This is a genomic window from Lichenifustis flavocetrariae (genome assembly GCF_026130545.1).
GTDB lineage: Bacteria > Pseudomonadota > Alphaproteobacteria > Rhizobiales > Beijerinckiaceae > Lichenihabitans > Lichenihabitans flavocetrariae.
Genome location: NZ_JAMOIM010000007.1, coordinates 1 through 57,184, shown reverse-complemented (window position 1 = coordinate 57,184; position 57,184 = coordinate 1). Strand labels below are relative to the sequence as shown.

General features: G+C 65.6%; 54 protein-coding genes (1 of these 54 cut by a window edge). 35 read left to right on the top strand and 19 right to left on the bottom strand.

Going from position 1 to position 57,184, the window contains the following annotated elements:
* From M8523_RS12240 to M8523_RS12215, 6 genes are all read left to right on the top strand, one after another.
* Positions 1-735: the 3' portion of an NmrA family NAD(P)-binding protein gene (locus tag M8523_RS12240; protein ID WP_282585153.1), read on the top strand. The gene continues 363 nt to the left of window position 1, outside the view; only the last 735 of its 1,098 coding nucleotides appear in the window; the start codon falls outside the window, past its left edge; it ends in the stop codon at positions 733-735.
* Positions 732-1,472 (top strand): DUF8737 domain-containing protein, encoded by a 741-nt coding sequence (locus M8523_RS12235; RefSeq protein WP_282585152.1) that lies wholly within the window; start codon positions 732-734, stop codon positions 1,470-1,472. The genes M8523_RS12240 and M8523_RS12235 overlap by 4 nt, the downstream gene beginning before the upstream one ends.
* Positions 1,469-1,972, top strand: a complete 504-nt coding sequence (locus M8523_RS12230; RefSeq protein ID WP_282585151.1) for a DUF8737 domain-containing protein — start codon at positions 1,469-1,471, stop codon at positions 1,970-1,972. The genes M8523_RS12235 and M8523_RS12230 overlap by 4 nt, the downstream gene beginning before the upstream one ends.
* Positions 1,973-2,166: 194 nt before the next feature.
* A complete protein-coding gene (locus tag M8523_RS12225) occupies positions 2,167-2,988 on the top strand; it encodes an alpha/beta fold hydrolase (RefSeq protein ID WP_282585349.1) in 822 nt (273 codons plus the stop codon).
* A 53-nt stretch (positions 2,989-3,041) separates the two neighbouring features.
* Positions 3,042-3,326: a hypothetical protein gene (locus tag M8523_RS12220; protein ID WP_282585150.1), complete on the top strand. Its 285-nt coding sequence runs from the start codon at positions 3,042-3,044 to the stop codon at positions 3,324-3,326.
* A gap of 152 nt (positions 3,327-3,478) precedes the next feature.
* Positions 3,479-3,730, top strand: coding sequence for an MAPEG family protein (locus M8523_RS12215; RefSeq protein WP_282585149.1), 252 nt, complete (start codon positions 3,479-3,481; stop codon positions 3,728-3,730).
* A gap of 132 nt (positions 3,731-3,862) precedes the next feature.
* Here M8523_RS12215 and M8523_RS12210 read toward each other — a convergent pair whose 3' ends face one another.
* Positions 3,863-4,771 carry a LysR family transcriptional regulator gene (locus M8523_RS12210; RefSeq protein WP_282585148.1) on the bottom strand — a complete coding sequence of 303 codons (909 nt, stop codon included), beginning with the start codon at positions 4,769-4,771 and terminating at the stop codon, positions 3,863-3,865.
* 111 nt (positions 4,772-4,882) lie between these two features.
* On the opposite strand from M8523_RS12210, the gene M8523_RS12205 reads away from it, so the two are divergent.
* Positions 4,883-5,578, top strand: a complete 696-nt coding sequence (locus tag M8523_RS12205) for an NADPH-dependent F420 reductase (protein WP_282585147.1) — start codon at positions 4,883-4,885, stop codon at positions 5,576-5,578.
* A 44-nt stretch (positions 5,579-5,622) separates the two neighbouring features.
* Complete coding sequence (locus M8523_RS12200; RefSeq protein WP_282585146.1) at positions 5,623-6,279, top strand: DUF1579 family protein; 657 nt, start codon at positions 5,623-5,625, stop codon at positions 6,277-6,279.
* A gap of 408 nt (positions 6,280-6,687) precedes the next feature.
* Here the strand turns inward: M8523_RS12200 and M8523_RS12195 are convergent, their stop codons facing one another.
* Together M8523_RS12195 and M8523_RS12190 are read right to left on the bottom strand one after the other, a co-directional pair.
* Positions 6,688-7,722 (bottom strand): substrate-binding domain-containing protein, encoded by a 1,035-nt coding sequence (locus M8523_RS12195; RefSeq protein WP_282585145.1) that lies wholly within the window; start codon positions 7,720-7,722, stop codon positions 6,688-6,690.
* A 90-nt stretch (positions 7,723-7,812) separates the two neighbouring features.
* Positions 7,813-9,189: an ROK family protein gene (locus M8523_RS12190; protein ID WP_282585144.1), complete on the bottom strand. Its 1,377-nt coding sequence runs from the start codon at positions 9,187-9,189 to the stop codon at positions 7,813-7,815.
* Between the two features lie 180 nt (positions 9,190-9,369).
* On the opposite strand from M8523_RS12190, the gene M8523_RS12185 reads away from it, so the two are divergent.
* The 10 genes from M8523_RS12185 (at position 9,370) to M8523_RS12140 (ending at position 20,203) form a co-directional block, all read left to right on the top strand.
* Positions 9,370-10,200 carry a sugar phosphate isomerase/epimerase family protein gene (locus M8523_RS12185; RefSeq protein ID WP_282585143.1) on the top strand — a complete coding sequence of 277 codons (831 nt, stop codon included), beginning with the start codon at positions 9,370-9,372 and terminating at the stop codon, positions 10,198-10,200.
* 58 nt (positions 10,201-10,258) lie between these two features.
* The gene (locus tag M8523_RS12180) at positions 10,259-11,377 is read left to right on the top strand and encodes a substrate-binding domain-containing protein (RefSeq protein WP_282585142.1); all 1,119 of its coding nucleotides are present in this window, start codon (positions 10,259-10,261) and stop codon (positions 11,375-11,377) included.
* A gap of 185 nt (positions 11,378-11,562) precedes the next feature.
* Positions 11,563-13,119, top strand: coding sequence for a sugar ABC transporter ATP-binding protein (locus tag M8523_RS12175; protein ID WP_282585141.1), 1,557 nt, complete (start codon positions 11,563-11,565; stop codon positions 13,117-13,119).
* A complete protein-coding gene (locus tag M8523_RS12170) occupies positions 13,116-14,081 on the top strand; it encodes an ABC transporter permease (protein WP_282585140.1) in 966 nt (321 codons plus the stop codon). Before M8523_RS12175 ends, M8523_RS12170 begins: the two co-directional genes overlap by 4 nt.
* A 33-nt stretch (positions 14,082-14,114) precedes the next feature.
* Positions 14,115-14,774, top strand: coding sequence for a gluconate 2-dehydrogenase subunit 3 family protein (locus M8523_RS12165; RefSeq protein ID WP_282585139.1), 660 nt, complete (start codon positions 14,115-14,117; stop codon positions 14,772-14,774).
* Positions 14,764-16,410 carry a GMC family oxidoreductase gene (locus M8523_RS12160; protein WP_282585138.1) on the top strand — a complete coding sequence of 549 codons (1,647 nt, stop codon included), beginning with the start codon at positions 14,764-14,766 and terminating at the stop codon, positions 16,408-16,410. The genes M8523_RS12165 and M8523_RS12160 overlap by 11 nt, the downstream gene beginning before the upstream one ends.
* 142 nt (positions 16,411-16,552) lie before the next feature.
* Entirely contained in the window at positions 16,553-18,250 is a 1,698-nt protein-coding gene (locus M8523_RS12155) for an ABC transporter substrate-binding protein (protein ID WP_282585137.1), read from the top strand.
* Between the two features lie 421 nt (positions 18,251-18,671).
* Positions 18,672-19,184, top strand: coding sequence for an alcohol dehydrogenase catalytic domain-containing protein (locus M8523_RS12150; protein ID WP_282585136.1), 513 nt, complete (start codon positions 18,672-18,674; stop codon positions 19,182-19,184).
* Positions 19,178-19,366, top strand: coding sequence for a hypothetical protein (locus M8523_RS12145; protein WP_282585135.1), 189 nt, complete (start codon positions 19,178-19,180; stop codon positions 19,364-19,366). Before M8523_RS12150 ends, M8523_RS12145 begins: the two co-directional genes overlap by 7 nt.
* 3 nt (positions 19,367-19,369) lie before the next feature.
* Complete coding sequence (locus M8523_RS12140) at positions 19,370-20,203, top strand: carbohydrate ABC transporter permease (RefSeq protein ID WP_282585134.1); 834 nt, start codon at positions 19,370-19,372, stop codon at positions 20,201-20,203.
* 186 nt (positions 20,204-20,389) lie between these two features.
* On the opposite strand, the gene M8523_RS12135 is transcribed toward M8523_RS12140, so the two are convergent.
* The 6 genes from M8523_RS12135 to pdxA all read right to left on the bottom strand — a co-directional run bounded on the left by M8523_RS12135 (position 20,390) and on the right by pdxA (position 26,589).
* Positions 20,390-21,220, bottom strand: coding sequence for an alpha/beta hydrolase (locus M8523_RS12135; RefSeq protein ID WP_282585133.1), 831 nt, complete (start codon positions 21,218-21,220; stop codon positions 20,390-20,392).
* Positions 21,221-21,298: 78 nt separating this feature from the next.
* On the bottom strand, positions 21,299-21,436 hold the full coding sequence (locus M8523_RS12130; protein ID WP_282585132.1) for a hypothetical protein: 138 nt from the start codon (positions 21,434-21,436) through the stop codon (positions 21,299-21,301).
* A gap of 99 nt (positions 21,437-21,535) precedes the next feature.
* A complete protein-coding gene (locus tag M8523_RS12125) occupies positions 21,536-22,501 on the bottom strand; it encodes an ABC transporter permease (protein WP_282585131.1) in 966 nt (321 codons plus the stop codon).
* Complete coding sequence (locus M8523_RS12120; protein ID WP_282585130.1) at positions 22,498-24,090, bottom strand: sugar ABC transporter ATP-binding protein; 1,593 nt, start codon at positions 24,088-24,090, stop codon at positions 22,498-22,500. The genes M8523_RS12125 and M8523_RS12120 overlap by 4 nt, the downstream gene beginning before the upstream one ends.
* A 169-nt stretch (positions 24,091-24,259) precedes the next feature.
* A complete protein-coding gene (locus tag M8523_RS12115) occupies positions 24,260-25,423 on the bottom strand; it encodes a substrate-binding domain-containing protein (protein ID WP_282585129.1) in 1,164 nt (387 codons plus the stop codon).
* 107 nt (positions 25,424-25,530) lie between these two features.
* On the bottom strand, positions 25,531-26,589 hold the full coding sequence (pdxA, locus tag M8523_RS12110; RefSeq protein ID WP_282585128.1) for a 4-hydroxythreonine-4-phosphate dehydrogenase PdxA: 1,059 nt from the start codon (positions 26,587-26,589) through the stop codon (positions 25,531-25,533).
* A 399-nt stretch (positions 26,590-26,988) separates the two neighbouring features.
* Here pdxA and M8523_RS12105 point away from each other — a divergent pair, with 399 nt between their 5' ends.
* The 7 genes from M8523_RS12105 (at position 26,989) to M8523_RS12075 (ending at position 34,778) form a co-directional block, all read left to right on the top strand.
* Complete coding sequence (locus M8523_RS12105; RefSeq protein ID WP_282585127.1) at positions 26,989-28,104, top strand: sugar ABC transporter substrate-binding protein; 1,116 nt, start codon at positions 26,989-26,991, stop codon at positions 28,102-28,104.
* Positions 28,105-28,152: 48 nt separating this feature from the next.
* Positions 28,153-29,664 carry a sugar ABC transporter ATP-binding protein gene (locus M8523_RS12100; protein ID WP_282585126.1) on the top strand — a complete coding sequence of 504 codons (1,512 nt, stop codon included), beginning with the start codon at positions 28,153-28,155 and terminating at the stop codon, positions 29,662-29,664.
* Positions 29,664-30,623, top strand: coding sequence for an ABC transporter permease (locus tag M8523_RS12095; protein ID WP_282585125.1), 960 nt, complete (start codon positions 29,664-29,666; stop codon positions 30,621-30,623). Before M8523_RS12100 ends, M8523_RS12095 begins: the two co-directional genes overlap by 1 nt.
* Positions 30,623-31,600, top strand: a complete 978-nt coding sequence (locus tag M8523_RS12090) for an ABC transporter permease (RefSeq protein WP_282585124.1) — start codon at positions 30,623-30,625, stop codon at positions 31,598-31,600. The genes M8523_RS12095 and M8523_RS12090 overlap by 1 nt, the downstream gene beginning before the upstream one ends.
* Before the next feature lie 28 nt (positions 31,601-31,628).
* Positions 31,629-32,450: a DeoR/GlpR family DNA-binding transcription regulator gene (locus tag M8523_RS12085; RefSeq protein ID WP_282585123.1), complete on the top strand. Its 822-nt coding sequence runs from the start codon at positions 31,629-31,631 to the stop codon at positions 32,448-32,450.
* Positions 32,447-33,547 (top strand): four-carbon acid sugar kinase family protein, encoded by a 1,101-nt coding sequence (locus M8523_RS12080; protein ID WP_282585122.1) that lies wholly within the window; start codon positions 32,447-32,449, stop codon positions 33,545-33,547. Before M8523_RS12085 ends, M8523_RS12080 begins: the two co-directional genes overlap by 4 nt.
* 514 nt (positions 33,548-34,061) lie before the next feature.
* Positions 34,062-34,778, top strand: a complete 717-nt coding sequence (locus M8523_RS12075) for a helix-turn-helix transcriptional regulator (protein WP_282585348.1) — start codon at positions 34,062-34,064, stop codon at positions 34,776-34,778.
* A gap of 188 nt (positions 34,779-34,966) precedes the next feature.
* Here the strand turns inward: M8523_RS12075 and M8523_RS12070 are convergent, their stop codons facing one another.
* Genes M8523_RS12070 through M8523_RS12045 form a run of 6 tightly spaced genes read right to left on the bottom strand, consistent with a single transcriptional unit; the run spans position 34,967 to position 41,271 of the window.
* Positions 34,967-35,845 carry a proline iminopeptidase-family hydrolase gene (locus M8523_RS12070; protein WP_282585121.1) on the bottom strand — a complete coding sequence of 293 codons (879 nt, stop codon included), beginning with the start codon at positions 35,843-35,845 and terminating at the stop codon, positions 34,967-34,969.
* Positions 35,842-36,858, bottom strand: coding sequence for an ABC transporter ATP-binding protein (locus M8523_RS12065; protein WP_282585120.1), 1,017 nt, complete (start codon positions 36,856-36,858; stop codon positions 35,842-35,844). Before M8523_RS12065 ends, M8523_RS12070 begins: the two co-directional genes overlap by 4 nt.
* A complete protein-coding gene (locus tag M8523_RS12060) occupies positions 36,855-37,862 on the bottom strand; it encodes an ABC transporter ATP-binding protein (RefSeq protein ID WP_282585119.1) in 1,008 nt (335 codons plus the stop codon). The genes M8523_RS12065 and M8523_RS12060 overlap by 4 nt, the downstream gene beginning before the upstream one ends.
* A gap of 4 nt (positions 37,863-37,866) precedes the next feature.
* Positions 37,867-38,769 carry an ABC transporter permease gene (locus tag M8523_RS12055; RefSeq protein ID WP_282585118.1) on the bottom strand — a complete coding sequence of 301 codons (903 nt, stop codon included), beginning with the start codon at positions 38,767-38,769 and terminating at the stop codon, positions 37,867-37,869.
* On the bottom strand, positions 38,766-39,689 hold the full coding sequence (locus M8523_RS12050) for an ABC transporter permease (protein WP_282585117.1): 924 nt from the start codon (positions 39,687-39,689) through the stop codon (positions 38,766-38,768). The genes M8523_RS12055 and M8523_RS12050 overlap by 4 nt, the downstream gene beginning before the upstream one ends.
* A gap of 28 nt (positions 39,690-39,717) precedes the next feature.
* Complete coding sequence (locus M8523_RS12045; RefSeq protein WP_282585116.1) at positions 39,718-41,271, bottom strand: ABC transporter substrate-binding protein; 1,554 nt, start codon at positions 41,269-41,271, stop codon at positions 39,718-39,720.
* A 233-nt stretch (positions 41,272-41,504) separates the two neighbouring features.
* On the opposite strand from M8523_RS12045, the gene M8523_RS12040 reads away from it, so the two are divergent.
* The 5 genes from M8523_RS12040 to def all read left to right on the top strand — a co-directional run bounded on the left by M8523_RS12040 (position 41,505) and on the right by def (position 46,663).
* A complete protein-coding gene (locus M8523_RS12040; RefSeq protein ID WP_282585115.1) occupies positions 41,505-42,365 on the top strand; it encodes an alpha/beta fold hydrolase in 861 nt (286 codons plus the stop codon).
* Between the two features lie 173 nt (positions 42,366-42,538).
* On the top strand, positions 42,539-43,927 hold the full coding sequence (locus M8523_RS12035; RefSeq protein ID WP_282585114.1) for a serine hydrolase domain-containing protein: 1,389 nt from the start codon (positions 42,539-42,541) through the stop codon (positions 43,925-43,927).
* A gap of 15 nt (positions 43,928-43,942) precedes the next feature.
* Positions 43,943-45,121 (top strand): M20 aminoacylase family protein, encoded by a 1,179-nt coding sequence (locus M8523_RS12030; protein WP_282585113.1) that lies wholly within the window; start codon positions 43,943-43,945, stop codon positions 45,119-45,121.
* Positions 45,118-46,128, top strand: coding sequence for an alpha/beta fold hydrolase (locus tag M8523_RS12025; RefSeq protein WP_282585112.1), 1,011 nt, complete (start codon positions 45,118-45,120; stop codon positions 46,126-46,128). The genes M8523_RS12030 and M8523_RS12025 overlap by 4 nt, the downstream gene beginning before the upstream one ends.
* A gap of 73 nt (positions 46,129-46,201) precedes the next feature.
* A complete protein-coding gene (gene def / locus M8523_RS12020; protein ID WP_282585111.1) occupies positions 46,202-46,663 on the top strand; it encodes a peptide deformylase in 462 nt (153 codons plus the stop codon).
* 9 nt (positions 46,664-46,672) lie between these two features.
* Here def and M8523_RS12015 read toward each other — a convergent pair whose 3' ends face one another.
* From M8523_RS12015 to M8523_RS12005, 3 genes are all read right to left on the bottom strand, one after another.
* Positions 46,673-47,455 carry an ATP-binding cassette domain-containing protein gene (locus M8523_RS12015; RefSeq protein ID WP_428350378.1) on the bottom strand — a complete coding sequence of 261 codons (783 nt, stop codon included), beginning with the start codon at positions 47,453-47,455 and terminating at the stop codon, positions 46,673-46,675.
* On the bottom strand, positions 47,421-49,085 hold the full coding sequence (locus M8523_RS12010; RefSeq protein ID WP_282585110.1) for an amidase: 1,665 nt from the start codon (positions 49,083-49,085) through the stop codon (positions 47,421-47,423). Before M8523_RS12010 ends, M8523_RS12015 begins: the two co-directional genes overlap by 35 nt.
* A gap of 156 nt (positions 49,086-49,241) precedes the next feature.
* Entirely contained in the window at positions 49,242-49,571 is a 330-nt protein-coding gene (locus M8523_RS12005) for an L-rhamnose mutarotase (RefSeq protein WP_282585109.1), read from the bottom strand.
* Between the two features lie 192 nt (positions 49,572-49,763).
* On the opposite strand from M8523_RS12005, the gene M8523_RS12000 reads away from it, so the two are divergent.
* Complete coding sequence (locus M8523_RS12000; protein ID WP_282585108.1) at positions 49,764-50,873, top strand: mandelate racemase/muconate lactonizing enzyme family protein; 1,110 nt, start codon at positions 49,764-49,766, stop codon at positions 50,871-50,873.
* Between the two features lie 27 nt (positions 50,874-50,900).
* Here the strand turns inward: M8523_RS12000 and M8523_RS11995 are convergent, their stop codons facing one another.
* Entirely contained in the window at positions 50,901-51,626 is a 726-nt protein-coding gene (locus M8523_RS11995; RefSeq protein ID WP_282585107.1) for a GntR family transcriptional regulator, read from the bottom strand.
* Between the two features lie 124 nt (positions 51,627-51,750).
* On the opposite strand from M8523_RS11995, the gene M8523_RS11990 reads away from it, so the two are divergent.
* The 4 genes from M8523_RS11990 to M8523_RS11975 all read left to right on the top strand — a co-directional run bounded on the left by M8523_RS11990 (position 51,751) and on the right by M8523_RS11975 (position 56,389).
* Complete coding sequence (locus M8523_RS11990; protein ID WP_282585106.1) at positions 51,751-52,773, top strand: sugar ABC transporter substrate-binding protein; 1,023 nt, start codon at positions 51,751-51,753, stop codon at positions 52,771-52,773.
* 73 nt (positions 52,774-52,846) lie between these two features.
* A complete protein-coding gene (locus tag M8523_RS11985) occupies positions 52,847-53,896 on the top strand; it encodes an ABC transporter permease (RefSeq protein WP_282585105.1) in 1,050 nt (349 codons plus the stop codon).
* Positions 53,896-54,864: an ABC transporter permease gene (locus M8523_RS11980; RefSeq protein ID WP_282585104.1), complete on the top strand. Its 969-nt coding sequence runs from the start codon at positions 53,896-53,898 to the stop codon at positions 54,862-54,864. The genes M8523_RS11985 and M8523_RS11980 overlap by 1 nt, the downstream gene beginning before the upstream one ends.
* 1 nt (position 54,865) lies before the next feature.
* Positions 54,866-56,389: a sugar ABC transporter ATP-binding protein gene (locus M8523_RS11975; RefSeq protein ID WP_282585103.1), complete on the top strand. Its 1,524-nt coding sequence runs from the start codon at positions 54,866-54,868 to the stop codon at positions 56,387-56,389.
* Positions 56,390-57,184: the final 795 nt, after the last annotated feature.

Genomic DNA, 57,184 nt, shown 5'->3' with positions numbered 1-57,184 from the left:
TGGCTCATGAACAACCTGTTCGCGATGATCCCGAGCGTCGCGCATACGATCGTCAACCCCGGCTATTTCGCCGACAACTACCTCAACCTGATCGGCTTCGCGGCGCACCTCGGCGTGTTCCCGACGCTGACCGGCGACAGCCGAAACGCGCCGCCCTCGAACGAGGACATCGCCCGCGTCGCCGTCGCGGCGCTGATCGATCCTGACAGGCATGCGGGCAAGAGCTATCGCCCGACCGGGCCGGCGCTGCTCTCGGCGACCGACATGGCCGCGATCCTCGGCCAGGTCCTGCGGCGGAAGGTCAGGCGGCTCGACATGCCGTTCTGGCTGTTCCTGAAGGCGGCGCGCCTGCGCGGCCTTCCCGCCTTCGACATGAGCGGCTTCCGCTTCTACGTCGAGGACCACAAGCAGGGCGCCTTCGAATTCGGCGCACCAACGACCGACGTTTTCGATGTGACGGGGCAACCGGCCGAGGATTTCGAGACGACGGCGCGCCGCTACGCCGCCACCCCGGCCGCGAAGCGCACGCTGGCCAATGGCGTGAGAGCCTTCGCCGACTTCATGCGCACGCCGCTCTCGCCGGGCTACGACCTCGATGCCTACGATCGCCGCATGCGTTTCCCGGTGCCGCCGGCGCCGCGCTTCGTGATGCAGGACGCGCGCTGGAAGGCCGAGCACGACGCGCAGGTGACCAGGGCCGCGAGCGTCCAGCCGCTCCGCCGGGACTCCGCATGACCGCGGCGCTGTTCCTCGCCTATCTTCTGCTGGTCGCGGGCGCGGTGCTCGTCGGGTCGTTCAGGCTGCTCCCTCGCCCGACGATGTGGCGCATCCTGGCCGGGCTTCTCGCGTGGCTCGCCTACGTCGGCGTGCTCGGCTTGTCCGGCGTGCTTCGCAATCCCGCTCTCAAGCCGCCGGGCAGCGCCTTCGTGCTCCTGCCGGTCGTCCTCTTCCTCGTTCTGGTTGTCATCCGTTCGGCTGCCGCCGGGCGGATCGCGCGGGCCGTCCCGCTGCCGCTTCTGATCGCCGCGGAGGCCTTTCGGATCGGCGTCGAACTGTTCTTCCATCAGCTTTGGATCGACGGTCTTGTCCCCAAGATGCTGACCTTCGAGGGGGCGAATGTCGACATCTTCATCGGCCTGTCGGCGCCGCTTGCCGCCTGGGCGTCGACCAGGGGGAGCAAGGGACACCGCGTCGCGTTCGTCTGGAATATCCTGGGGCTGCTGGCGCTCGCCAATGTCGCGACGCGCGCGGTGCTCTCCGCGCCCGGTCCGCTGAACGTCATCCACGCCGAGGTGCCGAACCTGTCGATCGGCACCTTCCCGTTTGTCTACATCGCCGGCTTCTTCGCGCCCCTCGCGGTCACGCTGCACATTCTGGCGATCCGCGCCCTGATGTCGGCCACCCACACGATGCGCAACGCCGACCGTGATGTTCGATCGTCCGACAGCCTGCAATCAAGGGAGACGGCATGAAAGAGTCCGAGGTATTCGGCCTGAGCGTCGTGCTCGCCCTGTCGGCGTGGGCGGTCGTCTGCGCGACCACCGTCTGGCCTCGCCTTCGTGGCCGGACATTGGCCGAGGCGGCCCAACCGATCCTCATCCTCCATCTCTTCCGCTTTGTCGGCTTGTCCTTCCTGATTCCCGGCGTCGCCGGACCAAGCCTCTCGCGAGCTTTCGCGGAGCCGGGTGCCTACGGCGACCTGCTGACCGTCTTCCTCGCCTGGGTGGCACTCGGATCGCGGCGCCATCCCTTCGGCGTCGCGGCCCTGTGGGCCTTCAACGTCTGGGGCACGCTCGACCTCCTCTACGCCTTCTACAAGGGTGCGTTCGGGCCTGGCTTCCAGCCGTCGTTCCTCGGGGCGACGTTCTACATCCCCACCGTCTACGTGCCGCTCCTCCTCTGCACGCACGCCATGCTGTTCGTCCTTCTGCTGAGACCTTCGCGGAGCGATCAGGCAGCAAGGGTCGCTTGAGCCGGTGATCCCGCCTTTCGCCTTCCTCTCTGCCAGGGCTGTCCATGCAGCCATCCGGCCCCGCCCGATCGACCACGCGACGCGATGTCCCGCGCGGCACCGCCGCCGCGGCCGCCACCGTGCCGCTGACCGGTCTCATCCCCGAACCAGCGACGGCAGCCCCGTCTCGACCCACCATCCAGGACCAACGGCGCATGACGACATTCACCACCCATGACGGCACGTCGATCTTCTACAAGGACTGGGGGAAGGGTCAGCCCATCGTCTTCTCCCATGGCTGGCCGCTGACGGCCGATGCCTGGGACGCGCAGATGCTCTTCCTCGGCGAACACGGCTACCGCGTCATCGCCCACGATCGCCGCGGCCATGGCCGTTCGAGCCAGACCTGGGCAGGCAATGACATGGACACCTATGCCGATGATCTGGCGGCCCTCATCGATCACCTCGACCTGCACGAGGCGGTGCTGGTCGGCCATTCCACCGGCGGCGGCGAAGTGGCCCGTACCATCGGCCGCCACGGCACGAGCCGGATCGCCAAGGCCGTGCTGATCAGCGCCGTTCCCCCGCACATGGCCAAGACCGACGCCAACCCCGAGGGTGCCCCCATGGCGGTCTTCGACGGCCTGCGGGCGAGCCTCATCGGCGACCGCGCCCAGTTCTACCGTGAATTGCCCATGGCCTTCTTCGGCTACAACCGGCCCAACGCCAAAGTCTCGCAGGGTCAGATCGACTCCTTCTGGGCGCAGGGCATGATGGGGAGCGCCAAGAGCCAGTACGACTGCATCAAGGCCTTCTCCGAGACGGACTTCACCGGCGACCTCAAGAAGATCACCGTGCCGTCGCTGATCATGCAGGGCGACGACGACCAGATCGTCCCGATCCAGATCGCGTCGCTACGTACCATCAAGGTCGTGCCGCATGGCACTCTCAAGGTTTATCCGGGCGCGCCGCACGGCCTGTGCGTGACCCATGCCGACCAGGTGAACGCCGACCTGCTGGCCTTCCTGAAGAGCTGAAACTCTCAGGCCCTTCCTACCGGACGAAGACTCACCACGATTGGAGTTTCCGCATGAAAGTCATGGCCATCGGTACGCTCAAGCCGCTCACGGACGAGCAGCGCAAGACGTATCTGCCCAAGGAAGTGCCCGCGACGCTCCAGCTCTATCTGGACGGAAAGATGGAGCAGTTCTGGCTTCGCGGCGGTGAAGCCGGCGTCATCTTCCTGATGAGCGTCGACTCGGTCGCGGAGGCCGACGCGCTGCTCAAGGGGCTGCCGCTCGGCCAGGCAAACCTCCTGACCTTCGACCTGCTGCCGATCGGGCCGCTCGCCCCGCTCGGCATGTTGATCAAGTAGATCCAAGTGACCGTCACGCCCGAACTCACGGCCCTGGCGGTCATCACACGGCATGGCGCTGATGTGGGTGCCCATGTACTCGGCCGGATCGTGACGTTGGGCCTTGCCGCGGCGCTGGGCAATCCAGGTTCCGGCCACCCCACCGGCGCGCGTTGGGCCGATCGGGTGCACAGCGCGCATCTCACGCCGTCGAGAACCTGGCGGTTTTCGCGCCCCTCGTGCTGATTGCCGCGATCGCAGGAGTGAGCACGCCCGCGACGGTGCTCGCGGCCCAGGTCTACGTTGCCGCCCGCCTTGCGCATTACCTTATCTACGCCGCCGGCATTCCCGTCGCGCGGATCTTCACATTCCTGTCGTCCTTGCACCGGCGAAGCGTCTCAGGACTTATGCTTCCCTCCGCATAGCTTTGCCGTCCCTGGTGGACGCTTGCCTCCTGGAACCTCGTTTTCCTCGACCAGTACCCCTACGCTCGATGCCGCAGGGAGCGACCAGGAGAACGCGGGGGAGGTTCCTCGGGCTCGACGATACAGGGCCTCTCAGAATTCCTGGGAGCGGTCGGGCGGGAATGCGGCGACGACCGCATCGATGAAGCTGCGCAGCTTCGGGGTCTTGCGCCGGTCTGCTCGGAACAGCAGGTGCATGGGGCGGGACGGCGTCTGGAAGTCGGGCAGGATGCGGACCAGCTGGCCGGCCGCGAGGGCCTGGCGCACGACATCCTCGGCGATCAGAACGATGCCGAACCCATCGAGCGCCGCCGTCAGCAGGGCCTTGGCATCGCTGACCCGAAGCCGGCTTCGAACCTGGGGCTCGAAGGCTTGGCCTTCGCGGACAAAGCGCCAGGGATAGTTGGTCGGCTGCGACCAGTGAGCATGGCCGAGGCACTCATGCGCGTCGAGGTCGGAGGGTTCGCGCGGGGTGCCCCGTTCGCGCAGGTAGGTCGGGGCCGCGCAGGCGACGAGACGGAAGGGCGTCAGTTCATGGGCCGCCAGGCTGCCGTCGGCCAGCGGGCCGGTCCGGAACACCGCTTCGAACTCGTCATCGTCGAGGTCGACGAACCGGTCACTGAGAACGAGATCGACTTCGACGTTCCGGTGCTCGCGCAGGTAGCGCGTCACCACCGGCATGAGACTCTCGACGCCGAAGGACACCGGAGCATTGATCCGGAGACGGCCGCGCGGCTCTCCCTTCGTTTCCTCGGCCAGGGCATCGGCCCAATCCACGTCGGCCAGCACGATCTTGCACCGGTCGTAGAAGCTCCGGCCGATCTCGGTGAGGCTCTGTCGCCGGGTGGTCCGATTGAGCAGGCGCGTCCCGAGCCGGGCCTCCAGAAAGCTCACATGCTTGGCGACCATTTGCGGCGAGATGCCGAGCGCGGTCGCGGTTGCGGCGAATGACCCGCGTTCAACCACCGTCACGTAGGCCGCCATACTGGTCAGTCGATCCATTCCCTCCTCCTGGTAGCGACACCAAGCACCAATTCGATCATTCACATACGAGAGCCGCTAAATACATTCCTAGCAGACCGGCGACACCGCCGCGAGAATAGGGAGCTCATCATGAGGATCGGCATCATCGGCTCGGGCCAGATCGGCGGGACACTCACACGACGGTTGCGTGCTGTCGGGCACGAGGTTGCGGTGGCCAATTCGCGCGGCCCCGCCTCCCTCAAGGATTTGATGCGGGAGACCGGCGCCAGGGCTGTCTCGCTGGACGAGGTCGTGCAGCACAAGGATATCGTGGTGGTGGCGGTGCCCACCAACCGCATCCCGGACCTGCCCCGCGGCCTCTTCGCCGACGCAAAGGTGGAGCTGGTCGTCATCGATGCCAGCAACTACTACCCGCGGCAGCGCGACGGCCGCATCGCCGGGATCGAGGATGGCCCGACGGAAAGCGGCTGGGTCGAGCAACAACTCCGCCGCCCCGTCATCAAGGCGTTCAACACGATCCTGGCCAAGCATCTTCTTGAAGGCGGCAAGCCCGCAGGCGCGGCGGGCCGCATCGCCCTTGCGGTTGCCGGCGACGACCCGATTGCCAAGGCGGCGGCGATGCGGCTGATCGACGAGATCGGGTTCGATGCGGTCGATGCCGGGTCGATCGCCGAGTCCTGGCGCCAGCAGCCCGGCTCACCGGGCTATCTGAAGGATTTTGACAGCGCAGGCGTGCGACAGGCGCTCGCCGAGGCCGTACACGAGCGCGGTCCCGAGTGGCGCGCGACAGCGAAGAGCCCGGGAAGCTACGAATCTCCTGCTTGATGCCGGAGCCGCTTCCACGTCCATTCCAATCAGAGAGGCGCGTCATGCTGTTTCACCGCACGTTATCAAGAGCTGCCGTCGTCGGAACGATCGTCCTTGGCACAAGCCTCATCGGACCCAACCAGGCGGGCAGAGCGGTCGCACAGACCCCGCCGGCGGCCGCTCCGGCCGGGATGTCGGCAAACGATCGCCTGATCCAACTCGGCCCGGAAGGCAAGGCGCTGGCGCAGCGCGCCGGGACATGGGATGCGACCTTCACGAGTTGGGACACCCCCGGTGCCGCGCCTGTCACGACGGGCGGCCTCGTCGCCGAGCGCGAGATGATCGGGCCGATGCTCCAGGAACGGCTGCACACGGTCGCGGGCGTGGTTCCGGCCTGGACGAGGATCGACGACATCACCTTCAACCGCACCGAGGGGCGCTGGGACTATATGTCGATGGACACGCGCGCTGCCGCCGGGATGATGCCGGCCTGGAGCCTTGATCACGATCCGGCGGAACGGATCTTCGTCAGCTTCCAACCCTTTGCTCTGCCGGGAAACGGACCCGAAGCCACGGGGCAGATGATGCGCATGGAAGAGATCATCACCACCGAGGATGCAGATCACGAGGTGAAGGACCAGTACTTCACCCCGGCGGACGGCACCGGCACAAAATGGTTGGCCAAGCGCTATTCCTATGTCCGGCGACATTCACAATAAGGGCGTCGCCATGGCTGCCTTCGCCGCAGCCGCTTAGCCCGGTTGCGCGGTCGTTCCACGGACAGCTCAAGCCAAAGAACTGCCTGGAAGCAGCCCGCCCGGACGCGTGATGTGCCTCTATCGCCTGAGACCAACAGAGCGCTTTCATGTCATCTTTGATGAAGATGCTGTTTCTTGCCATTCTGCTGTTCGGGCGACCGGTCGACATCTCCATCGTGCCGCTGCTGTAGACGCCGGAGCGCACAGAGCCCAGCAACAAGCTGCCTCGTGTTCCACGATATCAATGCTCACGAATGGAAAGCTCTCATTTTGCGCCAGCTTGAGCCGTAGAACGTCCGGCATGAACGCGCCAATCCAGCCATTCTCGATGCTCAATGCCGATCTCGACAGCGACCCTCGCTCGACCGTTTAGTCTCCGGCGGCGATCAGTGCCGGCGATGCGGGTTCGCCCCCAACGGTATGATACGCGTCGACCACATTGGCGGCGGTCACGGAGAGGCCTGGCAAAACGATCCAAGGCGGCACCGGCTGGCCAGTCAGGGCCGCAACCGCCGCGACGGCCGCGGCATGGCCTTGCTCGAACGGGCGCTGCGCGGCGATGCCTTTGACGATGTCTCCACGGATCAGCGCGTCCGCGACTGCTTTTCCCAGATCGACGGTCGTCATCGCCGGGCGCCGCGGCCGGCGCGAAATTTCGCGCAGCGACTCGACGGCCGGCTCATCCCAGACAACGAAAACACCGTCCAGATCGGGGTGGCAATCAAGGTAGGGACCTACGACCAATCCGGATTGCGCTGGCGTTTCGAACTTCACTTGGGTCAGCACGATGTCCGGTCGCTCGCGCTGCATCCATTTGGAGAAGGCGATTTCGCGCTGCGCCGTCGCGAAGAAGTCGATCTTGTAGGCGACGATGCCCACCGTTCCTCCCGATGGAACGTAAGGCGACAGCAGGCTCGCCGCGATCTGCCCCAGGCCGAAATTGTCGCACGAGACGACGCTGACGTAGTCCGCCTCCGGCAGGAGGCCGGAGGGCGCGTTGTCCAGCAGGATGAGCTTGATCCCGGCGGCCGACACCGCGCGAAACGCGCGTGACACGGCGCTTCCGCCGAACGGAATGCCGATCACGGCGTCGGGCCTTTCACGCACGAGCCGTTCGATGGCTTTGACCTGTGTGGCTGAATCGTAGGCGCAGTCGATGACGTCGACAACGGCTGCACCCGCCTCGGTGAGGCCCGCGCGAATGCCGGCGATCTGCCGTTTTGACCAGTCGGAGGTCGTTGTGTGCAGGACGACGGCGATCCGGTAGGCCCCTTCGCGGGCGCGTCGCAGAGCCTCGGGAGACAGGTCGATTGTTTCGGGGGTCGCCGGCCTCTCGCCGTGCGGGCCAAGCCCTGCGAAAAGGGGGCGGGTCGATGCGGGTGTCGACTCGTGGATCGTCGGCATCGGTTCCGTCCCGTTCGCCGCGCTCTGGATGGCCGGCTTCGATGGCAAGCCTACCGACCGGCGGTGCACTCTGCAAATGTCGGTCGGCCGTCATGCCTGCACGGCGCGGCGTGCGTCTTCGAGCAAACGAAGCACGTCGGGATGCGCGAGGGGCGAACCCGACGTGATCCAGCCTTCCAGGATGTCCGGCGCGAAAAGCGCGTCAAGAGCGACCTCGGCCGCCCCGATGAGGCCGGAAGAACGCCCCGTGCGGGAGCGCACGATGGCGAGGTCTCGCGTCAGCAGCGGTTGGGAATGCCGATAGATTCCCTCGCGGATCGCGGCGATGCAGATATCGCCCGTTTGCGCCAACTCGCCGCCGATGACGACGATCGACGGATTGAGCACGTTGACGAGCGTCGCCAAAACGGTGCCAATCGAACGTCCGGTGCGTGCCAGGAGATCGGCCGAGAACGGGTCGCCGAACCGGGTCGCCGTGCCGACGTCCGCGACCGTGACAACGCCGGTCTTCCGCAGCGTTTCGGCCAACACGCGGCTGCGGCCGTCGGTCGCGGCGCGCAGCCCTTCCCGCGCGACGGCCTCGCATCCGGCGACGGCCTGCAGGCAGCCGACATTGCCGCAGCCGCAGATCGCCGTTTGGGCGTCCGCAACGTAGACATGCCCGATGCCGCCCGCGATCCCGTGAGCACCGCGGTGGAGCCGACCATTTGAGAGAAATCCGGCGTTGATCTCGGTGCCGAGATCGACGAACAGCATGTCCCGGTTCTGCGCGTGCGTCAGCGCGCCGATCTCCCCCATGGTCGCGACCTGGACGGCACTGCGCGCCCAGAGCGGCGCCGCGAAGCGGTCGGCCAGCCGTTCCACCAGGCGGGCGTCGTGCCAGTCCGGAATGGCACCCACGTCGGGCAATTCGATTCCGCCATTGCCGTGCGACGTGACCGGCCCTGGCAGGCCGAGGCTGATTCCCCACAATCCGGCCGCGCCATCCTGGTCGAGCGACCAGGTGAACAGCGCGTCCACTCGCCGGAACAGCGCCTCCGCCGACATGCCGACATCGATGTCTTCGTAATGCTCCAGGACCAACTGTCCCTCGAGGTCGGCAAGTCCGACGCCGATCGTGTCGCGATCGATATTGGCCACCAGAAGCCGGCCGGCCTCTGCGCGAAAACGGACCAGCCGCGGGGCGCGCCCTCCGACCGATCGCCCCACAGCGCGATTGTCGATCAGACCGAAACCTTCGAGCGTCGCCAGACGATCAGCAACGACGGCGCGGCCCAAGCGGGCGTCGCGCTCGATATCCAGCCGGGTGGTTGCGCCGCCCTTGCGCACCAGGTTGAGGATCGCCGCGAGGCTCTGACGCTCCGATTCGGCAGCCCGCACCCGATCGGTCGCAGCAACGGGCGGCGCCGCGCGTGTTGCTCCCGAGGAGGCAACTCTCGACCCACGTCGCACCTCGGGTTTTGCCACCACAACTCCGTTTCCCACGACGCTGCTTTCCACATCTGGTCAGGCAGGCACCCCACTTGAACAATCAAGATATGCCGTAAAGAAGCAACCCCATGTTGACTTTCGCATATTATCAGCATATCGAAGACTGACAACGACATAACAGAGATGGCTTAAGCCGCGTTGCAAAGGGAGGTCACCATGACCTGGAAGCTCGCCTATCACGCCAATTGCTGGGGACCGCTCGGGGGCGATGCCGTGGGCGTCACGTCGGTGACGCGACTGGCCTACCGGACCTTCGGCGACATGGCCCGGGCGGCGCGCGACATCGCAGCCGCGGGCTACGACGGGATCGAGTTCTTCGACGGGAATGTGCTCGACGGCGCGGGCGACGACTACGCCACGATTCGGCGCATTCTTGCGGAGACGAAACTTGCCCTCGTCGCGCTCTACAGCGGCGGCAACCTGATCTTCCCCGATATCCTGCCCGAAGAGCTCGCTCGCATCACGAAAGCCGCCGATGCCGCGCAGGCGCTTGGCGCTGAGCATCTCGTGGTCGGCGGCGGCGCGCGGAGGTTCGACGGCACGCGCCCGGCGGATTACGACGCGCTCGCCTCGGCGCTCGACAAGGTCGTCACGATTGCCGAGGCGCGGGGGCTGCGTGCGCAGTACCATCCCCACCTCTCCACCATCGTCGAGAACCCCGACGAGGTGCGGACGATCTTCGAGAAGACCGGCATCGGCTTCTGCCCCGACACCGCTCATCTCGCCGCGGCCGGCGGCGACGTCGCCGCGATGGTGCGCGAGCATGCGTCCCGCATTTCCTACGTCCACCTCAAGGGCTGGCAGCGCGAGCCGTTCGCCTTCACGCCGGTCGATGTCGGCGATTGCGACAACGGCGCCGTGATCCGGGCGCTGAAGGACATCGGCTACGCCGGCTGGGTCTGCAACGAACTCGACAGCTGGCCTGATCCCATCGGCGCGGCGCGCGAGAGCCACGCCTTCGTCACCTCTGAAGCGGCCAGAGGCTGACCTTCGGGCCGGTCCTCCGGCCCGCAACGATCAATATTCAATCATCAAGGGAGATCACATGCGCCTCGCCTCATTGCTCCAATCGACGGCCCTTTGCCTCACGCTCGGTCTCGGCCTTGCGACCAGCGCACATGCGACCGACCCCGCGACTGCCATTCAGGAGGTCGGCAAGCACGTCATGAGCCTCGGTCCCAACGGCGAGAAGCCGGAGCCGGCCTCCTCGGTCACCTTGAGCGCCGATGAACTCGCGAAGATCAAGGGCATGCACGCCAAGGCCGCCATCGTGATGCATTATGCCGGCAATGACTGGTCGCAGGCGCAGATCGAGGGGTTGAAGGCGCAGTTCGCCACTATGAGCATCGATGTCGTGGCCACGACGGATGCCGGGTTCAAGCCGGACAAGCAGGTCGCCGACATCGAGACCGTGCTGGCCCAGAAACCCAACATCATCGTCTCGATCCCGACCGACCCGGTCGCGACCGCCACCGAATACAAGGCCGCCGCAGACGCGGGCGTGAAGCTTGTCTTCATGGACAACGTGCCGAAGGGATTCACGGCCGGCAAGGAGTACGTCAGCGTCGTCTCAGCCGACAACTACGGCAACGGCGTTGCGACGGCGCATCTTCTGGCGCAGGCGCTCGGCGGCAAGGGCGACGTCGGCTTGATCTTCCACGCGGCCGACTTCTTCGTCACGAAACAGCGCTACGACGCGGTGAAGAAGACCCTCGCCGAGAACTATCCCGAAATCCACATCGTGGCCGAACAGGGCATCGGCGGTCCTGATTTCTCCGGCGACGCCGAAAAGGCCGCCGGCGCCATGCTGGTGTCGCACCGATCGATCAAGGGCATCTGGGCGGTGTGGGACGTGCCGGCCGAAGGCGTCATCGCCGCTGCCAGCACAAATGGTCGCGACGATCTCATCGTCACCAATTGCGACCTCGGCGAGAACGTCGCGATCAACATGGCGAGCGACGGCGTGATCAAGGGCTTGTCGGCACAGCGCCCTTACGACCAGGGCGTGACCGAAGCGATGCTGGCGGGCTACGGCCTGCTCGGCAAGGCGGCCCCCGCCTATGTGGCGCTGCCCGCGCTGCCGGTCACAAAGGCGAACCTCGCCGACGCTTGGCAACAAGTCTACCACAAGCCCGTCACCGACAAGATCAAGAAGAGCATGTGAGCAATTGCTCCCTTCTCCCGCGTGAGCGGGAGAAGGTGTCGCGACGCAGTCGTGACGGATGAGGGCCGGCGCTGCCCTCGACCATCCTAGCCCCGCGCGCCGAGCCGACCCTCATCCGACCCTCGCTGACGCGAGGGCCACCTTCTCCCGTTCGCACGGGAGAAGGGATCTCTTGGGCCTCCGTCATGTCATCCACACCCGACGCCGTCCACATGATCAACGTGTCGAAGCACTTCGGCGGTGTTCGCGCTCTCGACGGCGTGAGCTTCACGGTCGAGCCGGGCGAAGTCCATGCGCTGCTCGGCGAGAACGGAGCCGGCAAGTCGACCATTCTGAAGATCCTGCGCGGCGTGCAGCCGCCGACCTCCGGCACGATCGAGATCGGTGGCGTGCCGCTGACCATCTATTCCCCGGAAGCCTCGCGCGCAGCCGGCGTTGCGATGGCGTTCCAGGAGATGAGCCTCGTGCCGACCCTGACGGTCGCACAGAACGTCTTCCTCACCCGTGAGATCAAGGCCGGTGGCCTGATCGACGACAAAGCCGCGATCGCCGAGACCAGGAAACTGTTCGCCGCGATGGGCGTGGCCATCGATCCGACCCGCAAGGTCGCCGACATCCCGGCTGGCCACAAACAGCTGACCGAGATCATCAAGGCCACCTCGCAGCCCTGCCGGGTGCTGGTGCTCGACGAGCCGACGACCGCCTTGTCGCAGACCGAGGTCGATCGGCTGTTCGACTACGTGCGTCAGTTGCGCGGAAAGGGTGTCGCCATCGTCTACGTGTCGCACCGGATGGACGAGATCTTCCGGATCGCTGACCGCGCCACGATCCTGCGCGACGGCAAGCACATCGTCACCGCACCGATGTCCGAGTTCACGCTCGACAGCATGATTGCCCACATCATCGGCCGCCGCTCGCGCGGCTTTTCCGACGTGACGCGCGAGACCGCAACCCTCGGGGAGGCCTTGCTCGAAACCCGCGATCTCTCAGGTGAGCAGAAGCCGCGGGCGGTGAACATCACGCTTCACCGCGGCGAGGTCGTGGGTGTCGCGGGGCTGCTCGGTAGCGGGCGCTCCTCCCTTGCGCGGTTGATCTGCGGCATCCAGCCGATCGTCTCGGGCGAGATCCGCATCAAGGGCAAGCCGGTTGCCATCGCCAAGCCGCGCGACGCGATCGAGGCCGGGATCGCGCTGGTGCCGGAGGACCGGGCGCGTCAGGGTTTCGTCGCCTTCCATTCGGTCGAGAGCAACATCGGCCTGCCCAGTCTCGACCGTCTGTCCAAGGCGACGTGGGTCGATCGTGCCAAGGCGGCGGCCCTTGCGGAAAATTCGATCAAGCGGCTGCGCATCAAGACGGATTCCCGCAAGGCGACGGTGAAAACCCTGTCGGGCGGCAATGCGCAGAAAGTCGTGATCGCCAAATGGCTCGCGACCGAGCCCGATGTGCTGATCCTCGACGAACCCACGGCGGGCATCGACATCGGTTCAAAAAGTGAGATCGTCACGCTGATCCGCGACCTTGCCAAATCCGGCAAGGCGATCCTGGTGCTGTCGTCGGAGCTGCAGGAGCTGCTCGCCGCCTGCGACCGCATTCTCGTCATGTCCGACGGGCGCATCGTGCGCGACATCGCGCGTCACGAGCTAGACGATCCCGCCAATCCCGACTCGATCGACGCGCTCCAGCACGCCGAAAGCAAGCTTAACAAAGCCATGCAGGAAGCCCGGGGAGGGGCCGTTCAATGACCGATTCCGCCATGCCGGCCCACAAGGCGCCGTCCCCGATCGCCAACTGGCGCGACTACATCATCTACATCGGCTTCGTCGCGATCTTCATCATCTTCGCGGCGACGCTCGGAGAGCGAGGCTTCCTCGACCCCAACAACCTCCTCAACATCATCCGCCAGACTGCCATCATCGCGGTCGTGTCGGTGGCGATGACCTTCGTGCTCGGCACCGCCGAGATCGACCTCTCGGTAGGCGCCGTGGCCGGCCTCGCCTCGGTCGCGACCGCAATGGGGATCGACCATTTCGGCATCCTCGGCGGGATCGTCTGCGGCCTCGGCACCGGCGCGATCGTGGGCGCCATCAATGGCTGGCTGACGACGGGGATCGGCATCCCGTCGTTCCTGACGACCCTCGCCATGATGGGCATCGCCCGCGGCGTCGCCATGTGGATCAGCGCCACGGCCGCGATCCCGATCCTCGACAAGTCCTATGCCTCCGTCTTCGGCGGCGGCAACCTCGGGCCGGTGCCGAGCCTGCTGATCTGGATGGTGGCCTTCGGCATCGTCGGCCATGTCGTGCTGCGCCGGACGACCTTCGGGCGCCGTGTGCTGGCGACCGGCGGCAACGAGACCTCGGCACGCTATTCGGGCGTCGACACCGTCTCCATCAAATTCCGCGTGCTCATGCTGTCGAGCGTCGCGGCAGCGGTGGCGGGAATGCTCTACGCGGGGCGGCTGCATTCAGGCCGCTTCCAGTTCGGCGAGGGGGACGAACTCTCGGTGATCGCGGCGGCCGTGCTCGGCGGCACCAGCCTGTTCGGCGGGGCCGGCACCGTGGTCGGCTCCATCATGGGCGCACTGATGATCGGCCTCATTAACAACGGCCTCGTGCTGATGGGCCTGGAGTTCAGCCAGCAGCTCATCGCCCGCGGCGCGATCATCATCATCGCGGTCGCGATCAGCCAGACCAAGAAGCGGTAACCGGACGCTAACTAAAACATCCCGAGGAAGCCTATGCCCGACACCTTCTTCAATCCGCAACAGCGCGCCACGATCGAGGCCGCGATGGCGCGGATCATCCCCACCGACGAGACGCCGGGTGCCCGCGAGGCCGGCTGCATCGACTTCCTCGATCGCTACCTGTCCGGCCTCGGCTACATCTTCGCCAAGCCGGATGGCTCGGGCTTCGAAGTCCTGGAGGGCCGCAGCGCCGACGCCTGGATGCAGCGCATCGAGATCATGCGCGCCCGCTACGTCGAGGGGATCCGGGATCTCGATGCCCGCGCCCAAGCGCACTTCGCAGCTGATTTCGTCGCTCTGACACCAGACCAGCAGGACACCGTGCTGCGCGGCGTCGAGGCCGGCGGCACGGGCCAGCCCACGACCCTGACGCCCAACGATGCGCTCGCCGGCCCCGTCTCGGCGGAGCCCGCCTTGCAGCAGACCTCCACCGAGGTCGAACTCGACTTCCTGCCGCTGCTGATCACCCACACGCGCCAGGGCTTCTACGCCGACCCCATCTACGGCGGCAACAAAGGGCAGATCGGCTGGAAGGTCATCGGCTTTCCCGGGCCGGCCTCGATGAAGGACGTCCACACCGGCCGCTACACCACCTTGCAATATTTCGCCGAAGGCGAGGCCGAGAAGGTCAAGGAGTTCCACGATGGCCTTTAAGACCAAACCCGCGAGAACCGACGTCGTCATCATCGGGGCAGGGGCTTCGGGTGCCGCAGCCGCCAAGGTGCTATGCGAAGCGGGCGTGAACGTTGTCGCGCTCGAAAAAGGGCCGTGGCGCACCAAGGAGACGTTCGGCGGCGACGAGCTCGCCAACATCAACCGCTACAACCTGTGGCCGGACCCGATCCTCAACCCGCGCACCTGGCGCGAGACCGCGGCCGACGCCGCGCGAGCCGAGAACTTCTGCCCCGTGCCGCAGATGGTGGGCGGCGGCACGGTCCACTGGCAGGGCTGGCTGCCTCGTTTCACCGAGAACGACTTCCGCATGCGCACCGTCGCCGGTGACCTGCCGGGCGCGAGTCTCGCGGACTGGCCGATCACCTACGACGAACTGGAACCCTACTACCTCAAGGTCGAGTGGGCCTTCGGGGTCTCGGGCGAGGCGGGCGCCAACAGATTCGAGTCGCGCCGGTCGGGCGGTTATCCCTGCCCGCCCATGCCGCGCTCGCGCTATGCCGACAAATTCATGAATGGCTGCGCGGCGCTCGGCTGGAACGCCTTCCCGACCCCCCAAGCCGCCCTCTCGCGCCCCTTCAACGGCCGCAAGGCGACGGTGGTCAGCGCCTTCGCCCAGCAGCACGGGGACCCGACCGGCACGCGCTCCTCCGCGCTCAACGTCTTCGTGCCGGACGCGATCGCAACAGGACGCTACGACCTGCGCCCCGATTCCTACGTTCGCGAACTCGTGCTCGACGTCACCGGCCGGATCAAGGCGGCGGTCTACCAGGACGCCGACGGTGATACGTTCGAGCAGGAAGCGGATGTCTTCATCCTCGCCTGTGGCGCGATGGAGACCGCTCGGCTGATGCTGCTGTCGCGATCCGGCCGCTTCCCCAATGGCCTTGCCAATGGCAGCGACCTCGTCGGCCGCAACGTCACCTTCCACGAATATTCGGCGGCCGTCGGCACCTATGATGATCCGGTCTATGCCTGGGCGGGCGGCGGCTATGTCAGCGCCTCGACGTTCCAGCACTACGAGCACGACGCTGCGCGCGGCTTCGTGTCCGGGGGTCATATCGCGGTCGCGGGCGTCGGCATTCCGCTCCCCATCAACTGGCGGCTGCCGGGTACACCCGCCTGGGGCGCGGAAGCCAAGCGGATTGACCGAGAGAATTATAGCCACTCGCTCGCCATCGCCATGGTGCTGCACGATATGCCCCAACACGACAACCGCATCGACCTCGACGACACGGTCGTCGACGCCTGGGGCTTGCCGGTGGCGCGCACGACGTTGAAAGCGCACCAGAACGACCTCGCCCAGGGCCGCTACCTCATCGACCGCGGCGCCGACATCCTGGAGGCCAGCGGGGCGCGGACGGTCACCAAGGTCTATGCCGACCGCGTCACGGGCAACTGCTCGCACCAGCATGGCACGGCTCGCATGGGCGACGACCCGAACACCAGCGTGCTCAACAGGTGGTGCCGCGCCCACGAAGTCGAAAACCTCTATGCGGTCGACGGCTCGCCGTTTCCGACCGGGACAGGCGCCAATCCCACCCTCACCATCATGGCCAATGCCTGGCGTGTGGCGGACAAGATCATCGCCGAGCGGGGCGCACCGGCGCGGGCCTGAGCCGCCTCACATCTCAACGGAACGCGCGGTGCTCTCGGCACTCCAGGACACCGGGCGAGAGGTGAGGCCAAGCTGGCGATCAATGCGGTGATGAAGGACAATTGCTCAGCGCGGATCGCGTGGCCCTCGCTCGGATGACGGCATGAGCACGAAGAGATTGTCGGGGGGGCGCCGGCCGCAGGGCCATAACGAAGCAGCGGTCGAACCGGCAAACCGCATCTCGCCGGAAGGCCCCTACGAGACCGGCCGAACAGAGCTCGATGGACGCCCTGCCAAGCGGGACCTGTTCTGTTTCCCCGACCTGATCCTCGCCATTCAGGACGTGAGCCAGGCGACTCTCGGGCTTCGGCAGGGCGAGCGCGAACTGCGCATGATCACAGAGCTCGTGCGCAGCCACGACCTCGGGCGTATCGTTACGAGCACGTCGCTCGCGGCCTCGTCGGGCCTGACCTATGGCACGGCGATGCGGGCGATCGATGATCTGGTCCAGCGCGGCCTCATCGTGAAGCGCGCCAAAACGGAGACCGATCGCTCCTTCTCCCTGCATCCCTCGCTCGATCTTCTCGCACGGTGGCAACGCTTCGCCCGTACGACCGAGGAACTGATGCGCCGCCGGTTCGTCGCCGACGCGGCCAGTGGGTCGCCCCCGCGTGCCACGAAGGCGGACCCGACCGTGATCGCCCCCCTCCCGGTCCTGGATGCCAAGCTTCCACTCGGCCGTGCGCTGCGCGTGCTCGTCCACGCCGATCCGACCTTCACGGCGATGAACGCGCTGCGGCGCCACTTCGAAATGGTGCTCGGCGTTCCTATCGCCAGTCGCGCGGTCTCCATCGACCGCCTGCGCGCGGAGATCATCACCAACAGCCGCCGCGCGGTGTCCAACTACGACATCGTCGCCTGCGACCTGCCCTGGTTCGGGGAGATGGCGCAAGCCAACCGCTTCATCGCACTCGACAGCGTCTCGGCGCATGCGCCGCTCGACGCCGCCGACATTTATCCCGACGCATTGGCAAGTTCCCGCTTTCGCGGCCGGCCCTACGGCGTTCCCATCATGACGACCGCCGAAATGCTGGTCTACCGCACGGACCTGGCCGACAAGGCCGGGGTCGAGCCGCCACGCACGACCGAGGCGCTGGTGGCGGCAGCCCGCCGCCTCCACACCCCGTCGCGAGGCATCAGCGGCATCGCCTGGAATGGCGGGCGCGGGACGCCGGTCGGTCATACCTTCATCATGACGATGAGCGCCTTCGGCCGCCCGATTCTCAACCTGCGGCGCACCGCGGACGGTTTCGACGCCGAGCGGATCGAGGGAGAGCAGATGCGGCCCGCCTTCCTGTCGCCCGAAGCGCGGGAGACGGCGGCCTACCTGCTCGAACTCAAAGCCTTTTCGCCACCCGACGTGCTGCAAATGGCCTGGTACGACCGTGCCGTCGCCTATGCGCGAGGCCGGGCCGCCATGGCTTATTCACACACGCTGCTGGCGCCCCTCTTCGAGGTCGACGCCGGCGCCGCCGCCTATCGGAGAGCCGGATACCTGCCTCACCCCGCCGGGCCGCGCGGGCGTCCGATCGTTCCGATGGGCGGCTACGCGCTCGCCATTCCCACGAACATCGCGCCCGAACGGGTGGCGCCGGTTTGGAATGCGCTGCGCACCCTGACGTCGGCCAGCGCGTCGAAGCTCTACCTCGTCAACGGCAGTCTCGCCAGCCCGCGCGTCAGCGTGAGCAAGGATCCCGACATCCGCGCGCTATCGCCGGTGATCGGCGCCGTCGACGAGTTCAACAGGCAGGGCATCTTCCGCATGTGGCCGCGCCGCCCGCACCCTGCATCGCGGAGGTGATCGCGATCGCGGGAGACGAGATCCACCATCTTTTGTCTGGCAGCAAGGCCTTGGACCAAGCCCTTGCCGACGCACAGAACCGGGCCGACCAGTTGATGCGGTCGCAGGGTTTCTACTGAGGAACGACGATTCAGGATGGACGAATGGCGAGGTTCCATCCCGCGATGACCTGATCGGGCTCCCGCGACGCCGTTTGATATCGTCCGTCGTGGACATTGGCTCCAAACAATCCAGATTGGATGGATCTGCCGCTTCCTCCCCCGTGTGCCCACCGCTAAACCCTTGGCCATGGAGGTCGGCCTTGCCGCCTCCCAGCGCCGGCAGTGTCCGGCGACCCGATGAAATCACAAAACGACGCGGCCCGCGGGGCAAGTGGCGCAACCGCTCGCGCGCTGCCGGATCGCGTCGAAGGGAGCCATCGATGTCCCGCGCCAATCGCATGAAGGCGGTGTTCTTGCCTGGCAACAAGCGCGTCGAGATCCGCGCCGTCGAGGTGCCGACGCCGAGTCCAGGAGAAGTGCTGGTGGCGGTGCGGGCCTCCTGCATCTGCCGCAGCGACCTTTCCCTTTACTACGGCAACGCGGTCGTCGGGGGCGATGCGGCCGGCGCCTGCGTGACCGGTCACGAGCCGGCTGGTGACGTTGTCGCGGTCGGCGCCGGCGTCAACCACACCAAGGTCGGCGACCGCGTCGCGGTCTACCTCGGTGTCGGCTGCGGCGTCTGCGAGTTCTGCCGCCAAGGCAACTACTTCCTCTGCGCGAAGTGGACCTGCATCGGCTTCACGGCCGACGGCGGCAATGCCGAATTTATCGTCGTGCCCGAGCGCAACTGCCTGAAGATCCCGGACTGGATGTCCTATGTCGCGGCTGCGATTTCGACCGATGCCTTCGGGACCCTCTACAGCGCCTGCAAGAAGCTCGGCATTTCGTGCTGACAGGTGGCGGTCCCGGCACCTCCACCTCGCTGATCAACCTCGACCTCTACCGCATTACCCTGCAGAACTTCGACGTCGGTGCCGCCGCCGCGCTCGGCATCTGCTTCCTCGTCGTCCTGTCCGTCATCATGGGCCGGCTGCTCGCGGTGCTGAACCGCAACACCGACATCCTGGAGGATTGAGCCATGCGGCGCCTGATCGCGAACGGCCTGTTCCGGCTGCTGCTCTGGGGAGCGGTGGCCGTCGTGCTGTTCCCCGTGTTCTGGGTCGTGCTGACCTCCGTCAAGCCGCCCGAACTCAGCCAGGCCTTGCCTCCGGTGTGGAATTTCACCCCGACGCTGCAGAGCTACAGCGACGTGCTGGGGGGCAACACCTACACGTCGCAGGCCTTCGGCACGCTGATGGCCCACAGCCTCGTCGTCACGGTCGCCTCGACGCTGCTCGGTCTCATCGTCGGCGTGCCCGCCGCCTATGCGCTTGCCCGGTTCCGCTTCCGCGGCAAGAAGGGAACGGCCAATTGGATCCTCTCCACCATCATGTTCCCGCCGGCCGTGTCGGTGGTGCCGATCTTCATCCTGGCGTCCAAGCTCAACCTCACCGACACATTTCCGTGTCTGATCGTGCCCTATGCCGCCTTCGGCCTGCCGATGGTGATCTGGATGCTGCGCAGCTTCATCAAGCAGATTCCGTACGAGATCGAGGAGGCCGCAACGGTCGACGGCGCGAGCCAGGGCGCCGTGCTCTGGCACATCGTCTTTCCCCTGCTGATGCCAGGCATCGTGGCGGCCAGCTTGCTCAGCGCGATGCTGGCCTGGAACGAGTTCCTCTTCGCCCTCACCCTGACCCGCTCCGCCGCCAAGACGGCCCCGGTCGGCATCAGCGAATTCACCAACATGTACGGGACGCAGTGGGGCAGCCTCACCGCCGCCGCCACCGTAACCGTCGCCCCGATCCTCGTCGCCACGATGCTGCTGCGACGCCGCCTGGTGGAAGGACTGACGTTCGGCGCCGTAAAGTAAGGCACCCGAACACAGTCAATCGCGTGAGATTCACATCAAGGCTGGCCGTCGCATCGCTCCAGCCGAAGAGGGCATCCGCTTCTTCATCATTCTATTCGGAAAGCAGACCAACTCCGTCGGGCCCCTTGAAGCCGAAGAGCCCGATTAAATCTCACCTCTTGCACCTTCGCATTCATTCAATCTCACCTACTTTCCGAGGTGCGCACCGAAGAAGGATGCGATCTCGCCGAAGGCTTCCTTGCTCTCAGGCAGCGTATCGTCGAACTCATATTGCGCGTGCGACTGGCCTTCGTAGACCTGCAGCGTGGCTTCCACGCCGGCGCGGCGTAGCTTGCGATGGACGCGCACCGTATTGCTGAGCAGCAGGTCGCGCGTGCCGGTCGTCAAAATCGTAGGCGGAAAGCCGTGCATGTCGCCGTAGACGGGCGAGATCAGAGGATCGGCGAGATCGTGTCCCTTCGCGTAGATGACGGTCGCGGCGTCGCAGAAGCCGTCGCGCGAGACGAGAATGTTGTCGACCTTCTCGTTGGTATAGAAACTGTCGCCCGTCTTTGTGGCGTCGGACATCGGGGTACCGGAGGCAAGTGCGCCAGGCACCGGAAGGCTTTGCTCCCGTGCCCGGAGCACGAGTTCGAGCGTCAGGGCGCCCCGGGCCGAGGTGCCGAAAACGCCGATGTTCTTGGCCGGCGTGTCCCGCAGCACGGCCTTGTAAACCGTCAGGGCATCATCCACCGCGGCCGGAAAATAGGCTTCGGGCGGCATCCGGTAGTCGACCGAGATCACCTTGTAGTGCCCGTCACCCGCCATGATGATGCCCTCGGGGGTGCCGGACTCGCCGGGGAACAGCACGTAGCAGCCGCCGTGGACGTGGACTAGAACCTTGCCCTGGTTCTCGACCGGGATGGTGTCGGGAGTCAGAATATGCACGCGCACGCCATCGATCGTCGACGCCTCGGATTTTACGTGCAGCCGCTCGAGCATGGCCGGGATGCCCTTGACGGTCGCGGCGGCTTGCACGTCCGCGTAGGCGCGGGCCTCTTCGCCGGTCTTCCAGAGCTTGTTCCAGTCCGGATTGAGCGGTGCCCCAATGAATTTCTACATGCCTGGGCTGATATCGGCGGCCGGCACGGGAAGCGTCTTGGCCGGTACGTCGAGCGGCGCGACGTCAGCGGCCATCACCGCTGTAGGACAGGCAATCAAAGCGATACACGTCAACGTCCTGATCATATTCATTGGGTTTCCTTCCTGAACATTGTTTCTTTGCTATCAATCCGATCTCTGCCACCTCCCTGTCGAGAGTTGTGGCCGAGTAAGTCATCGGAGTCCGTCGCCTCATCGCCGGTTCAACGCCACCGCGAGGATGATGATCCCGCCCTTGATGACCTCCTGGATGCTGGTCGACAGGCCGAGCACCAGCAGACCGAAGCCGAGAATGCCGATGAAGATGGCGCCGATCACCGAACCCGGGATGTCGCCGACGCCGCCAAACAGGCTCGTGCCGCCGATGATGACGGCCGCAATCACGTCGAGTTCGAGGCCCGATCCGAGGCTCGGGTTGCCGGCCGTCGAGCGCGCCGCCAGCAGCAGGCCGGCCAGCGCCGCGGTCATGCCGGAAAACATGAAGGCCGTGATCTTGATGCGGTCCGTCTTGATGCCGGAGAAGCGGGCCGCCACGAGATTGCCACCGACCGCATAGACCCGCCGGCCGAACACCGTCATCTGCAGCAGATAATAGCCGATCAGCACGATCACGATGGTCCACCAGATCGGTGCGGGCAGTCCGATATAGCTCGCGTTCCAGAGGAGATCCGAGAAGGCGTCGTCGACGATCGGCACCGGCTCCGTGTTGGTGATCGTCAGGGCCAGCCCCGACAGGATGCTGAGCATGCCGAGCGTGACGAGAAACGAGGGGATGCGGAGCTTGGTCACGAGCAGCCCGTTGACGAGGCCAATCAGGGCGCCCATCGCAATGACCAGGAGCGGTGCCACGGCGGTCGGCACGTTGGCTTGGAGCAGCAGCGCGATCACCATGCCGGACCAGCTCGACGCCGACCCGACAGAGAGATCAATCTCGCCGCAGATGATCACGAAGGTCATGCCGACCGCCATGATCGAGACCAGGGCCGTGACCCGCAGAATGGCGCCGGCGGTGCTGAGCGTCGCGAAATTCGGCGCGAAGATGATGAAAAAGGCGGTGACGGCCGCGAAGATGAGATAGGTCGGCCGCTGGACCAGCGTCCGCCGGATGGTTGTCCAGGCGCTGTCGCGCTCGACTGCGGAACTCTGTTGCACCGTCACGCAAGACGCTCCTTTTTCATGGCGGCCAGATCCGCTTGCAGGGTGGCTCGGAGTTCCGCCTCGTCCTTCGCCTCGAACAGCTCGCGGGTGATGCGGCCGTCGACGAGCGTCAGGATGCGATCGGCCGAGGCCGTCAGTTCATCGAGTTCGGACGAAATGAGGAGAACGCCGACGCCGCTGTCGGCCGCGCCGCGCATGATGGCGCGCATGTCGGCCTTGGCGTTGACGTCGACGCCATTGGTCGGCTCGTCGAGGATGAGCAGCCGCGGCTTGGTCGCGAGCCATTTGGCGAAGACGACCTTCTGCTGGTTGCCGCCGCTGAGTTCGCTCGCGAGCTGGCTCGGCCGCCGCGCCACGATGCCGAGTTTCTGGTGATAATCCTCGAAGAGGTCCGCGATCTTCCGGTCGGACACCACCGGCACGCCGATCCGGTGCAGCAGCTTGTCGAGGCTTGCGAGCGCGACATTGCTCGACAAGGAATGGCCGAGCACCAGGCCCTCGAGCCGCCGGTCTTCCGGCACGAAGGCGATGCCCGCCGCGATGGCCGCATCCGGATGGCCGAGCTTCAAGGGCTGGCCGCCGACCGTGACACGCCCGCGCGCGTCGGGGATCAAACCGAAGAGGGCCTTGGCGAGGGTCGAGCGGCCGGACCCGACCAGCCCGGCGATGCCGACGATCTCGCCCTGGGCGATCGTGAAGCTCAGGTCGTCGAGCTTTCGCGCCGTCTTCAATCCACGAACTTCGAGTGCGGTCGCGACTCCGGCCGAGGCCGGTTTCGCCGCGACCTCGATGACGGCCGTGTCGACCACGGCCGGCTTGCTTTTCGACATCAGCTCCGAAACCTTGCGGATCGACGTCGCGGCCGGATCGAGCGGCCCGATCACCTGCCCGTCCTTGACGATGCTCATGCGGTTGGCGAGCCGAAAGATCTCAGCCATGCGATGGCTGATGTAGACGATGCCCATGCCGCGCGCCTTCAGCTCGTCGATGATGGCGAAGAGCTTTTCTTCCTCGCGCAGGCTGAGCGAAGACGTCGGCTCGTCCATGATGAGCACGCGGGCACCGCGCGACACGGCTTTCAGCACCTCGACCATCTGCCGCTGGGCGAAGCCGAGGTCGCGCACGAGTTGACCGGCCCGCAGCGGAAAGCCGTAGCGGTCGATGACCGTCTGGGCGTCCCGCCGCATCGAGCGCTTGTCGATACGCCAGCCGGTGCGGCGCGGCTCGCGGCCGAGCAGGATGTTGTCGCCGACGGTGAGGTTCGGCAGGAGGCTCAGTTCCTGGAAGATCATGGCGATGCCATGCGACAGGTGATCGAGGACCGAGGTTCCCCCGATATCCTCGCCGTCGAGCGTCACCGTGCCGGCATCGGGCCGGTAGACGCCCATGAGGATTTTCATCAGCGTCGATTTGCCGGCGCCGTTCTCACCCAGGAGCGCGTGGACCTCACCGGCCGAGACCTCGAAGTCGACGTCCCGCAGCACCCGGTTCTCGCCGAAGGATTTGGAGATGCCCCGCATGGAGACGAGCGGACGCGCAGCTCCGTCGACGGGCTTGTCTGAAAGGGTAGATGGCGAATCAGCCGCCATGACTGGATTTCATCTCACAGTTCGTCGGTGATCGATGCCCTGATCTATGGCAGGCCTCGAAGAGGGCGTGTCGAAGGATCGGCCAAGGGCTCGGATGCCGCGCGCCAGGTTCGGCGTGAGGGAAAAGCGGCGCCGCGCCCCTGTCAGGAGCGCGGCGCGATCGACCTGCTCAGAAGCAGGCGTTGTTGCAGACCTTGAGCACGGAGGCCGGCGGCTCTTCCTTGGTGACTTCCTTCAACGCACTGAGAAGGTTGATCTTCTTCACGCGAAGCGTTGGCACCGAGATATAGGGTGGCACGTCCATGCCGAGCAGCGCATAAGCGGCGGACTTCGCTTCCGAGACGCCCTGGTCATAGGGACGCTGGGCGCCGACGGCCGTGAAGTCGCCACGGGCCACATAGATCGCGCTGTCGGCCGCGATATCGTTGGTGGTGACGAGGACCTTGCGGCCGAGCGTCTTCGCTGCGGCGACAACCTGTTCGGCCGGCGTATCCCAGGCCGCGAAGATGCCCTTGATGTCGGGATGGGCCGTCAGCATGGCGGTCGCGACCTGATAGGCCTTCTCGGGCGAGGTCACGGTTCCGACCTCGGCGAGCTTGATGCCGGGATATTCGGCGAAGGCCTTCATGGCGCCCGTTTTGCGGACTGCGACCGAGTAGTAATAATCATAAACCAGGGTGACGATGCCGACTTCACCCTTGCCGCCCATCGCCTCGCAGAGTTCCTTCGCGGCGTAATATGCGTTCTGCTCGTTGTCGGAGGCCGTGACCGAGATGTAGTCCTTGCCCGGCGCCATGCCGACCGGCACGTTGTCCAGGAACACGAGCTTGATGCCGGCGTCGGCGACCTTCTTGTAGGCGGCCGCCTGCGACTGCGGGTCGATCGGGATCGAGAAGATCACGTTGGGCTTGCGGGCCGTCAGCTGTTCGAGATCGGCGATCTGCTGGCCCGGCTTGAACTTGGCGTCGGTGACCGCCACCACATCGACGCCGAGCTCTTTCAGCGTGTTGGTGATGCCCTCGATCTGCAGCTTCGGCCATCCCGCGTCCATGGTGTGGATCGCGATCGCGGCCGTGAAGTGCCCCGCCTTGAGCTTGTCCTTCATCTCCTGCGTGAACTTGAAGACGTCGGGCGTGACGGCGGGCGGTCCGTCCGGGAAGCCGGGAACGGGCTGCCCCTTGGGGGAGAGCGGCAGAGGCTTCATCAGCTCCGTCGCTTCCGGCGGAATCTTATCGGGCCAATGATAGTCTTCGGCGAGCGCCGAGCCCGCGAATGCACTCAACATCGTCATCGCCAGGCATGGGCCTGCGAAACGAACGATCGCTTTTCTCATCGTTTCCTCCTGAATGAACCCCGGCTTTGCGGGTCTTTTTATTGTCGATCCGGTGCATTCGATCATCCGAACCGAATTCCAGCAATGAGAGCCTCAGATCCAGCCCATCATGGAACAGCATCGAGTCTTCGCGCCGGCTGACGCGCCGCCGCGAGTTGGATGGCAAGCTCGATCGCCTCGATCAGGCTCGTCTCACTGGCAATGCCCTTGCCGGCGATATCGAAGGCCGTGCCGTGGTCGACGGAGGTGCGGATGATCGGCAGGCCGAGCGTGACATTGACGCCGCTCAACGCATTCCACTTGCCGGTCTCGGCATCGACCGAAAAGCCCAGGAGCTTGACCGGGATGTGGCCCTGATCGTGGTACATCGCGACGACCGCGTCGTATTGTTTGGCGTGCAGCTTCACGAACACCGTGTCGCCCGGCACCGGGCCTTCCACGTCGAAACCGCTGGCCTTGAGTTCGCGGATGGTCGGTTCGACCACGTCAATATCCTGCCGGCCGAACAGGCCACCCTCGCCAGCATGCGGGTTGAGGGCCGCGATGGCGATCTTGCGGCGACCAAGTCCGAGCGCCTTCAGGGCCTCGTCGGTCAATGTGACGACGCGGCGGATACGCTCCGGAGTGACGCGCCGCGGCACATCCTCGAGCGCCACATGCGTCGTGATATGGCTGACCCGCATGTTGCCATGCGCCAGAAGCATCACCGAATCGCGCGCCTTGGTGAGGTCGGCGAGCAGTTCGGTGTGGCCGCTGTAGTGGTGGCCGGCGAAGTTCAGCGCTTCCTTGCTGATCGGGCCGGTGCAGATGGCGTCCACCGTACCGTCGAGCGCGAGGCGCACCGATTCGGCGATGGCATCGTAGGCGACTCGACCACCCTCGGCGGTGGATCGACCGACCGGCACGCGTGCGCCACCCTGGTCGACGTCATGGAAGGCGAGCCCGATCGAAGGATCGGCTAGACGGTCCTTCGTGATCGCGGGCGACACGTCCTCGATCCCGAGGTCGGCCAGCACGGCCTTGTGGGTGGCGGCGGAGCCGATGAGGAGAAGCGCGAATTCGCCGTTCTCGATCCGGGGCCGCAGGACGCCCGCCGCACGCGCCACGATCTCCGGGCCAACGCCGGCCGGATCTCCTGTCGTGACGGCGATTCGTGGACGGAACACTGAGCCTCCCTGACGCTGAATTTTCATGAAGGCTAGCGCAGGCGCCTCGGCAAGAGAAGCCATAAAAATTCAGAACGCGTCAATATTGTTCACCCTCTTGAAGGTCCGACTCCGGGACCGTGATGGGTCCAACGGATCCAAGCAGAGTCACGAGCTAAAACCTTCGATCTGTCCGTCAGCGCGCCGACACGCGATGAGAACGCGAGGCGACTCCTGGCCGAGCGATTGCACTCTTGGCAGCGCAACCGCGCAAGCCGATATGGCTGGTCGAGCGCGAACGTGGCTGCCCACGAAAGTCGCTTGACACATTTCGGAACGTGTCATTTTCTTCCACAAACAGGCGAAACATCTCGCGGTCGATTTCGACCGACGCGGACATGCCGGGTTGGGGAGGACGATATGCGCAAATCGAAGCCATTGGCGGTGATGCTCGGGGCTGTGTCCGTGGCCGCTATGACGCTGGGCGCCGCCCGCGCCGAGACCTTCAAGCCGGAGTGTTTCAGCCCGGCGGCCGACAACAAGAAGACCATCCAATACGATGCCAAGAAAGGCCCGTATAAGATCGCGCTGGTGAACGGCTATGTCGGCAACGACTGGCGCATCACGGCGATCCAGTCGGCCAAGGCGTGGGGGGCGAGGCCCGACAACGCCAAGTTGCTGTCGGACTTCAAGGTCATTTCGGTCGGCAACGACTCGGCCGCCCAGATCGCCGCCATCGATAATTTCATCGCGGCCGGCTATGACGCGGTCGTCATCAACGCCGTCAACCCGACGGCCTTCGACGCCGTGGTGAAGCGAGCCCAGAAAGCCGGCACCGTCCTGGTCACCTTCGACAACGTGCTCGATTCCGACAAGATCGTTCAGGTCAACGAGGACCAGTTCGAACTCGGCCGCATGAAGGCCCAGGCGGTGGTCGACGGCATCAAGGCCGCCAAGGGCGATGTGTCGGGCCAGGTGCTGGAGATTTCGGGCCTGCCCGGCAACAGCGTCGATCGCGACAACCACGAGGGCATGCGGTCGGTGCTCGACAAGTACAAGGGCCTGAAGGTGATCCAGGTCGTCGGCAACTGGGATGCCGGGACGGCCGAGAAAGGCACCGCCGACGCCATCGCCACCAACGGCAAGTTCGACGGCGTGATGGTGCAGGAGGGCGCCATCGGCGCGCTGCACGCCATGCAGGCCGCCAATCACCCGGTGGTGCCGATCGGGGTCGATGCCGGCAACGGCACACGGCAACTCGCCGCCAAGGGCAAGTATCCCGGTGTGACCGCGGCTCAGGCCCCGGCCATGGCGGCACTCGCGCTTGAAGCCTCCATCGTGCTGCTCGAAGGCCACGCTCTGCCGCAGAAGGTCTTCCTGCCGATCCCGAACAAGGCCAATGCCGACCTCGTGTCCGGCACCGACTACTTCCCCGATCTGCCGCCGAACTTCTACACGACGACCGGCTATCCGCAGTGCTTCCCGCCCTTCAAGCCGGATGAACTGTTGGGTCAGAACGCGTCGAACAACGGCTGAGGCTGGACGGGCGCTCGGCGACGGGCCTCCGCCGCGAATGGGTCAGACATGGCACCGTTGATCGAACTCACTGCGGTGTCGAAGTCCTACGGCGGCGTGCCGGCGCTGACCGATGTCTCTCTCACGGTCGAGCCCGGCGCGGTCCACGCCATCCTGGGTGAGAACGGCGCCGGCAAATCCACGCTGATGAAGCTGCTTGCAGGCGTCATCGCGCCCGAAACCGGCACGATCGCGATCGACGGGCAGGTCCAACGGTTCGCGACGCCGCGCGATGCGGCGCGATGCGGCATCGTCTGCATGTTCCAGGAGCTGTCGCTGATGCCGCATCTGTCGGTCGGCGACAACATGCTGATCGGCGACGGCGGCGCGGCATTGGCGCTGATCCGCCGTGGCAGCCGCCGCGCGGCCCGGGCGGTACTCGACCGGGTCGGCGGCCAGCATATCGCGATGGCGACGCGGATCGCGGACCTGCCGCTCGCCGACCGCCAGCTTGTGGAAATCGCCAAAGCGATCGGTCGCAAGCCCCGTCTGCTGATCCTCGACGAAGCCACTTCGGCGCTGACGGCCGAACGTGTCGAGACCGTCTTCGCCGTGATCCGCGCCCTGCGCGACGCCGGCTGCGCGGTGCTGTTCATCTCGCACCGCATGTACGAGATCGATGCGGTCGCTGACCGCATCTCGATCTTCCGCAACGGCCGCCATATCGAGACCTTTGCGGCCGGCACGCGCAGTCATGACGCGATGATCAGCCTGATGATCGGGCAGTCGCTCAAGGAATTGTTCCCGCCGCGCCGCGATCCGCCTCCGGTGTCGACGCCGCCGATCCTGTCGGTGCGCGACTTGCGCTGGGCGCCGCACCTGAACGGTGTCGACCTCGACGTCCGTCCAGGCGAGATCGTCGGCCTGGGCGGGCTCGACGGCCAGGGCCAGCAGCACCTGATGCACGCGATCTTCGGCATCCTGCGCCGCACCAGCGGCACCGTGACGCTCGAAGGCAAGACGCTCACCGATCTCACGCCGGGCCGGGCCAAGACGCGGCGCATCGGCCTGGCGCTGGTGCCCGAGGACCGCAAGACCGAGGGCCTGATCCTCGACATGACGATCGCCGACAACCTGCGCCTCGCCGGCCTCAGCAGGAAGCCCTTTGGCCTCGCAAACGCGACTGACGCCACCGACGCGGCGATCGCGAAACTGATCGAACGTCTCGGGCTGACCTACGGACGCCTGAGCGATCCGGTCAAGACGCTGTCGGGTGGCAACCAGCAGAAGGTGGTGCTGGCGAAATGGCTGGCGCTCGGTCCGCGCTGCCTGCTGCTGATGGACCCGACACGCGGCATCGACGTCAAGACCAAGGCGCAGATCTATCGCCTCCTGCAGGATCTCGCGGGCGAGGGGCTTGCGATCGTGTTGCAATCGACCGACTACGAGGAACTCATCCACCTCTGCCACCGCATCAACGTCTTCTACAAGGGGCGCGTCGTCCGCGAACTCAGCGGCGCCGAGGCGACGCCCGACGCGCTGATCGCCGCATCGTTGAACGTTTCGGCCGAGGCTGCTTGATGATCTGGCTCCGTCGTCACGCACGGCTTGCGATCTCGGTCGTGCTGCTCGCCGTGCTTTTCGCGCTTTATATCGCGATCCACCCGCGCGGCATGTCGGTCTACGTCATGACCATCTGGTCGAACCAGGGCGCGCTATTGGCGCTGGCGGCGCTGGCCCAGTTCTTCGTCGTGCTGGTCCGCGGCATCGACCTCTCGGTCGGGCCGGTCGTGGCGCTGACCAACGTGGCCGCCTCCTATCTGGTGTCGGGCTCCGGCCTGCAGGTCGCCTTCGGGGCCCTCGCGGTGCTGGTGGTCGGCGCCGCTTGCGGTTTTGCCAACGGAGCCGCCGTGGTCTACGGTCGCGTGCCGCCGATCGTGGCGACGCTTGCATCCGGCAGCATCTATTCCGGCTTGGCGCTGCTGCTGCGGCCGACGCCGGGCGGCACGATCGACGACGCGGTGTCGGACGCCGTGACCTACGATCTCTTCAAAGTGCCGACCTCGCTGATCCTGATCGTTCTGGTTGTCCTCTTGCTCGCCATTCCGTTGCGCCGGACGCGCTTCGGCCTCAGTCTCTACGCCATCGGCTCCGCCCGCGACGCCGCCGTGATGACCGGCATTCGCGTGCCGGCCGTCACGCTGGCATCTTACGCGATCGGGGGATTCTTCGCCGCGCTCGCCGGGCTCTACATCAGCATGGTGACGCTGACCGGCGACCCCAATATCGGACCGGCCTATACGCTGAACTCGATCGCCGCCGTTGTGATCGGTGGGGTGGCGCTGTCGGGCGGTGTCGGCTCGCCGCTTGGCGCCGTGCTCGGCGCCTTCACGCTGAAGACCATCTCGGCCCTGATGTTCTTCTCCGGTCTGCCGCCGCTGGCGCAGCCCTTTTTCGAGGGCGCGATCCTCGCCATCGCGATCGTGCTCGGTGCGCTCGGCATGCTGCGCGTGCGCTCGCGGCTGGAGCGTTTCGCCTGATGTCCTCGCTCGCGCCCGGTGCCTCGCGCCCCCGTCTGTCGGGACTGCGGATCGACCCCTCGGTGGCTCTGGTGGTTGCCGGCTGCGTGGTCATCGTGCTCGGCGCCGGCATGGTGTCGCCGGGCGTGCTGTCGCTCGGCTATCTCCTGCAACAGCTGCAGATCGCCGCCATCGTCGGCATCCTGGCCACCGGCGCCATGCTGGTGATCCTGCTGGGGCAGATCGATCTGTCGGTGCCCCTGACGATCACCGGCACCGCCATCGTCTCGACCTCGCTCGCAGGCTCGGGCAATCCGCTGCTCGAAACCCTGGCGATCCCGGCCGGGCTGCTCGGCGGCACGCTGATCGGCACGATCAACGGTCTCGGGGTGGCGATCTTCCGGATCCCCGCCATGGTCTGGACGCTGGCCGTCAACGCCATGCTGCTCGGCATGACGGTCTTCTACACGGGCGGCTTCAAGCCGCACGGCGCGCCACCGCCTCTCGCCGTGCTGATGGCGCACGGGCGCTTCGCCGGCATCCCCAACGCCTTCCTGCTGTGGCTGCTGGTCGGCGCGGCGACGACCTTCATGCTGAAGCGAACGGTGTTCGGCACCTATATCTACGCCATGGGCCAGTCGCAGCGCGCGCTTTTCCTCGCCGGGGCGCCGATCGGGCGAACCACGGTGGCGGTGTTCGCCCTCGCGGGCTTCCTGTCGAGCCTCGGTGGCCTGCTCCTTACCGGCTATGCCAACCAGGCCTATCAGGGGATGGGCGACGCCTATCTCATGCCGGTCATCGCCGCGGTCGTGATCGGCGGCACCTCGATCCTTGGCGGCAGCGGCACCTATCTCGGAACCTTCGTCGGCGCCCTCTTCATGACGCTGCTGTCCTCGATCCTGTCGCTCCTGCAGATGCCGGACGCCGCACGCCAGATCATCTTCGGCGGCATCATCCTCGGCATGCTGCTCGTCCACCGCTCGCGGCGTGCGGCATGAGCCCCGCGTCAGACCCCGCCTAGTCGTCATGGTCAACCCACGTCGCCCAGAACTGATCCCCGCGCAACGCCGCGCCATCGTGCTCGACCACATCCGCAAGCGGGGCGCTGCCTCGATCCAGGAGCTGTCGGATGCCGTCGGCATCTCGATCTCGACCGTGCGGCGGGACCTGGAGCACCTGGAGGAGCGCGGCTATCTCGAACGCTCCCACGGCGGCGCGCTGATCCAGAAGCAGACGCAATCCACCTTCGAGCCCGAGGCCGCGATCAGCGCCCAGTTCGCCCGCGCCGAGAAGGAAGCGATCGGACAGGCGGCCGCCGCAACCCTGCGGGCCGGCGAAAGCGTGATCTTCGACAGCAGTTCCACCGTGCTGGCCGCCGCGCGCGCCTGCGTCGAGCGCGACTTGGCGCTGACCGCCGTGATCAACGATCTCGGCATCGGCCAGGCTTTGGCGGGGTCGCCGAAGATCCGCATCGTCGTGCTGGGCGGCACGGTTCGGGCGGGCTCGCTCACCATGGTGGGCGAGCCGGGCCAGGATTTTCTCGCCAATCTCAGCGCCGATGTCGCCTTTATCGGCACCCATGCCATATCGGGCGCGAGCCTTACCGAGACGTCGCTGGAAACGGCTGCCATGAAGCGCGCCATGATCGCGGCGGCGCGACGGGTCGTTCTTCTCGCCGACGCCTCGAAATTCCAGCCGGCCGCATTCTGCCGCATCTGCGATCTGACGGCGATCCACGAGGTCATCACCGACGATCGCGCCGAGCCGGCCGACATCGCTCGCCTGCGCGACCTCGGCCTCGCCGTCACGATCGTTCCCGGCATCAGCGCCCGATCTTCGGCCGCATGACGATCCTCCGCCTGCTCGCCGACGATCTCACGGGCGCGCTCGATAGCGCGGCGCAATTCACCGGGGCGTTCGGACCCCTGCCGGTCGTGCTGCGTCCGACGCTGGCACCGCCGGCGGGCAGCTTTGTCCTCGACCTTGCCTGCAGGGACCAGGCCCAAGACGAGGCCGTCGCCCTTACGGCCGCCACCGCCCATTACTTTGAGGGTGGCGACATCGCGTTCAAGAAGATCGACAGCCTTCTGCGCGGCCACTGGGCCGCCGAACTGGCCGCGCTGGCGACGATGGGCCTGTTCCGCCGCATCGTCCTGGCTCCCGCATTTCCTGGCCAAGGACGCATCACCCGAAGCGGTCGACAACTCCTGCTTGGGCCCGATGGCACGTCCACGGTGCTCCCGATCGATCCGCGTGCAGAGGTCGCATTGCACGGCCTCAATGCGGTTGTCCTGTCCGGCGGCGATGCCCCCGCGGGCGATGCGCCGCTACTCCTCTGCGACGCTGCCTCGGACGACGACCTCCGACGCCTCGTGCGATCGGCAGGCGCTCTTCGAGGTCCGACGCTCTGGTGCGGCGCGGCGGGACTCGCGTTGGCGCTAACCGACGGCCGGCCGCCGCCTGAAACCGCCCCGCGACCCGGCCCGCATCTGATGGTGATCGGCTCGGATCACGTGGTCACACGCGAGCAGATCCTGTGTGTCGGGAAGCATGCCCCCAACTGGATCGTGCGGTTCGGTGAGGACGCCTCGGCCAGCGCCGATCGCATCAACCGAAGTCTGAGCCTTCATGGCAGAGGCCTGTGTCTTGCCGACCTTCCCGCGGGTTGTGCGAGAGCCGAGGCTTCGGATCTCATCGCTCGCTGGTTCGGGGCCATGGCGCCACGCATCACCAAACCCACGACTCTGACCGTCGTCGGCGGCGAGACCTTCGCGTCTCTCTGTCGCGTTTTGCAGATCGACATCTTGCTGGTCGAGGGAGAATGGCAGGCCGGCGTACCCGCCTCGCGCAGCATGCAGGGCCTCTGGGCCGAGACCGCCTGTTTCTCCAAATCCGGCGCCTTCGGCGAGCCAGATTGCCTGCTTCGGCTGCTCGGCCAAAGCTGACCAGCGCCCGGATCCGCGTGGCTCCCTTGCGTTGCCCGGCTCACGGTCCTCTCGCCGCAGCCCGGCGTTCCACGATGGTCTTGTCGGCCACACGCCAGGCGTGGGCGATGATCTTGAGAGTCGGGTTGACACCGGTCCCGATCCGGAATGGCGATCCGACTACGGCATAAAGGTGAGCCCCCGCTCGCCACCGTACGGCAACACCGGCAGGCTATGGGGCGAGCAACGATCGATCTTGTTGCGTCCTGGAACAAGGGCGGGCTGGAGCTCGACCGTCGGTGGCTACCAATCTTCGATGCCGATGAGGACGCGCGTTACGCGATTGGCTTCGAGTTGCATCCGGGCACGAGGCATTTTACGGCGTAATATTTGAAGACGTTCTTGACGCAACACGTGCTTATAAGCGTTGCGCGATCGATGACGACTCGTTGCACTTCATTGGCGGCACCTGCGGCACCGCACTGGTGATGGAACGGAGCTTGCATCCGGAAAGGCGATAGAAACTTGGTTGCACATGATCTCCGAGTTATTCCATCGTCTCGATGCGTGTGAGCAAAGGACTGAGGCGCAGGGCGTGGTCGAAGCTCTGTCGCTTGCCCTTGGTTTCCGCTTTTTCTCTTACGCTGTGCCCGAGCCTGGACTGAACGTGGTCGAAGCGGCAGGCATGTTGCTGACGAACTATCCGCAAGCCTGGCAGGATCGTTATCAAGCAAGGAAATATCAGGTGGAAGACGCCGTTCTGGTGCACGGCCACCGGGAAATTCGGCCGTTCGCCTGGGGTGGGGACGACTATCTCAAGACAATCAGCCCGAGTGAGAGACGCATCTTTTTCGAGGCGCAGGCTTTTGGGATCGTCAGCGGATTTGCAGTGCCGGTTCATGGCCCCGACCAAACGTGCGCGGTGTTCTCGGTGGCCGGACCGGAGCCGCGGCCTTGCGTTACCGATGTCGGCCACTCTGATTTCCATGCCCTGCTCGCGGCGGCGCAGGCTGTCCACGGCAAGTTCGTGCAATGGCGGCAGCGGCCTGCACCCAATGACATCAGATTGTCGGAGCATGAGCGCCTGTGCCTCCTCTGGACCACGCAGGGTAAGACCGCCTGGGAGGTGGCCCAGATCATCGGCCGCAGCAAGGCTACCGTCGATTTTCATCTGCGGCGGGCTGCCGGCAAGCTTGGCGCGGTCAACAAGGTCCATGCGGCCTTCAAAGCCCGAGAACTTGATCTTTTGTGACCGTACGACCACGGGATGGCAGCATCACCCGCGTAATCCTCAACGAGGTAATCGTTGGCGATGGAAGACAGCCCGCCGAGGGCACGAAGCGAAGCGTCGCCGGGCGACAACCAGGGATGCCTGCCCATCGACAGGTCCCACAAGTGATGATGTTGATCGATGACCGGCCCGGTGTACATCCCAAGCGTTCAGAGCAGCCCGGCGTGCCTCTTCAGGAAGCCAAGCACGGCGGGATGGTAGCGATCGGCCGCATCCCAGAACGGCATGTGGCCGGAATTGCGGAAGATCACGAGCTCCGACTGGGGCAGGTGCTCCCACATGAGCCGGGCGTATTCGGGCAGCAGGTAGTCCCATTCGCTGGTCGTCACCAGCGTCGGGATCGTGATGCGCGGCAGGTCGGCCATACGGTCCCAATCGCGGAGGTTTCCCGAACAATTGTAGAAATGCGGGCCGAACATGGCCGTGAAGGGGCCGGTACCGATCCCTTCGGGCCGCATCGCGTCGAGGACCGGCTCGGGCCAGTGATCCATCCGCAGCATGTGGCGATACATGAGGAGCGTCCGGGCCGCGAGATATTCGGGGTGATCGACCGTGCCCTCGGCTTCCCGCAGCGCCATCATGCGGGCCGTGTCGGAACCGAGCCCCTGCTTGCAGCGATCAAAGCCGCGGATCAGGCGCGGCATGCTGGCGGCGCTGTTGCCGATCACGAAGCCGCGCACGTGGTCGAGATGGGCTAGGCAATATTCGATGCCCAGCATGCCGCCCCAGGAATTGCCGAGCAGGAAGAATTTGTCCCAGCCGAGCTGCTCGCGCACCGCGTCGACTTCGGCGACAAAGCGATCGACCTGCCATAATCCGGGATCATCCGGACGGTCAGATCCGCCGCAGCCGAGCTGGTCCCAACTCACGACGTCGAAGCCTTCGGCCGCGTAGTGCTTGTGGGCGCCGTACACATAGCTGCACGGCACGCCGGGACCACCATGCACGACAAGAAGCGGGATCCCGCCTTCGCCTGAACGATAGCCCGCGAGGCGATATTGGCCGAAGCGCAGGGTGAGGACTGTCATGCGGCTAATCCTTTCGGCAGGTCGGGCGTGTCTTCGGCGAAGTGACAGGCGACAAGCCGGTCGCCGTCGAGCGTGCGTGGCTGAGGGACCTCGATATGGCAGCGTTCGGTCGCCATTGGGCACCGCGGCGCGAAGCGACAGGCGTCGCGGATATTCGCGGCGCTCGGCACCTCGCCGCGCAGCACCTCGCGACGGCGGCTTTTCAGCCGGGGGTGGGCGACCGGCACGGCTTCGAGCAGCAGGCGGGTGTAAGGATGGCGCGGCCGGCGCAGGACGTCGCGAGCCGGACCGATCTCCACGATGGCGCCCAGGTACATGACGGCGACACGCTGGCTGAGATAGGCCACTGTGCCGATGTCGTGTGAGATGAACAGGTAGGACAGGCCACGCTCCGCTTGGAGATCCGCCATCAGGTTCAGGACCTGCGCCCGCACCGAGACGTCGAGGGCCGAGACCGGCTCGTCTGCCACCACGATCCGCGGCGACACGGCAAGCGCGCGGGCAATGGCGATCCGCTGACGTTGCCCGCCCGAGAACTCATGCGGGAAGCGTGTGAGCGACGAGGCCGCGAGCCCTACCTGATCCGCCAGTTCTCTCACGCGCGCGGCACGTGCCGCACCCTTGGCCAGGCCGTGGATCAGCAGCGGTTCGGCGATCAGGTCGCCGGCGCGAATGCGCGGATTGAGCGACGCATAGGGATCCTGGAAGATCATCTGAACCTTGCGCCGATAGGCCAGCACCTCGCTGGGTAGGAGCGTATCGACGCGTTGACCGTCGACCAGAACGGATCCGCTCGTCGGCGCCATCATGCGCATGATGAGGCGGGCGAGCGTGGATTTTCCGCAACCGCTTTCGCCCACAAGGCCCAAGGTTTCGCCGGGCTGTACAAAAAAGCTGACGTCATCGACGGCCCTGACCGGCGCTTCGGCCTTGCCGAAGAGACTGCGGCGGTGCGGAAATTCTTTGCGCAGACCGTCCAGAATGAGCGCCGGCCGGGGCGTGCCGGCACTCATGGGGCGCGCTCCCAGCAAGCCACCGAATGAGCCGCGTCGAGGGGTGTCATCGGGGGCATCTCGGCGGCGCATCGCGCGGTCGCGATCGGGCAGCGCGGCGTGAACGGGCAGCCGTTGGTGCGGTCGGCGGGAGACGGCACGCTGCCAGGCAGTTCCGCGAGCCTGACCCGGGCCGTCGTTCCGGCCACCAGCACATCGAGCCGGGGCACGGCAGCCAGCAGTCCTTCCGTGTAGGGGTGACGCGGCGTGTCGAACAGCGTGAGAGACTCGGCGATCTCGATGACATGGCCGGCATAGAGCACGGCGATGCGGTCCGCCATCTCGGCGACGACGCCGAGATCGTGTGTGATGAGCAGGATCGCGGTGCCGAGCCGCTCCTTGATGTCGAGCATAAGGTCGATGATCTGCGCCTGGATACTGACGTCGAGCGCCGTCGTCGGCTCGTCCGCGATGATCAGGTCGGGCTCGCAGGCGAGCGCCATGGCAATCATCACGCGCTGACGCATGCCCCCCGAGAGTTGGTGCGGATATTGCCGCATCCGTCGCTCCGGCTGGGTCAGCCCAACGAGTTTGAGGAGATCGAGGGCGCGCGCTTTGGCTGCGGCCCGCGTCGCCCCACGGTGGAATTCGAGTCCCTCGGTCAGCTGCCGACCGACCGTCAGCACCGGGTTGAGCGACGTCATGGGCTCCTGGAACACCATCGAGACGCGGCTGCCGCGGGTGCGGACGAGGTCGCGGCGGGACTGCGTGAGCAGGTCTTCGCTCCCGAGCATGACCCGGCCTCCGGCAACGTGCCCTTCCGGCGGCAGGAGCCCCATGATGGAGAGCGCAGTCAGCGACTTGCCGCTGCCGGATTCGCCGACGAGCGCCAGCGTCTCGCCTTTCCGCAGATCGAACGAGACGCCGTGAAGGGCGGTGACGCGGGACGATCCGCCGCCGAACGTGACCGTGAGGTCCTGGATGTCGAGCAGATCCGTCGCGACCGGCATGGCGGTTCTGTCCATCGGCTCACTGCGTCCTTTGCCGTTGGCGCGGATCGAGCAGGTCGCGCACCCCATCCCCGAACAGGTTGAAGGCCATCACCGTGATGAAGATCGCGACACCGGGGCCGATCACCAGCCAGGGATCGCGGGTGATGTAGTTGCGCCCTGTCGAGAGCATCAGCCCCCATTCGGGCGTGGGTGGCTGCGCGCCCAGGCCGAGGAAACTCAGGGCCGCGGCCGATAGAACGGCGGCCGAGAAACCGAGCGAGGCCACCACAATCATGGGCGGCAGCACGTTGGGCATGAGGTGGCGCACCACGACCCGCAGATGGCCCGCGCCCACAACCTGGGCCGCATCGACATAGGGTTTCTGGCGCTCCGACAGCACCACGCCATAGGTCACGCGAGCGTAGTAGGGAATCGCGCTGATGCCCACCGCGATCATGGCATTGGTGAGGTTCGGGCCAAGAAAGGCCACGAGGCCCAACGCGATCAGCACGTCGGGAAACGTGTAGAGGAGGTCGATGGTACGCATCAGCAAGCCGCCGAACCAGCCGCCCGCATAGGCCGCTGTGGCGCCGATCACGACCCCGCAAAGAAGGCCGATACCGACGGCGACGAGGCCGATGTAGAGCGTGTAACGCGCGCCGAAAATCACGCGGCTCAGGATATCGCGGCCGAATTCATCCGTCCCGAGCAGGAACTTGGCGCCCGGCGCGGCAAGCCGCTTGCCCGCCCCGATCCGATCGGGATCGAAAGGGGCGAGGCCCGGCGCGAAGATCGCCACGAGGGCGACGAAGACAACGATGCCGCCGCCGATCAGGAACGAGCGCGACCGCAGCATGCGCCGCAGCAGCAACCGGCGGGGTGAGGCCATCCTCGTGAGTGGCGCGGGCAGGCTTTGCGCCGCGGGGACGACGACGCTCACTGGACCGAAATCCGTGGGTCGAGCCATGCATAGGCGATGTCGAGCAGAACCGACATCACGACGATAATGGTTGCGAACAGCAGGATGAAACCCTGGATCAGCGGATAGTCGCGGTAGTTGATGGCCTGGATGGCGAGGCGCCCGAGACCGTTCCAGCTGAACACGTTCTCGACCACCACGGCCCCGCCCATAAGGTAGCCGAACACGACGCCGATGATGGTCACGACGCTGATCATGGCGGGCCTCAGCGCGTGGCGGAACATGACGATCGATTCCGGCAGGCCCTTGGCTCGCGCCGTGCGGATGAAGTCCTCGCTGAACACCTCGATCATGGCCGAGCGGGTCATGCGGGCGATGATGGCCATATAGGTCACTCCGAGGGTCACGGCCGGCAGGATCATGCTTCGCCAATCCTCACCGGCGACCGGTAGCCAGCCGAGCGTCATCGAGAACAGCAGAACAAGCATGAGGCCCAGCCAGAAATTCGGCACCGACACACCGGCGACCGCGAAGGCCATGAGCGCGCTGTCGGCCCAACTGCCCTTCTTGTAGGCCGCGAAGAAGCCGAGCGGCATGCCGAAGCCGATCGCGATGGCGAGCCCCGCGAAAGCGAGCGCGAAGGTGTTGGGCAGTCGCTCCAGCAGCAGCTTGCCGACCGGCTCGCTGCCGAAGATGGAACGCCCCATGTCGCCCGTGAGAAGACGGCCCACGTAGTGGAAATATTGCTGCCAGAGCGGCAGGTCGAGCCCGAGCATATGCCGCATGGCGGCAAGCTGTTCGGGGGTCGGCGATGAATTCTGCGCCATCATCATCGCGACAGGATCGCCGGGGATCAGATGGATCAGCATGCAGACGAGAAAGCTCGAAATGATCAGCGTGATCAGGGCCGTGAACAGCCGACGCAGGATAAAGCGCGTCATGGAGCGACCTTCCTGCGCCGGTTCAGCCTCACGGCAGCTTCACGTCGTTGAAGAGCGGCATGACGTTGTAGCCCTGCTTGAAGCCCGTGACGGCGCTCTTGCTCGTGGCGAGCCAGAACCAGCCTGGTGTGAAAAGCGGCACTTCATAGGCGTTGGTGAGCAGGAATTTCTGGATCTCGAGCACCTTGGCCTCGCGCTCGGCCCCCGACAGCGCCCGCTGGTCGACCAGCATCTTCTGCAGCTCTGGATCGTCGATGCCCTGGCCGGCATAGCCCGGCGGCTGGAACAGGAACACGAGGTAGTCCGGGTCGGGACCCGACATGCCCATGGTCCAGATCGCGGGAGTGCCTGTCGTCTCCTTGTTTTTGCCCGACATATAGTCGACCCAGGTCGCGAACTGGCGCTGCTCGATCTTGACGTTGATGCCGACCGCGGCGAGCTGCTGCTGCATCACGACGTCCGACTCGTCCCAGCCTTGGAGCGGTGACACCGAGAGCGTGATGTTCAGCGGCTTGTCGGGCCCGTAGCCGACCTCCTTGAGCAGCGCCTTGGCCTTCTCGGGATCGTAGGAGGTCGCCCACTCGGCGCATTTTTTCGGATCGTAGCCGAGCAGCCCCGGCGCCACGGGGCAGGGTGAGGCTTGGACGAGGCCGTTGAAACCGATATCCACCATCGAGTCGCGATCGAGCGCATAGCCGATGGCGCGGCGAACCCGCACGTCGTTGAGGGGCGGGATCTTGGCCGTGAAGCCCACATAGGCGAGCTGCCCGGTTCGGCCCGCACCCGTGTAGACCGTGTAGGTCTTGTCCTTCGCGAGGTCGGCCGCATCCTGCAGCGAGGGTTCGGCGAAAGTCACCTCGCCGGTCTTCAGCGCCGCCATTCGGGATGGACCCTCCGGAATGACGCGGAAGATCAGGCGCGCAGCGTAAGGCGCGCCGGGATTGGTGACCAACGGATTTACGTTGACGTAATCGGGGTTGCGGGCGAGCACGAGCCGGTCGTTGCGCACCCATTCGACGAACTTCCACGGGCCGGTGCCAACCGGCTTCACGTCGCTGCCCTGGATGGTGGCCGGGCACATCATCAAGGCCTGGGCGCTGCCCAGGAAGGTCGGCAACGGCGAATAGGGCTTCGACAGCTTGACGGTCAACACGTCACCGTTGACCTCGGTGCTCGTGATGCTGCCGTAAGACGAGGCGTTGGAACTGCCGGTCTTCGGGTCGACGGCCCGGTCGATGTTCCATTTGGCGGCCTTGGCGTCGAAGGTGGTGCCGTCGTGGCACTTGATGTTCGGCCGCATCGTGAACGTGAAGGTCATGTTGTCGGGGCTGGCCGTGTAGCTGGCCGCAAGCCCACCCGCCACCTTGCCCTTGTCATCGAGGTTCAGCAGATTGTCGTAGATCTGCTGCATCACCTGAAACGAGATTGTTGTCGAGACCCGCGCCACGTCCAGGCTGTCGGCGTCCTGGGACCGGGCAAAGATGATGTCGCCGGGGTCGGCCAGCGCAGGCTGCGGCGAAACACCCGCGAGACCTCCCAGAAGCGTCGAGGCGAGGACCGCGTGGCGGAGTGAAGGCAGCATAGAGCGGGATCCTTTTTCAGGTCACGACCGGACAGACGTCGGAGTGCCCAAAGGCCGAGACCACCGGTCTCATTACAATGGCGCCGCTTCGTCCTTCCACGATCTAGGCAAGCACCATGCCGTCGAGCTGGGCACTAGCAAGGTTGCTAGTTCGCGACCTTGTCTGGCACCCTATGCTTGCCGAAGGACGCAAGCGCGGCGCATGGCGGTCGAGACGGCACAGGACATCGGTCATGCACACGATCGTGAACGGCACCCGGATCTGGTTCGACATCGAAGGCGCGGGCCTCGTGCCGGAGGGGCCCGTCATGCGCCAGCGCCCGACGCTGGTGCTGCTTCACGGTGGTCCCGGCTTTGATCATTCGAGCTTCAAGCCCGCGCATGGCGTCCTCATCGATGTCGCGCAGATCCTCTACGTCGACCATCGGGGCAACGGCCGGTCCGGTTATAGCGACCCGACCGCCTGGACGCTCGACCAATGGGCCGACGATTTGCGTGCGCTCTTCGACCGGCTTGGGATCGAGAAACCTGTGGTTCTCGGTCTGAGTTTTGGAGGGTTCGTGGCGCAGTCGCTCGCTTTGCGACACCCTGACCACGTCGGTGCCCTCGTGCTGTCGAGCACCGCCGCGAAATTCCGGCTCGACCGCTGCCTCGACACATTTCTGCGACTGCATGGCACGCGCGCCCATGCCGTGGCCGAAGCCTTCTGGACCGATGCCGGCAATGCCGAGGCGTTGCGGGCCTATATCGAAGAGTGCTTCCCCCTCTATAACCCAACCCCGCGTCCGCGCGACGTCGACAAGCGCTCGACCTTCAATCCCGCTATGCTGCGTCACTTCTTCCAAGCCGGCGGCGAAGGATATCAATTCGATTTCCGAGACCGGCTGAGGGAGATCCGCTGCCCCACGCTGGTCTTGGCCGGCGACCTCGACCCGGTCACGCCCCTTGCCGATTCCGACGATATCGCCGCAGCGCTTCCAGCGGCGCTCGTGCGCTACGAACGGTTCATCGGCGCGGGGCACGGGGTCGGGCGCGACCAGCCGGAGCGCTACTTCACTGTGCTGCGCGAATTCATCGCGGCCGTTGGCATATGAATCCTCTGCGATCGACGGCTGTGCCCGGAGAACAAGCTGCCAATGCTCAATGAGGCGGCATAACGCCAGCCAGTCTCGATCGACAAGGTACCTGTGCGCTTCGGATCGTACCACCGTGGCGGCTGACACAGGATTTTGCATGGCCCTTTGCGTGTGCCCACAAGGAGAACCCGATGCCTGAATGGCTGCCTGAGGCCGTCCGCTATGCGGAACAATGGCTCGGCTATCAGATGCGCTCGACCGAGCAGCCCGGCTGCGTGCTGGCGGTTGCCCACCGGGGCAAGCTCGTCGCGGAGCATGCGTTCGGCGTCGCCGACCTTGCGACCGGCACGCCACTCACGCCGGCGCATCGCTTCCGCGTCGCCTCGCATTCAAAAACCTTCGCGTCGGCGGCGATCATGAGGCTGCATGAGGCGGGGCGGCTTCACCTCGACGACCCGATCGGCACGCATGTCGGCGACCTCGCGCCAGAAGTCGCCGCCGTGACGATCAGCCAATTGCTCTCGCATACGGCGGGACTGCTGCGCGATGGCGTGCGGGCGGTCCATTGGCAGGACCGCCAGCCCTTCCTTGATGAAACCGCGCTGCGGGCCGAACTGGCAGAACCCCTGATCGTGCCGGCGAACAGCCGGCAGAAATATTCCAATGTCGGGTTCGGGCTCGTCGGCTTGGCGATCGAAGCCATCACGGGGGAAGACTTCGGGACTTGGATCGCCCGCGAGATCGTCGTGCCGTCCGGGCTTGATGCGACGACGCCCGATATGCCTGTGCCTGCGGGGACGCCCCTTGCGACAGGCCACAGCGGCAAGCTGCCGGTCGGGAGGCGCTTCGCGATCCCCGGCCACAATCCGACCCATGCCCTGGCCTCGGCCACGGGCTTCGTCAGCACGGCCGGCGACCTCGCCCGCTTCATCGGGAGCCTGGATCCGGAGGCCGGCACGAGCGTCCTATCCGCCGCCAGCCGACGGGAGATGACGCGCCGCCACTGGCGCGTGCCCGACGACAGCGGCGGCCGGCACTACGGGCTCGGCACCATCGGCGGCACGCTGGAGGGGCACGAGTGGTTCGGCCATTCCGGCGCCTTCCAGGGCTTCATCAGTCGGACCGCCTGCGTGCCCGAATGGGGTGTCGCGGTCTCGATCGTGACGAACTGCATCGATGGCCTCGCCAACCCCTGGGTCGAAGGCGTGCTCGGCATCTTCCATCACTTCGCCCTGCACGGGGCTGCCAGCCCCACCGTGGCCGACTGGACCGGGCGATGGTGGAGCTATTGGGGTGCCTTCGACCTGGTTCCCATGGGGAATCAGGTGTTCGTGACGATGCCAGCGCTGATGCAGCCCTTTACCGACGCGAGTGTCCTCGACATCACGAGCCCGACCGAAGGTCGCGTCGCCAGGGCCAACGGGTTCGGGGCCCATGGCGAGCCGGCTCGGCGCATCATGGATGCCGATGGCGCCGCGACCCTGCTGATGCTCGGCGGCGCGGAACTGCTGCCCGAGCAGGCGCTTCTCACCGAGCTCGAAGCCCGCGCGAGCGATCCCGCGCCCGCGACCCAACCCTGAACGGAGGGACACTTCATGCCGATCCACAACCGCATCGCCGCCTTCCATCCCGAAATGACGGCCTGGCGGCAGGACCTGCACCGCCATCCCGAACTGGCCCTCGAAGAGCACCGCACCAGCGCCGTGATCCAGGAGAAGTTGAAGGAGTTCGGAGTCGACGAGGTCGTGACCGGGATGGCACGCACCGGCGTCGTCGGCGTGATCCGGGGCAGCGCGCCGGGCGGTGCGATCGGCCTGCGCGCCGACATCGACGCGCTGCCCATCATCGAGCAGACCAACCTGCCTTACGCCTCGACCAATCCCGGCGTCATGCACGCCTGCGGTCATGACGGCCACACCACCATGCTGCTCGGGGCCGCGAAATACCTCGCCGAGACGCGCAATTTCGCCGGGACCGTTTATGTGATCTTCCAGCCGGCCGAGGAGCAGCACGGCGGCGGCGAGATCATGGTCAAGGAGGGGCTGTTCGAACGGTTCCCGATGGATCAGATTTTTGGGATGCACAATTGGCCGAAGGACCCTGAGGGCACCTTCCTGTGGCGTGTCGGACCCACGATGGCGGCGGTTGCCAATATCACGATCGTGGTCACCGGCAAGGGCGCGCATGGGGCGCAGCCGCATAACGGGGTCGACCCGATCGTTGTGTCCGGCGCCATCGTGTCGGCCCTGCAATCGATCGTGGCCCGCAATGTCGAGCCGACCGAAAGCGCGGTGGTGACGATCGGCGAGATCAAGGGCGGCAATGCCTTCAACGTGATCCCGCCCGACGTGACCATGCGTGGCACGGCGCGCTGGTTCACGCCGGCCGTCGGCGATTTGCTCGAGAAGGCCGTCATCCGCATCGCGCATGCCACCGCGGAAGCCTATGGGGCCACGGCGGAGGTCACGTTCGCACGCACCTATCCGGCCGTCGTCAACGACGAGGCCGCGACTGCGCTGGCGAAGACCGCGGCCGAAGCGGTGGTCGGGGCGGCCCGCGTCGTGCCGATGGAACAGCCGACCATGGGCGGCGAGGACTTCTCCTTCATGCTCAACGCCAAGCAGGGGAACTACATCATGCTCGGTGCCGGCAAGACCGGGAATGACCCGCAGGTGCATCACCCACTCTACGACTTCAACGACGACATCCTGCCGGTCGGTGCGTCCTATTGGGCGACGCTGGCCGAACAACTCCTGCCGCGAGATCCCCGATGACGGAACTTGCCGACACCGGCCGTTTTTCGCTCGGCGACCTGACGCTCCAATCGGGCGAAATCCTGCGCGGCGCGACACTGAGCTGGAAGACCTATGGCACGCTTTCCCGGTCCAGGGACAATGTCGTGGTCTATCCCACGAGCTACTCGGCCCAGCACGCCGACCAGGAATGGCTCGTTGCACCCGACAAGGTGCTCGACCCGATGCGCTGGTTCGTGGTCATACCCGACATGTTCGGCAACGGCCTGTCGTCGAGTCCCTCGAACACCCCGGATTATCCGGCGCTCGTGACCACGGCCGACAACGTGCGGGCGCAGAAACGGCTCCTGACGGAAGTGTTCGGCATCGATCGCGTGGCCGGCGTCTATGGGTTCTCGATGGGCGCGCAACAGGCCTACCACTGGGCGGCGCTGTTCCCGCAGGCTGTCGTACGCGCCATCGTGGTCTGTGGCAGCGCCAAGACCTCCGTGCACAACAAGGTCTTCCTTCTGTCGCTTCTCGCGACATTGGAGGCCGCGCCCGAACATCTTGGCGGTGGCCGTTTCTCAGAGGAACCGAAGGCAGCGTTACGGGCCTTTGCCCGCATCTACGCCGGCTGGGCCATGAGCCAGGACTGGTATCGCGCGAGCCTGCATCTCACGGCGCTCGGCGCCCACGACCTCGACGATTTCCTCGACCATCACTGGGAACCGGGTTTTACCCGCCGCACAGCGGCCGACCTTTATGCGCAGGCGACCACCTGGCTCCATTCCGACATCAGCGCCAATGACCTCTATGACGGCGATCTCGTCCGTGCCTTGAGTGCCATCGAGGCCCGCGTGCTGCTGCTGCCGGCCCGGACGGATCTCTATTTTCCGGTGGCCGACAATGCCGCCGAACTGCCCCACCTGACCCAGGGCGAACTGCGGCCGATTCCCACCATCTGGGGGCATCGCGCCGGCAGCCCGGGCGACAACCCGGCCGACCTCGCATTCTTGCGCAAGGCCGTGGCGGACTGGATGGGCTGAGCCAACCACCTCGCGCAACGTGAGTCCAAAACCACGTTCGCGAACCGCCGCTTGCGATTTCAGGACAATGCCCATGATCCACCCCATCGTCATCCATCCCGATCCGATCCTCCACGAGACGTCCGCGCCGGTGCCGCAGGTAACCGACGGGACGCGGACGCTTCTCGATGACATGCTCGACACCATGTACGACGCCCAAGGCCGCGGGCTCGCCGCCGTGCAGATCGGCGTGTTGCAGCGCGTCGTCGTGGTCGACACGGACTGGAAGGAGAGAGCGAAGAACCCGCTACTCTTCGTCAACCCCGAGATCGTCTGGTCGTCCGACATGGTGGCGTCGCGCGAGGAGCGCTGCCTTTCGATCCCGGATACGCCGAAAGAGGTGCGTCGCCCCGACCGCGTCCGGGTCCGCTACCTCGACCGGACCGGCGCACCGCAGGAAATGGAGGCCGAGGGCCTGCTGGCCATGGTCATCCAGCACGAGGTCGATCATCTCAATGGCGTGCTGATCCTCGATCGGGTGAACGAGCCGCGATAATCGGGGATTCTACGCGGTCACGGCGCGTGGAACGGAGGCGAGCAGCAACCGGGTATAGGCGTGCTGCGGGTGGGCGAAGATGCGTTCGGCCGGGGCGCTCTCGATGATGCGCCCCCGGTTCATGACCGCAACGTCATGGGCGATGGCCTCGACCACGGCAAGATCGTGGGAGATGAAGACATAGGTCAGCCCCAGCCGGGTCTGCAGATCGCCGAGCAGTTGCAGCACCTGCGCCTGCACCGAAACGTCAAGTGCCGACACAGGTTCGTCGAGCACGATGACGGTGGGATCGGCCGCCCGCGCGATGCCGATGCGCTGGCTCTGGCCGCGGTCGCGAGCCTGCGGGCCTGTCATGTCTTTGAGGGCGCCGAGGGGCGCTGACAGGATCTCGCGCACGGTCTTGCGCGGGTTGAGCGAGCCGAGCGGATCCTGGAATACCATCTGGACAGGCCGGTTGAGGGCCCGGCGATCATGCCGTGCCAGATCGGCAATGGACTCGCCGTTGATCGTCAGCGTACCGGTGGTCGGCTCGAGCAGGCCGACCATCATTCGCGCCATGGTGGATTTGCCGCAGCCGGACTCATCCACAATGCCGAGCGTCCTGCCCCGAGACACACTCAGCGACACGCCGTCGACGGCCCGGAACGGCGCCGGCCGCGGGCCCGTGCGAAGCGAGGCAGCCCAACGGCCGAGATCGCGGCGACACTTCCGAGCAGGGTGCGGCGGGTGAACATGGCAGGCATGGGGTGCTCCAGGGTCAGGCGTCGAGCGGGGGACGACGGTGGGCGACATCGAGCCGCGTCTCCATCGCCCGGCCGATGCGCAGGATCGTGGCCTCATCGAACAGGCGGCCGTAGAGGCTGATGGCGTGGGGTACCGTGAAGGTCTCTCCCGTGCCGACCTGGCCCTGGTCGAGCCTTGCTTCCGCGAGCGAAAGGGGTTGGCGCGTGGGTGACTGGCGGAAGCCGCAGCGTAGGGTGAGGCTCGGGTGGCCGCTGAAATTGGTGATGATCAGCATCGGGCCCGCAAGGCACGGGCCGATCATCGCATCGACGCCTTGGAAGGCCTGATCCATGTCCTGCATGACGCGGCGGCGAAGCCGGTCGAGCTGGATGTGATCGACGGCCGACAGGAAGCGTGCCTTGCGGAACGTATTGGGCCAGGAGCCCGGTTCCTGCCAGGTGAGGCTGTCGTCGGTATCGTCGAGGGTCAGGTGTTCAAACGAGGCTGCCGCTTCGGCAAAGAGCACGTTCATGAGCGCGTCGTAGGGCAGGTCGGGACGGGACAGTTCGACGAGCGTCAGACCGAGCGCCCGCGCGTGATCGAGCATTGCGCGGTCGAGGTCGTCCGCCCCGGCTTCCGCGAAATCGGCAGGGTAGTAGCCGAGACGCAGGCCGGCCACCGTGGCCGTGGCGTCGAGGCCGAACGGGACATCGATGCTGCAGGGGTCCGCAGGGTCGGCGCCATTGATGGCAGCCAGCACCAGCGCTGTGTCGGCCACGCTGCGGCACATCGGGCCGATCTTGTCGAGCGTCCAGCACAGCGGCATGGCGCCGGTGCGCGGCACCCGGCCGAAGGTTGGCCGAAGGCCCGTGGTGCCGCACCGGAGCGAGGGCGCGACGATCGAGCCGAGCGTCTCGGTACCGAGGCTGAAGCCGACGAGGCCGGCCGCCGTGGCGGCTCCCGATCCGGCCGACGAGCCGCTCGCTCCTTCGTTCAGATTCCATGGGTTGCGGGTGACCCCACCGTACCAGATGTCCCCATAGGCCAGCGCTCCGAGCGTCAGCTTCGCGACCAGCACGGCGCCTGCCGCCGTCAAGCGCTGCACCACCGTGGCATCGGTCATGGGCACCCTGTCCGCATAGGGTTCGGCGCCCCAGCCCGTCAGAATGCCGCTCGTATCGAGGAGGTCCTTGCAGCCCCAGGGGATGCCGTGCAGCGGCCCGAGGTAGGTTCCGGCTGCGAGCAGCGCGTCGGCGCGGCGGGCCTGCTCCATCGCGAGGTCCGCCGTGACGGTGGCCATGCATTCGAGCTTCGGGCCGAACCGCGCGATGCGATCGAGGTACAGTTGCGCCAGCCGCTCGGCCGTGATGGCGCGGTTGCGAATCCAGCCCGACAGGCTGGTCACTGGTGCGAAGCAAATGTCTTGCGCTTCATCAGGAAGAAGCGTTTGGGCGTTCTCCTGGTAGGCGTCACGCGGTGACGGGCTTGGCAAGACGAATCCAGGCAAACGCGGGTCGAAGCGTGTCGCCGGTGCAAGATCATGTGGCAACCGGACGGCCCGCCGCCGATGGGCCAGGGCGATCTGGCCAGATAGGTTGTCGAGCATCAAGGCACGTTCGGCCTCGGTGTAGCGCACGCCTGCGAGATCTTCAGCGGCAGCGATGCTCTGCGTCGAAAGTCCGTCGTGCGCGTGGCTCATTCGGGGCTGACACCCTTGTCCATCAATACCGAGGTTTGGTTAGCAAGGTTCGTTCCACAGGACTAAAAACAACGGAAGCGCCTTAGCCCGCCGCACCTTTCGACGGCAGGTTTTTGAGGCTAAGTAGGTCAAACCGGTGGGGAAGCCGTGATATCGTCAAGGGAGGTAGAAAACTTCCTCCATCGTGGCCCACCACTCACCGTCGGCACGCGTGTCAAGCGGCTCCTGGAGCGGCTCCATCCAGTCCCACCAGCGTCGGGTTTCGGGGTCGGCTGCCATGCGCCGCATGTCGGCCGGGTAGTCGGTGCCGTGGTACTCGAAGTAAGCGAATAGGATATTTTCCGGCTCGCGCAGAAAGATCGAGTAGTTGTGAATATTGCTGCGCTCGATCTGGGCCAGCACCGAGGGCCAAACCTCGCGATGGGCCTTCTTGTATTCGTCAATCCGACCGGCTCGGATTCGAAGCATCATGCCCATTCGCTTCATCGTTTTCTCCTCCCACATCGGTGGCTTTGATCCGAGTGCCCAGCCTGTCGCGGGATGCCGCTGATAGCGGTGGAGCGATGGTCGCATGTCAAGGTTCGGTCGGGATGGATGCCCGCGGAGCGTCGTTTGCCCCTCGATGACGAAAAGCGCTATCGAGCATGTGCACGTACAGTCACACGCGCCGGAGGGAAGATGGCGAAGATTGTCCACGTTGAAGCTTTGATGATCGACCTCGTTCCTCAGGTGAAGCGCGTCGACGCCATTCAGTCGTTCGTCAGCCAGGAAACGCCAATCGTCCGCATCACGGATGCGGACGGCGCGGTCGGCACGGGCTACAGCTACACGATCGGAACGGGCGGCCCGTCCGTCATGATGCTGATCGAGAAGACCCTGGCGCCGGCGCTGATCGGCCGGGACGCCGGACAGATCGAAGGCATCTGGCGCGACCTCCTGTTCCTGACGCATGCGACCACGGTCGGGGCCATCACGGCCATCGCCCAGGCGGCGATCGACACTGCGCTGTGGGACCTGAAGTGCCGCAAGGCAAGCCTGCCGCTCCACATCATGGCGGGCGGCGCGCAGGAGAAGATCCGGCTCTACTCGACGGAGGGCGGCTGGCTTCATCTCGAACGGGGGGCGCTGGTCGAGGATGCGCTACGTCAGAAAGAGGCCGGGTTTGGCGGCGCCAAGCTGAAGGTGGGGCGGCCGATCCATGAGGATGTGGCCCGCATCGGCGCCGTGCGCGATGCCGTCGGGCCCGGCTTCGAGATCTTCACAGACGCCAACCAGGCTTTCGCAGTCGATGAGGCGATCCGCCGGGCGCGGCACTACGAGCCGCTCGACATCGGCTGGCTCGAGGAGCCACTGCCGGCCGACGATATCGAGGGGCATGCCCGGTTGGCCCGTTCAACCACCATTCCGGTCGCGGTGGGCGAGAGCCTCTACAGCGCGCTTCACTTCAGGGATTACCTGCAGCGCGGCGCCTGTTCGGTGGTCCAGGTCGACGTCGGCCGCATCGGCGGCATCACGCCCTGGCTCAAGGTCGCGCATTTGGCGGAGTGCTTCAACGTCGCGGTCTGCCCGCATTTCCTCATGGAACTGCACGTCGCGCTCTGCGCCGCGGTGCCGAATGCCCGCTGGGTCGAGTACATCCCGCAACTCGACACATTGACGACGGAGGGCATGACGATCCGGGATGGTCATGCCGTGCCGAGCGCGGCGCCCGGGCTTGGCATCGCCTGGGACTGGGCCGCGATCGAGAAGCAGACTGTCGCGGGCTCGCGCTTCGCCGTGACGGCGTGAGGACGGCGACAGGGTTCGCGATCCATCTCATTCCGCTACGTAGCGGCGCAGCCGGTCCGGCAACTGACCGAATACCGCAAACATCTGATCGAGATGAAATTGCAGGCGGTGGATCGCTTGCCGCGTGTCACCGATCTCCAGCGCATCGATGATTGCCGCATGCTCGGCAAGCACGGATGGTAGTCGATCCGGCTGGTAGGTCAGCCGAACGAGCCGCCCCAATCCGGCGAAAGCCTGAGCGATCGTGGCCCAGACATCGATGCGCCCCGCGAGTCGGCAGAACGTCTGGTGAAAGCGCATGTCCTCCCGATAAAAAAGATCGAGGGCGCCCGTCTCGATTGCGCACCGCTGCGCCTCGATGATGTCGCGCATCTCGAGGCTCATGGCCGGCGTCCACACTGCTGCCGCCTCCAGCAGGATAGACGTTTCAAGCGATCGCCGCACGTATCGACTTGCCTCCATGCGGCTGAGGCGGATCAGAGACACCACACTGCCCTGCTGGGGATAAACGTCGATCAGCCCTTCGTCAGCCAGGCGCAGCACCGCAGCACGAACCGGCGTGCGCGACACACCGAACTGCCTGCAGATCCGGTTCTCGCTCAGGACCGTTCCCGGCAGGAGGCGGATCGTTACGATGGAATCGCGGAGCGACTCGTAAATTTGCTCGGCCACCGGCAGGCCGCGATTGAGCGTCGTTCCAAAGGAAAGCGGCGGGTCCGAGAGCGCGAGGTCGCGCGGCGATTCCGCATTCACGGTTCCCAATCCTTCCCTCCCAAAGTGGCCAATGCACATGTTCTTTGTTGCCCGGCGCTGCCTGGGATACTAGGGTCCCAGCCGGCCGGACGAAAGATCCGACAGTGGCGAGGAAGGAAATGCGATGACGAGAGGGTCCCTCATGCTGGCCGTTGCGGCCGGCGTCACGCTCTTGGCGGGCGGGGTGCGCGCCGACGACACGAAAGCGGCTCTGGTCCCGGGTGGGCCTCACCCCTATTTCGCGGCTTGGGAACAGGCCGGCAAGGACGCGGTCCGCGATTTTCACCTTTCGTCGGCCGACTACAAGGTTCCCGAGAAGTGGGAGCTCAATGCGCAGAACCAGTTGCTCGAAAGCCTTGTGAGCCAGGGCTACAACGCGTTTCTGGTGTTCCCCGGCGATCCGGTCGGATCGGCAAGCACGGTGGCTGAGCTCGCCGACACGGGGGCGCCGGTCCTCGCGATTGGCGGCTGTCTCAAGGATCCCTCGATGGCCGGGTTCTGCCTCGGCACCGACGTGGCCCATTCGGCCTATCTCGGAACGCAGCAGCTCATCAAGGTGATGGGCACGGGCAAGAAGCGCATCGCGCATTTCACCGGCTTCCTGGTCGATCCCAACACGCAGCTGCGCATCGATGCCGTCAAGAAGGCGGCCGAAGAAGCAGGCGACGAAGTCGTGCAGGTGATCGCCGATATCGATGCGCCTGAGCCGGCGCAGGAGAAGATCAACGCCTATTTGGCGGCCCACGCGAACGACGTCGACGGCATCGTGACCACCGCCTGGGTGCCGGCCGTGGTGGCCTCGAACGCATTGCGCAAGATCGGCGACAAGCGCATCAAGATGGTGGCAATCGACCACGATCAGGTCGTGCTGCAGGCCGTCAAGGACGGTTTTGTTGCCGGCACCATGCTGCAGAACCCCTATGGGCAGGGCTATATCGGGGCGTTTGCGGCCGACAAGCTTCGCAACGGCTGCACCGTCAAGGCCGACGCGCCCTGGAAGGCCAATGCGCTGACGAGCCACTTCATCGATTCGGGCACGGTCTTCGTCGCGGCCGACAAGGTCGACACCTACCTCGAAGCCATGCAGGGCATCACGAAGGATCTGCTGTCCACCTTCCAGGCGACATATCTCGTCTGCAAGTCGTAATCTGGGCCGCAAGCCTTCCATTGTGAGTGGCCGGACCCTGGTCCGGCCATGACGGCGAGCCACGGACGCGACCATGCAGGGCAGGGGGACATCGACGACACGGGTGGAACCCGACGAGGTCCTCGTGCGCGCGTCGCCGACCGGTTCGGCCGGCGGCCTGCGCTTCTATCTCACCAATGAATTCGGCCTGCTGGTCCTGATCCTGCTGTTCGGCGCGGTGTTCGCTGTGCTCAGCGGCGGGTTCCTGTCGACCTTCAACCAATTCACGTTGTGGCGCACCGCGGCTGTCAATACGGTCATCGGCTTCGCCATGATGACAGTGATCGTCACGGGCGGGCTGAACCTTGCGGTCGGCGCGATCGGCGTCTGCGCCGCCATGATGTGCGGCTGGATGATTCAGGCGCTCGGCGTGCCGGGCCCGGTCGGGATCGTCGGCGCGCTGGCGCTCGGGGCGACGCTTGGCTTTGTGAACGGCTGGGTGGTGGTCAAATCCGGCCTGCACAGCTTCATCATCACGCTGGCCACCATGAGCATCTTCTTCGGCGTGATGGTCTATCTCACGCATGGAGAGTCGTTCCGCAACTTGCCGCCCTCCTTCGCCGAATTCGGCCGCACCCGATATTTCGGAGTTGTGTCGCCGATGCTGATCGTGGCGCTCGTCGCTGGTCTCTTGCTCATCGGGCTTTACCGTTTCACGGCGCTTGGCCGCGAGATGCTGTCGGCGGGCGCCAAGCCCGAAGCCGCCGAACTCTCCGGCGTCCGGGTCGGCCGCGTGTTCATCCTGTGTCACATGCTGTCAGGCCTACTGGCGGGCGTCGCGGCCCTGCTGCTCGTCATGCGAAACGGCGCCGCCATTCCCTCGATGGCCGGGCAACTCGGGCAGGATTGGCTGCTGCCCGCCTTTCTTGGACCCGTGCTCGGCGGCACCTTGCTTTCGGGCGGCCGGGTGTCGGTGGTGGGAACGTTCCTTGGCTCGGCGCTCGTCACCATGCTGACGAGCGGCCTGCTGCTTCTGCGAATCGGCGAGTTCTGGGTGCAGGCTTGCCTCGGGCTCGTGCTGCTGCTCGCGGTGCTGATCGACGTCGCCCGGAAACGCTACCTTGCGCATCGGAGAATGGTCTGATGCAGGTCGTGATGCGGCAGATGCAGACCGACTGGTTCGGCCCCCTCGCGGTCACGGTCCTGGCTGTGGCGATCATCGGCACGGCTGCGCCGCCGTTCCTGTCGACGCTGAACGTCCAGGTGCTGCTCTTCGCGCTTGCGACCAACACACTGATCGCCTTTTCGCAGATGATCATCATCGCGGTCGGGCAGATGAACCTCTCGGTCGGCGCGATCGGCGGCCTGAGCGCCATTGCGTTCGCCGGCATGATGCAGGTGTGGGGTTTGCCGGCACCGTTCGCCGCCGTTCTGGCGCTCGGCATCGGCATCGCGGCGGGTGCGCTCAACGGGATCTTCATCGCCCGCACCGGGATCTCGGCCTTTGTGATCACGCTCGCGAGCCTGTCGGTGTTCAAGGGCATCAACTCGGGCATCACGCGGGCCCAGCCGTTCTACGGCATACCCGAGACCGTGAAGGCGTTCGGCAACAATGTCATGATCGGGCCGCTCCCCTGGCTGATCCTGCCGACCGTGCTGGTGATCCTGGGGCTCTGGTTCCTGCTCAACCGCATGCCGCTTGGCCGCGCCATCCTGGCGGTCGGCGGCAACACGCATGCGGCGGAACTGTCGGGCATCTCGGTGTCGTTTACCGTAGTGGCGGCGCACGCCATCTCGGGGTGTCTCGCGGCGCTGGCCGGCATCATGCTGGTGGCGCGGCTGCAGATCGGTCAACCCTCCATCGGCGACGATTGGCTGATCCTCTCCTTTGCAGCGCCGGTGATCGGAGGCGCGGTACTGTCGGGCGGCCACGTTTCGGTCGCCGCCACGGTGCTGGGCGTCGCCATCGTGGCCATCATCACGCAGGCGCTGGTGTTGTTCCACATTGACCCCTACCTCGTGCAGGTGGTCCTCGGCGCCATGATCCTGTGGGCAGTCGGGGTGAACCGCTGGCGCGAGCTCAGGATCGCCAAGAGCGCGAAAAGGATCTGACATGGCCGACATCGCGCTCGAAGCCCGCGGCGTCAGCAAGTTCTTCCCCGGCGTCAAGGCGCTCCAGGGCGTGTCGCTGACGCTCGCGAAGGGTTCGATCCAGGCGCTGCTGGGCGAGAACGGTGCCGGCAAATCCACTCTCATCAAGATCATCACCGGCGTCCACCACCCGGACGAAGGCGAGTTGCGGGTCGAGGGCGAGCCGGTTGCCCTGTTCAACCCGCGTCACGCCATGGCGATGGGCATCGGTGTGGTGCACCAGGAGCGCAATCTCATCCCCCGTTTTTCGGTGGGCGAGAACATCATGCTCGAGCACCTCGCGGGCCGGCTCTTCAAGCCGATCGACTACGCCCGCGTCCATGCGCGCGCGAAGCACTGGCTGGACATGCTGGGGCTCGATGTCGACCCGCGCATGCCCGTGTCGCGGCTCAGCGTCGCCAAGATGCAGCTCGTCGAAATTGCCAAGGCGCTCTCGCTCCGCTCCAAGGTGCTGCTTCTCGACGAGCCGACCGCCTCGTTGACACCGCACGAAACGGTGGCGTTGTTCGATCTTCTGAAGAAGCTCCGGGCGGACGGGGTCGGCATCCTGTTCGTCAGTCACAAGCTCGAGGAGGTGCAGGAGATCTGCGACGCCGTGACGGTGCTGCGCGACGGCCGCAACGCCTGCGAGAGCCGCGCCATGGCGGGACTTGGCCGCCAGGACCTCGTGCGGCTGATGATCGGCCGCACTGAGCAGATCCCGGAATGGTCGCAGCGGAACCACGCCGGTTCGCCCCCCGCCCTCGAACTCAAGGGTGTCGCCACGCCTCTCGGGCACAAGAACATCGACCTGATGGTCCGGCGAGGCGAGATCGTGGGGCTCTACGGCCTCGTCGGCGCCGGGCGCACCGAGCTCGCAAAGTCCATTATGGGCTTGTTTCCACCGACCGCCGGCACGGTCGCGGTCGAAGGCAAGCCCGCCGCCATTCGCACCGTCTCGGACGCCATCCATCGCTACCGCCTCGGCTACGTCAGCGAGGATCGCAAGAATGAGGGGCTCGTGCTGATCCATTCGGTGCTCGAGAACGCCGGGATCCCGATCTGGCGCCGATTGGCCAAGCAGGCGGGCGGCTTCCTGGCCGACCGGCGCATCCAGGCCGAAACCGAACCATCTCTCCGCAAGCTTGAGGTGCGTACGCCGTCGCTTAGCCAGCTCGTCGGCAATCTGTCGGGCGGCAATCAGCAGAAGATCTCAGTCGCAAAATGGCTCGCGGCCGGCGTCAAGGTTTTGATCGTCGACGAGCCATCGGTCGGCATCGACATCAAGACGAAAGCCTACCTGCACGAGTTGATTCGTGGCTTAGCCGACAGTGGGACCGCCATCCTGCTCATTACGAGCGACATGCCCGAGATGATTACCCTTGCCGACCGCATCGTGGTGATGAACAACTTCGCGATCCAGGGCGGTTTCGACAACTCGCGCGACTACCCGGCCATGAGCGAGGCCATCATGGGCCTCATCCACCGCGCAACCGAGGCGGCCTGAGGGCGCCCCGGTCTATACGGCGACCTCCATCTCGAACGCGGAGCTGATAAACGTCGCCGACCAGAACGACAATTTGCTTATCGGTAATCGGCTTAGGGCCAGCTCTGACCACGTCGAAGTGTCGCGCAAGTCTCGCATAAGCCGGAAGAAATCGCGTCTATTCGACAACGTGATCCTTCGTGCGAAGCGAGAACGCGATCTTGTCGGTGGCCACAACCGTGAATTTGCCATTCTCGAACGGAAGCGAGACCCGAGTGGCTCGAACTCTATCAACCAGGTTAGCCGGAATTCGGACGTTCAGATGATAAACACCTGTGCTGGTAACGGGCGTTTGGACAGGGCATCGCGAAAGCCACGTGTGTGAGCGGTCGCCGCTAAAACCCTTGCCTAACAGCCACTTCTTGCCAAACCATCAACAAAGTGATGGTGCCCTGGAGAGGACTCGAACCTCCGGGAGCAGCAAATCAGCTAGCGATTTCAGAGACTTTCGTCACACCCACTATGGGCCTGTGTGAAAGCGTCGTGTGAAAGAAGACTACCCTTTCAGCTGCATTGTAACAAGCCCGAACGAGGATGATGGGCGTGTTGCCGGCGGCACCTAGTCTATCGTCTGCCGAAAGCTACTCTTCAGCCTCCGGCCAGAGCGGCCTGCCCGAATTGCGCCCAACGGAGATATTCAGCCCTCTCTTCGCAGTTTCCGAAAGCGGCCGTTCGCCCAGGGTGGCTCGATCGGGATTGCCGGGTTCAACAATGCCGTCCATCGTCCTGAGCGTTGAGCCTCATCCCTTGACCGCG

Coding starts and splice junctions, on each gene's coding strand:
- M8523_RS12025 (WP_282585112.1), top strand. CDS start 45,118: ATGACGGAACTTGCCGACACCGGCCGTTTTTCGCTCGGCGACCTGACG.
- M8523_RS12090 (WP_282585124.1), top strand. CDS start 30,623: ATGTCCTCGCTCGCGCCCGGTGCCTCGCGCCCCCGTCTGTCGGGACTG.
- M8523_RS12040 (WP_282585115.1), top strand. CDS start 41,505: ATGCACACGATCGTGAACGGCACCCGGATCTGGTTCGACATCGAAGGC.
- M8523_RS12220 (WP_282585150.1), top strand. CDS start 3,042: ATGAAAGTCATGGCCATCGGTACGCTCAAGCCGCTCACGGACGAGCAG.
- M8523_RS12050 (WP_282585117.1), bottom strand. CDS start 39,689: ATGACGCGCTTTATCCTGCGTCGGCTGTTCACGGCCCTGATCACGCTG.
- M8523_RS12105 (WP_282585127.1), top strand. CDS start 26,989: ATGCGCAAATCGAAGCCATTGGCGGTGATGCTCGGGGCTGTGTCCGTG.
- M8523_RS11990 (WP_282585106.1), top strand. CDS start 51,751: ATGACGAGAGGGTCCCTCATGCTGGCCGTTGCGGCCGGCGTCACGCTC.
- M8523_RS12095 (WP_282585125.1), top strand. CDS start 29,664: ATGATCTGGCTCCGTCGTCACGCACGGCTTGCGATCTCGGTCGTGCTG.
- M8523_RS12150 (WP_282585136.1), top strand. CDS start 18,672: ATGTCCCGCGCCAATCGCATGAAGGCGGTGTTCTTGCCTGGCAACAAG.
- M8523_RS12165 (WP_282585139.1), top strand. CDS start 14,115: ATGCCCGACACCTTCTTCAATCCGCAACAGCGCGCCACGATCGAGGCC.
- M8523_RS12185 (WP_282585143.1), top strand. CDS start 9,370: ATGACCTGGAAGCTCGCCTATCACGCCAATTGCTGGGGACCGCTCGGG.
- M8523_RS12175 (WP_282585141.1), top strand. CDS start 11,563: ATGTCATCCACACCCGACGCCGTCCACATGATCAACGTGTCGAAGCAC.
- M8523_RS12195 (WP_282585145.1), bottom strand. CDS start 7,722: ATGCCGACGATCCACGAGTCGACACCCGCATCGACCCGCCCCCTTTTC.
- M8523_RS12010 (WP_282585110.1), bottom strand. CDS start 49,085: ATGAGCCACGCGCACGACGGACTTTCGACGCAGAGCATCGCTGCCGCT.
- M8523_RS12230 (WP_282585151.1), top strand. CDS start 1,469: ATGAAAGAGTCCGAGGTATTCGGCCTGAGCGTCGTGCTCGCCCTGTCG.
- M8523_RS12085 (WP_282585123.1), top strand. CDS start 31,629: ATGGTCAACCCACGTCGCCCAGAACTGATCCCCGCGCAACGCCGCGCC.
- M8523_RS12075 (WP_282585348.1), top strand. CDS start 34,062: ATGATCTCCGAGTTATTCCATCGTCTCGATGCGTGTGAGCAAAGGACT.
- M8523_RS12235 (WP_282585152.1), top strand. CDS start 732: ATGACCGCGGCGCTGTTCCTCGCCTATCTTCTGCTGGTCGCGGGCGCG.
- M8523_RS12045 (WP_282585116.1), bottom strand. CDS start 41,271: ATGCTGCCTTCACTCCGCCACGCGGTCCTCGCCTCGACGCTTCTGGGA.
- M8523_RS12080 (WP_282585122.1), top strand. CDS start 32,447: ATGACGATCCTCCGCCTGCTCGCCGACGATCTCACGGGCGCGCTCGAT.
- M8523_RS12130 (WP_282585132.1), bottom strand. CDS start 21,436: ATGAATATGATCAGGACGTTGACGTGTATCGCTTTGATTGCCTGTCCT.
- M8523_RS12225 (WP_282585349.1), top strand. CDS start 2,167: ATGACGACATTCACCACCCATGACGGCACGTCGATCTTCTACAAGGAC.
- M8523_RS12210 (WP_282585148.1), bottom strand. CDS start 4,771: ATGGATCGACTGACCAGTATGGCGGCCTACGTGACGGTGGTTGAACGC.
- M8523_RS12000 (WP_282585108.1), top strand. CDS start 49,764: ATGGCGAAGATTGTCCACGTTGAAGCTTTGATGATCGACCTCGTTCCT.
- M8523_RS12205 (WP_282585147.1), top strand. CDS start 4,883: ATGAGGATCGGCATCATCGGCTCGGGCCAGATCGGCGGGACACTCACA.
- M8523_RS12160 (WP_282585138.1), top strand. CDS start 14,764: ATGGCCTTTAAGACCAAACCCGCGAGAACCGACGTCGTCATCATCGGG.
- M8523_RS12035 (WP_282585114.1), top strand. CDS start 42,539: ATGCCTGAATGGCTGCCTGAGGCCGTCCGCTATGCGGAACAATGGCTC.
- M8523_RS12065 (WP_282585120.1), bottom strand. CDS start 36,858: ATGAGTGCCGGCACGCCCCGGCCGGCGCTCATTCTGGACGGTCTGCGC.
- M8523_RS12060 (WP_282585119.1), bottom strand. CDS start 37,862: ATGGACAGAACCGCCATGCCGGTCGCGACGGATCTGCTCGACATCCAG.
- M8523_RS12180 (WP_282585142.1), top strand. CDS start 10,259: ATGCGCCTCGCCTCATTGCTCCAATCGACGGCCCTTTGCCTCACGCTC.
- M8523_RS12100 (WP_282585126.1), top strand. CDS start 28,153: ATGGCACCGTTGATCGAACTCACTGCGGTGTCGAAGTCCTACGGCGGC.
- M8523_RS12005 (WP_282585109.1), bottom strand. CDS start 49,571: ATGAAGCGAATGGGCATGATGCTTCGAATCCGAGCCGGTCGGATTGAC.
- M8523_RS11980 (WP_282585104.1), top strand. CDS start 53,896: ATGCAGGTCGTGATGCGGCAGATGCAGACCGACTGGTTCGGCCCCCTC.
- M8523_RS11975 (WP_282585103.1), top strand. CDS start 54,866: ATGGCCGACATCGCGCTCGAAGCCCGCGGCGTCAGCAAGTTCTTCCCC.
- M8523_RS12140 (WP_282585134.1), top strand. CDS start 19,370: ATGCGGCGCCTGATCGCGAACGGCCTGTTCCGGCTGCTGCTCTGGGGA.
- M8523_RS12155 (WP_282585137.1), top strand. CDS start 16,553: ATGAGCACGAAGAGATTGTCGGGGGGGCGCCGGCCGCAGGGCCATAAC.
- M8523_RS12030 (WP_282585113.1), top strand. CDS start 43,943: ATGCCGATCCACAACCGCATCGCCGCCTTCCATCCCGAAATGACGGCC.
- M8523_RS12170 (WP_282585140.1), top strand. CDS start 13,116: ATGACCGATTCCGCCATGCCGGCCCACAAGGCGCCGTCCCCGATCGCC.
- M8523_RS12115 (WP_282585129.1), bottom strand. CDS start 25,423: ATGAGAAAAGCGATCGTTCGTTTCGCAGGCCCATGCCTGGCGATGACG.
- def (WP_282585111.1), top strand. CDS start 46,202: ATGATCCACCCCATCGTCATCCATCCCGATCCGATCCTCCACGAGACG.
- M8523_RS12120 (WP_282585130.1), bottom strand. CDS start 24,090: ATGGCGGCTGATTCGCCATCTACCCTTTCAGACAAGCCCGTCGACGGA.
- M8523_RS12200 (WP_282585146.1), top strand. CDS start 5,623: ATGCTGTTTCACCGCACGTTATCAAGAGCTGCCGTCGTCGGAACGATC.
- M8523_RS11985 (WP_282585105.1), top strand. CDS start 52,847: ATGCAGGGCAGGGGGACATCGACGACACGGGTGGAACCCGACGAGGTC.
- M8523_RS12070 (WP_282585121.1), bottom strand. CDS start 35,845: ATGACAGTCCTCACCCTGCGCTTCGGCCAATATCGCCTCGCGGGCTAT.
- M8523_RS12015 (WP_428350378.1), bottom strand. CDS start 47,455: ATGTCGCCCACCGTCGTCCCCCGCTCGACGCCTGACCCTGGAGCACCC.